The 57,671-nt window shown below is 39.8% G+C and carries 52 protein-coding genes (1 of these 52 cut by a window edge); 35 read left to right on the top strand and 17 right to left on the bottom strand.

The features are described from left to right. Nucleotides 1-47 carry the 3' portion of a lysophospholipid acyltransferase family protein gene (locus CLV48_RS07985; RefSeq protein WP_106566752.1) on the top strand. The gene continues 802 nt to the left of window position 1, outside the view, so 47 of the gene's 849 nt are visible here — the last part of the coding sequence; its start codon lies beyond the left edge, outside the window; its stop codon occupies nucleotides 45-47. A 64-nt stretch (nucleotides 48-111) separates the two neighbouring features. Here the strand turns inward: CLV48_RS07985 and CLV48_RS07990 are convergent, their stop codons facing one another. Both CLV48_RS07990 and CLV48_RS07995 read right to left on the bottom strand, forming a co-directional pair. Beyond that, entirely contained in the window at nucleotides 112-1,197 is a 1,086-nt protein-coding gene (locus tag CLV48_RS07990; RefSeq protein ID WP_106566753.1) for a BF3164 family lipoprotein, read from the bottom strand. Between the two features lie 43 nt (nucleotides 1,198-1,240). Continuing rightward, complete coding sequence (locus tag CLV48_RS07995) at nucleotides 1,241-1,447, bottom strand: hypothetical protein (protein WP_106566754.1); 207 nt, start codon at nucleotides 1,445-1,447, stop codon at nucleotides 1,241-1,243. A 455-nt stretch (nucleotides 1,448-1,902) separates the two neighbouring features. On the opposite strand from CLV48_RS07995, the gene CLV48_RS08000 reads away from it, so the two are divergent. Genes CLV48_RS08000 through murA form a run of 3 tightly spaced genes read left to right on the top strand, consistent with a single transcriptional unit; the run spans nucleotide 1,903 to nucleotide 6,184 of the window. Continuing rightward, nucleotides 1,903-4,155 carry an ATP-dependent helicase gene (locus CLV48_RS08000; protein ID WP_106566755.1) on the top strand — a complete coding sequence of 751 codons (2,253 nt, stop codon included), beginning with the start codon at nucleotides 1,903-1,905 and terminating at the stop codon, nucleotides 4,153-4,155. A 55-nt stretch (nucleotides 4,156-4,210) separates the two neighbouring features. Then, nucleotides 4,211-4,876 (top strand): DUF4290 domain-containing protein, encoded by a 666-nt coding sequence (locus CLV48_RS08005; protein WP_106566756.1) that lies wholly within the window; start codon nucleotides 4,211-4,213, stop codon nucleotides 4,874-4,876. Then, on the top strand, nucleotides 4,877-6,184 hold the full coding sequence (gene murA / locus CLV48_RS08010; protein WP_106566757.1) for a UDP-N-acetylglucosamine 1-carboxyvinyltransferase: 1,308 nt from the start codon (nucleotides 4,877-4,879) through the stop codon (nucleotides 6,182-6,184). It abuts the gene before it with no gap. Between the two features lie 181 nt (nucleotides 6,185-6,365). Here the strand turns inward: murA and CLV48_RS08015 are convergent, their stop codons facing one another. Then, entirely contained in the window at nucleotides 6,366-7,643 is a 1,278-nt protein-coding gene (locus CLV48_RS08015; protein ID WP_106566758.1) for an OmpA family protein, read from the bottom strand. Nucleotides 7,644-7,820: 177 nt separating this feature from the next. Between CLV48_RS08015 and CLV48_RS08020 the strand changes: the two genes are divergently transcribed. The 9 genes from CLV48_RS08020 to CLV48_RS08060 all read left to right on the top strand — a co-directional run bounded on the left by CLV48_RS08020 (nucleotide 7,821) and on the right by CLV48_RS08060 (nucleotide 16,008). Next, complete coding sequence (locus tag CLV48_RS08020; protein WP_106566759.1) at nucleotides 7,821-8,729, top strand: M20/M25/M40 family metallo-hydrolase; 909 nt, start codon at nucleotides 7,821-7,823, stop codon at nucleotides 8,727-8,729. Nucleotides 8,730-8,814: 85 nt separating this feature from the next. Then, nucleotides 8,815-9,345, top strand: coding sequence for a hypoxanthine phosphoribosyltransferase (gene hpt, locus CLV48_RS08025; protein WP_106566760.1), 531 nt, complete (start codon nucleotides 8,815-8,817; stop codon nucleotides 9,343-9,345). 38 nt (nucleotides 9,346-9,383) lie between these two features. Then, nucleotides 9,384-9,956 (top strand): adenylate kinase, encoded by a 573-nt coding sequence (locus CLV48_RS08030; protein WP_106566761.1) that lies wholly within the window; start codon nucleotides 9,384-9,386, stop codon nucleotides 9,954-9,956. A gap of 83 nt (nucleotides 9,957-10,039) precedes the next feature. Continuing rightward, nucleotides 10,040-11,035: a GTPase ObgE gene (gene obgE / locus CLV48_RS08035; RefSeq protein ID WP_106566762.1), complete on the top strand. Its 996-nt coding sequence runs from the start codon at nucleotides 10,040-10,042 to the stop codon at nucleotides 11,033-11,035. Between the two features lie 72 nt (nucleotides 11,036-11,107). Further along, nucleotides 11,108-11,686 (top strand): nucleotide exchange factor GrpE, encoded by a 579-nt coding sequence (locus tag CLV48_RS08040; protein WP_106566763.1) that lies wholly within the window; start codon nucleotides 11,108-11,110, stop codon nucleotides 11,684-11,686. Between the two features lie 9 nt (nucleotides 11,687-11,695). Further along, entirely contained in the window at nucleotides 11,696-12,802 is a 1,107-nt protein-coding gene (dnaJ, locus tag CLV48_RS08045) for a molecular chaperone DnaJ (protein WP_106566764.1), read from the top strand. A 76-nt stretch (nucleotides 12,803-12,878) separates the two neighbouring features. Next, complete coding sequence (locus tag CLV48_RS08050; protein ID WP_106566765.1) at nucleotides 12,879-13,766, top strand: hypothetical protein; 888 nt, start codon at nucleotides 12,879-12,881, stop codon at nucleotides 13,764-13,766. 39 nt (nucleotides 13,767-13,805) lie between these two features. Next, a complete protein-coding gene (locus CLV48_RS08055; protein WP_106566766.1) occupies nucleotides 13,806-14,708 on the top strand; it encodes an ABC transporter ATP-binding protein in 903 nt (300 codons plus the stop codon). Beyond that, nucleotides 14,701-16,008 carry an ABC transporter permease gene (locus CLV48_RS08060; RefSeq protein WP_106566767.1) on the top strand — a complete coding sequence of 436 codons (1,308 nt, stop codon included), beginning with the start codon at nucleotides 14,701-14,703 and terminating at the stop codon, nucleotides 16,006-16,008. Before CLV48_RS08055 ends, CLV48_RS08060 begins: the two co-directional genes overlap by 8 nt. Before the next feature lie 30 nt (nucleotides 16,009-16,038). On the opposite strand, the gene CLV48_RS08065 is transcribed toward CLV48_RS08060, so the two are convergent. The 3 genes from CLV48_RS08065 to CLV48_RS08075 all read right to left on the bottom strand — a co-directional run bounded on the left by CLV48_RS08065 (nucleotide 16,039) and on the right by CLV48_RS08075 (nucleotide 17,688). Further along, on the bottom strand, nucleotides 16,039-16,479 hold the full coding sequence (locus CLV48_RS08065; protein ID WP_106566768.1) for a UPF0158 family protein: 441 nt from the start codon (nucleotides 16,477-16,479) through the stop codon (nucleotides 16,039-16,041). Between the two features lie 75 nt (nucleotides 16,480-16,554). Then, nucleotides 16,555-17,205, bottom strand: a complete 651-nt coding sequence (locus CLV48_RS08070) for an alpha/beta hydrolase (RefSeq protein ID WP_106566769.1) — start codon at nucleotides 17,203-17,205, stop codon at nucleotides 16,555-16,557. Further along, a complete protein-coding gene (locus tag CLV48_RS08075) occupies nucleotides 17,206-17,688 on the bottom strand; it encodes a cytidine deaminase (protein WP_106566770.1) in 483 nt (160 codons plus the stop codon). A 139-nt stretch (nucleotides 17,689-17,827) separates the two neighbouring features. Between CLV48_RS08075 and CLV48_RS08080 the strand changes: the two genes are divergently transcribed. Then, nucleotides 17,828-19,159 carry a saccharopine dehydrogenase C-terminal domain-containing protein gene (locus CLV48_RS08080; RefSeq protein ID WP_106566771.1) on the top strand — a complete coding sequence of 444 codons (1,332 nt, stop codon included), beginning with the start codon at nucleotides 17,828-17,830 and terminating at the stop codon, nucleotides 19,157-19,159. Between the two features lie 3 nt (nucleotides 19,160-19,162). Here the strand turns inward: CLV48_RS08080 and CLV48_RS08085 are convergent, their stop codons facing one another. The 8 genes from CLV48_RS08085 to aroQ all read right to left on the bottom strand — a co-directional run bounded on the left by CLV48_RS08085 (nucleotide 19,163) and on the right by aroQ (nucleotide 27,554). Further along, entirely contained in the window at nucleotides 19,163-20,227 is a 1,065-nt protein-coding gene (locus CLV48_RS08085) for a DUF4249 domain-containing protein (protein WP_106566772.1), read from the bottom strand. A 5-nt stretch (nucleotides 20,228-20,232) separates the two neighbouring features. After that, a complete protein-coding gene (locus CLV48_RS08090) occupies nucleotides 20,233-22,632 on the bottom strand; it encodes a TonB-dependent receptor (protein ID WP_106566773.1) in 2,400 nt (799 codons plus the stop codon). Between the two features lie 10 nt (nucleotides 22,633-22,642). Continuing rightward, on the bottom strand, nucleotides 22,643-24,118 hold the full coding sequence (locus tag CLV48_RS08095; protein ID WP_106566774.1) for an IPT/TIG domain-containing protein: 1,476 nt from the start codon (nucleotides 24,116-24,118) through the stop codon (nucleotides 22,643-22,645). A gap of 92 nt (nucleotides 24,119-24,210) precedes the next feature. Then, a complete protein-coding gene (locus CLV48_RS08100; protein WP_106566775.1) occupies nucleotides 24,211-24,924 on the bottom strand; it encodes a tRNA1(Val) (adenine(37)-N6)-methyltransferase in 714 nt (237 codons plus the stop codon). A 24-nt stretch (nucleotides 24,925-24,948) separates the two neighbouring features. Then, complete coding sequence (gene rnhA / locus CLV48_RS08105; RefSeq protein WP_106566776.1) at nucleotides 24,949-25,416, bottom strand: ribonuclease HI; 468 nt, start codon at nucleotides 25,414-25,416, stop codon at nucleotides 24,949-24,951. A 70-nt stretch (nucleotides 25,417-25,486) separates the two neighbouring features. Beyond that, entirely contained in the window at nucleotides 25,487-26,071 is a 585-nt protein-coding gene (locus CLV48_RS08110) for a MarC family protein (RefSeq protein WP_106566777.1), read from the bottom strand. 2 nt (nucleotides 26,072-26,073) lie between these two features. Further along, nucleotides 26,074-27,129, bottom strand: a complete 1,056-nt coding sequence (locus tag CLV48_RS08115; protein WP_106566778.1) for an aminotransferase class V-fold PLP-dependent enzyme — start codon at nucleotides 27,127-27,129, stop codon at nucleotides 26,074-26,076. Between the two features lie 5 nt (nucleotides 27,130-27,134). After that, nucleotides 27,135-27,554: a type II 3-dehydroquinate dehydratase gene (aroQ, locus tag CLV48_RS08120; RefSeq protein ID WP_106566779.1), complete on the bottom strand. Its 420-nt coding sequence runs from the start codon at nucleotides 27,552-27,554 to the stop codon at nucleotides 27,135-27,137. A 298-nt stretch (nucleotides 27,555-27,852) separates the two neighbouring features. Here aroQ and xerD point away from each other — a divergent pair, with 298 nt between their 5' ends. From xerD to CLV48_RS08170, 10 genes are all read left to right on the top strand, one after another. Next, nucleotides 27,853-28,755: a site-specific tyrosine recombinase XerD gene (xerD, locus tag CLV48_RS08125; protein WP_106566883.1), complete on the top strand. Its 903-nt coding sequence runs from the start codon at nucleotides 27,853-27,855 to the stop codon at nucleotides 28,753-28,755. Between the two features lie 133 nt (nucleotides 28,756-28,888). Further along, a complete protein-coding gene (locus tag CLV48_RS08130) occupies nucleotides 28,889-29,932 on the top strand; it encodes a quinone-dependent dihydroorotate dehydrogenase (protein WP_106566780.1) in 1,044 nt (347 codons plus the stop codon). Nucleotides 29,933-29,991: 59 nt separating this feature from the next. Continuing rightward, nucleotides 29,992-32,469: an FtsK/SpoIIIE family DNA translocase gene (locus CLV48_RS08135; RefSeq protein ID WP_106566781.1), complete on the top strand. Its 2,478-nt coding sequence runs from the start codon at nucleotides 29,992-29,994 to the stop codon at nucleotides 32,467-32,469. 42 nt (nucleotides 32,470-32,511) lie between these two features. Then, nucleotides 32,512-33,153, top strand: coding sequence for an outer membrane lipoprotein periplasmic chaperone LolA1 (gene lolA1, locus CLV48_RS08140; protein WP_106566782.1), 642 nt, complete (start codon nucleotides 32,512-32,514; stop codon nucleotides 33,151-33,153). Between the two features lie 63 nt (nucleotides 33,154-33,216). Next, entirely contained in the window at nucleotides 33,217-34,032 is an 816-nt protein-coding gene (pyrF, locus tag CLV48_RS08145) for an orotidine-5'-phosphate decarboxylase (RefSeq protein ID WP_106566783.1), read from the top strand. 196 nt (nucleotides 34,033-34,228) lie between these two features. Continuing rightward, nucleotides 34,229-35,524: a DUF2851 family protein gene (locus CLV48_RS08150; protein WP_106566784.1), complete on the top strand. Its 1,296-nt coding sequence runs from the start codon at nucleotides 34,229-34,231 to the stop codon at nucleotides 35,522-35,524. 54 nt (nucleotides 35,525-35,578) lie between these two features. Next, nucleotides 35,579-36,217, top strand: coding sequence for an acetyltransferase (locus tag CLV48_RS08155; RefSeq protein WP_106566785.1), 639 nt, complete (start codon nucleotides 35,579-35,581; stop codon nucleotides 36,215-36,217). Nucleotides 36,218-36,271: 54 nt separating this feature from the next. After that, nucleotides 36,272-37,285, top strand: coding sequence for an oxygen-dependent tRNA uridine(34) hydroxylase TrhO (gene trhO / locus CLV48_RS08160; RefSeq protein ID WP_106566786.1), 1,014 nt, complete (start codon nucleotides 36,272-36,274; stop codon nucleotides 37,283-37,285). Beyond that, nucleotides 37,248-38,117 carry a nucleoside phosphorylase gene (locus CLV48_RS08165; RefSeq protein ID WP_106566787.1) on the top strand — a complete coding sequence of 290 codons (870 nt, stop codon included), beginning with the start codon at nucleotides 37,248-37,250 and terminating at the stop codon, nucleotides 38,115-38,117. Before trhO ends, CLV48_RS08165 begins: the two co-directional genes overlap by 38 nt. A gap of 370 nt (nucleotides 38,118-38,487) precedes the next feature. Continuing rightward, nucleotides 38,488-40,923: a TonB-dependent receptor gene (locus CLV48_RS08170; RefSeq protein ID WP_106566788.1), complete on the top strand. Its 2,436-nt coding sequence runs from the start codon at nucleotides 38,488-38,490 to the stop codon at nucleotides 40,921-40,923. Between the two features lie 89 nt (nucleotides 40,924-41,012). On the opposite strand, the gene CLV48_RS08175 is transcribed toward CLV48_RS08170, so the two are convergent. Both CLV48_RS08175 and CLV48_RS08180 read right to left on the bottom strand, forming a co-directional pair. Then, nucleotides 41,013-41,990, bottom strand: a complete 978-nt coding sequence (locus CLV48_RS08175) for a TolB family protein (RefSeq protein WP_106566789.1) — start codon at nucleotides 41,988-41,990, stop codon at nucleotides 41,013-41,015. Further along, complete coding sequence (locus CLV48_RS08180) at nucleotides 41,987-42,346, bottom strand: C10 family peptidase (protein ID WP_106566790.1); 360 nt, start codon at nucleotides 42,344-42,346, stop codon at nucleotides 41,987-41,989. Before CLV48_RS08180 ends, CLV48_RS08175 begins: the two co-directional genes overlap by 4 nt. Before the next feature lie 299 nt (nucleotides 42,347-42,645). On the opposite strand from CLV48_RS08180, the gene CLV48_RS08185 reads away from it, so the two are divergent. Next, complete coding sequence (locus tag CLV48_RS08185; protein WP_106566791.1) at nucleotides 42,646-43,368, top strand: DNA alkylation repair protein; 723 nt, start codon at nucleotides 42,646-42,648, stop codon at nucleotides 43,366-43,368. Nucleotides 43,369-43,405: 37 nt separating this feature from the next. Here CLV48_RS08185 and CLV48_RS08190 read toward each other — a convergent pair whose 3' ends face one another. Then, nucleotides 43,406-45,292 carry an ABC-F family ATP-binding cassette domain-containing protein gene (locus CLV48_RS08190; RefSeq protein WP_106566792.1) on the bottom strand — a complete coding sequence of 629 codons (1,887 nt, stop codon included), beginning with the start codon at nucleotides 45,290-45,292 and terminating at the stop codon, nucleotides 43,406-43,408. Nucleotides 45,293-45,389: 97 nt separating this feature from the next. On the opposite strand from CLV48_RS08190, the gene CLV48_RS08195 reads away from it, so the two are divergent. From CLV48_RS08195 to CLV48_RS08240, 10 genes are all read left to right on the top strand, one after another. After that, entirely contained in the window at nucleotides 45,390-45,806 is a 417-nt protein-coding gene (locus tag CLV48_RS08195) for an RrF2 family transcriptional regulator (RefSeq protein WP_106566793.1), read from the top strand. Between the two features lie 103 nt (nucleotides 45,807-45,909). Then, the gene (locus tag CLV48_RS08200) at nucleotides 45,910-46,707 is read left to right on the top strand and encodes a phosphoadenylyl-sulfate reductase (RefSeq protein ID WP_106566794.1); all 798 of its coding nucleotides are present in this window, start codon (nucleotides 45,910-45,912) and stop codon (nucleotides 46,705-46,707) included. 159 nt (nucleotides 46,708-46,866) lie between these two features. Beyond that, a complete protein-coding gene (gene cysD / locus CLV48_RS08205; protein WP_106566795.1) occupies nucleotides 46,867-47,763 on the top strand; it encodes a sulfate adenylyltransferase subunit CysD in 897 nt (298 codons plus the stop codon). A gap of 294 nt (nucleotides 47,764-48,057) precedes the next feature. Beyond that, a complete protein-coding gene (locus tag CLV48_RS08210) occupies nucleotides 48,058-49,320 on the top strand; it encodes a sulfate adenylyltransferase subunit 1 (RefSeq protein WP_010611367.1) in 1,263 nt (420 codons plus the stop codon). Nucleotides 49,321-49,594: 274 nt separating this feature from the next. Continuing rightward, nucleotides 49,595-51,697: a HEPN domain-containing protein gene (locus CLV48_RS08215; RefSeq protein ID WP_106566796.1), complete on the top strand. Its 2,103-nt coding sequence runs from the start codon at nucleotides 49,595-49,597 to the stop codon at nucleotides 51,695-51,697. Then, nucleotides 51,694-52,464 (top strand): uroporphyrinogen-III C-methyltransferase, encoded by a 771-nt coding sequence (gene cobA / locus CLV48_RS08220; protein ID WP_106566797.1) that lies wholly within the window; start codon nucleotides 51,694-51,696, stop codon nucleotides 52,462-52,464. Before CLV48_RS08215 ends, cobA begins: the two co-directional genes overlap by 4 nt. A 298-nt stretch (nucleotides 52,465-52,762) precedes the next feature. Beyond that, a complete protein-coding gene (locus tag CLV48_RS08225) occupies nucleotides 52,763-53,344 on the top strand; it encodes a precorrin-2 dehydrogenase/sirohydrochlorin ferrochelatase family protein (protein ID WP_106566798.1) in 582 nt (193 codons plus the stop codon). A gap of 519 nt (nucleotides 53,345-53,863) precedes the next feature. Next, nucleotides 53,864-54,241, top strand: a complete 378-nt coding sequence (locus CLV48_RS08230) for a GxxExxY protein (RefSeq protein ID WP_106566799.1) — start codon at nucleotides 53,864-53,866, stop codon at nucleotides 54,239-54,241. 627 nt (nucleotides 54,242-54,868) lie between these two features. Next, on the top strand, nucleotides 54,869-55,336 hold the full coding sequence (locus tag CLV48_RS08235; RefSeq protein WP_106566800.1) for a hypothetical protein: 468 nt from the start codon (nucleotides 54,869-54,871) through the stop codon (nucleotides 55,334-55,336). A 23-nt stretch (nucleotides 55,337-55,359) separates the two neighbouring features. Further along, the gene (locus CLV48_RS08240) at nucleotides 55,360-57,498 is read left to right on the top strand and encodes a M12 family metallo-peptidase (protein WP_106566801.1); all 2,139 of its coding nucleotides are present in this window, start codon (nucleotides 55,360-55,362) and stop codon (nucleotides 57,496-57,498) included. The last annotated feature ends 173 nt before the right edge of the window (nucleotides 57,499-57,671 follow it).

The raw sequence follows: 57,671 nt of genomic DNA on the forward strand, positions 1-57,671 counted from the left end.
TATACCTTTGGAGTCACAATCGCTGGAAGTGGAAGAAGGGGGAATGAAAGCCATTAAACCATGTCTGAAATTTTTAATCTGACTTGTGGAGTTAAAATCCTTTATATCATTTCAATTAAGATCAAACAGTACGATTCCTGGGTCCTTATCTGTTGAAATACCATAAATTTCCCTGTTGATTTCATCCACTGTAAATCCTATCAAAGGAAAATCCAACTGATAGTGATTCAAAACCTTGCCATCGTAATCAAACTCAAATAACCTATTTAAATTGGAATCTTCACTGATTTCCCGGAAGCTTTTTCCAGAATACAATGCAAAAAATGACTTTTCCCCGGCATAGATATCCAGATACTTGAGAGTCAATTTTGAAAGATCAAAAGCCGGCATCTGGAATCCTTGATTCATTGAAACCCTAAATTCAGGCAATTCATCAATTGGCCCATATACCGTTATAACTTCTTCATTTTCAAGATCAATGATATCAATAAAATCCACATGGGTTCCAGCCTTTACAAACCTGGTCTTTGAAGGATTGCTCTTTATTTTTCCTTGATGAACAGAAGCCAATAAATTAGGTTGTAAATCTTCTCTCTTCAAACCATGGGGCAATTCTCTATCATCAAGCATGTTCTCCCATGACCCAAAATACCGGATGGTATCGCCATCTGTATTCAGCTGAAAATACTTCACCCAACCATCAACTAAATTTACCAAAAGCGTGTTATTAGGACCCCAGTCAACAGAAGTAATATAAAGGGGGATATCCAGGCCCTTAAACTGCCTGATAGCTAAGGTTGAGGTATCTTTAATGGAAAAGGCGGAAAACTTAAATTGCTGAGTATCATACACCCAAAAAATATCAGGCTCTCCGCTATCAAGAAGTGGATATCCAATAGTAATCTCTCCAGGCCCAAGGCCATCTTTTCCTACACTTCTTCTGTATTTCTGAGCACGAAGATCCAATAAATTAATCTTTTCATTTTGAAGACTTTTCCCTTCCGCTACGATCAAATTCTGATCTTTTAAAAGGATTTCTTTTGGATTAAGCGCAAATTCCAAACCAAAATCAAGTTTCTCTCCCTTAAGTTGAATTGGAGTTGGAAGTTGTTTTTCCGTGAAAACAAGTCTTGAGTCTTCATGAGGTATATTGCAACCAAATGCCACCAATAATACTATAAATCTTAATTTTTGCATAATTAGGGTAAATTAGACCGGATGAAAATCCGGTCTATGAAGTTTAAATACAAACACAGGCATCCGGAACCCATGCGGATTCAGCTATATTGCCGGCCAAAGGATGAGAACAACTGCCTATCCACATGCAACAAACACCTCCATAAGTTGAACTACAATCAGGATCAACAGCCTCCTGGGATTTGACGTCCGGACTAAAATAAAGCCCAAAAGCCAACGTAATAACCAAACTGGAAATTAACTTTTTCATAATCGTAATTATTAAGAATTGATAAAAGCTCTGGCCAAAGCTGGCTTTCAACTGAAACCTTTCCCAATATTATTATTATACGCAAGCTTTAGTTGAGAATTATTTGTAATTTCAAAATAATTTAATCTCATTTTAACCACATTGGGTCAATAAAATTATATTTTTCTTGTAAAATTTACTTTATTGTTTGAATCATATTATTTTTTTTTAACAACTCTATGGAGTAATCTAGATTTCAAAAGTCATCCTATAAAACAAGATGATGAAGTAGATATTGGCAAAAATGGTTAAATCCTTACCCAATTTCCGAAGCAACTTAAATTTCCCATCACCCAAAGTACAAGATTGAGTGAATACTTAAACAATACGGTTAGCTTTTCTACTCAAAAAAACAAGTTTGATTTAATTCCACTGTTCAAAATCATTAAATTTGAAACCTGTTGGAAAAAAGAAGCATGGATTACTTAAAAGGACTCAATCCCCCCCAAAGAGAAGCAGTTGAACATACCGAAGGACCTGTAATGATCATCGCAGGTGCAGGTTCTGGCAAAACAAGGGTTCTGACTTACAGAATCGCCCATTTGATCCATGCTAAGGGAGTAGATCCTTTCAACATCCTTTCACTGACCTTTACCAATAAGGCAGCCAGTGAAATGAAGCATAGAATTGAAAAGCTCATTGGTTTGGAAGCACGCAATACCTGGATGGGCACTTTCCACTCCATTTTTGCCAAAATTTTAAGGGTTGAAGCGGATAAAATCGGTTATCCTTCCAATTTTTCCATCTATGATACAGATGACAGCAAGTCTTTGATCAAGACCATCGTCAAGGAAATGAAGCTGGATGACAAAGTGTACAAGCCAAGCACTGTGCTATCCAGAATTTCAGGAGCGAAAAACCGCTTGATTTCCTGGGAAAACTACATCAATGACCCTTTCATCAAAGCCGATGATGAGGCCGCCATGAAGCCACGGATGGGGGAAATTTACAGAAATTACCAAAAGAGGCTTTTCAAGGCAGGCGCCATGGACTTTGACGACCTGCTTTTCAATACGAATGTACTCTTCAGGGACCATTTGGATGTGCTAAACAAGTACCAGCAACGCTTCAAATATGTCATGGTGGACGAGTTTCAGGACACCAATGTCTCCCAGTACCTGATTACCAAAAAGCTGGCTGCTGTACACCAAAACATCTGTGTCGTTGGAGATGATGCCCAGAGTATCTATGCCTTCCGGGGTGCCGACATTCAGAATATCCTGAATTTTGAAAAGGATTACCCGGATTTGTTTGTTGTCAAACTGGAACAGAATTACCGCTCCACCAAAAACATCGTACAAGCTGCCAATAGCATCATAGCTAAAAACAAGGCCCAGCTCAAAAAAGAAGTTTGGACTCAAAACCATCACGGAGAACTGATCGAACTCATCAAGGCCAGTTCGGACAATGAAGAGGGCAGATTGGTCGCCACCACCATCTTCGAAGAAAAAAACAATAAGAAACTTGACAACAGCGATTTTGCTGTCCTTTACCGTACCAACTCCCAGTCAAGGGCAATAGAAGAGGCCCTGAGGAAGATGAACATTACCTACAAAATTGTAGGAGGCCTTTCATTTTATCAAAGGAAAGAAATCAAAGACCTGATGGCCTACATGCGTTTTGTGGTCAACAAAGAGGACGAAGAGGCATTTAAAAGGATCATCAACTACCCTAAAAGAGGGATTGGGGACAGTACAGTAGAAAAAATCCTGGTGGCGGCTTACGAGCATGATATTCCTTTATGGGAGGTGATCATCAATGCCAACAGCTTCTTGGGAGGAAGGGCAGCCAATGCAGTGGATGATTTTGCCACCATGATCAAGAGTTTTGGCATCGAGATGGAAAGAAAAGATGCCTATGAGGCAGCCAACTCCATCGCCAAACAATCCGGTTTGCTCAGGGAATTGTACGAGGACAAGACCATTGAGGGCCTCAACCGCTATGAAAACGTTCAGGAATTGCTCAATGCCATCAAAGAATATGTGGACAATCCGGAGAATGAAGACAAAAGTCTTGGGGCCTTCCTGCAAGAAATAGCCCTCCTAACAGACAATGACAGGGATAAAGATACCACAGATGCCGTAACCTTAATGACTATCCACTCTTCTAAGGGATTGGAGTTCAAGCAGGTGTTTGTGGTAGGGATGGAAGAAGATCTCTTCCCATCTCAGATGATGATGCAGAGCAGAGAGGATCTGGAAGAAGAGCGAAGGCTTTTTTATGTAGCCACTACCAGGGCAATGGAAAAATTATACTTAACCTTTGCCCTTACACGCTATCGTTTTGGAAGGCTGCTCAACTGTGAGCCCAGCAGGTTCCTGGAAGAAGTGGATCCAGCCTGCATTAGGGTGAATAAACGTATGACCACCGCCTTGTCAGGAGCTTTGAGAAATGAATCCAGTGAAGGAAGGTCAGGCTTTATCGGTATCAAGAAGCCGGAGGTCCGGCCAATGACCACAGCGAAAATACACAGCCCTAGCCCTGATTTCAAACCATCCAATACCAATAACCTCCTGGAAGGCATGCTGGTAGAGCATCCAAAATTCGGTTTTGGGAAAGTTTTAAAGATAGAAATTGAGGGAATAAATAAGAAAGCTACCATACAATTTGATAACTTTGGAGAAAAGGTTTTATTACTTAGCTTTGCAAAGCTTCGGATCATAGATTAAAGGGCGGGTTAAGATTGATTTTTCTGATTGTAACATCCGCTTAAAGCATCACCTTATGGAAAATACAGAAACAAACAAGCATTCCGTCATTTTGAAAGAATACGGAAAAAATATTCAAAGACTGGCAATTCACATTGCCGGTATTGAGGACCGAGATAAGCGCACTCAAAGTGCCTTTACTTTAGTAGAACTGGTCAAACAGCTTAATCCCCAAATGAAGTCTGAAAATGACCAAAAAATATGGGATGACATTCACATCATGTCTGGGTTTACATTAGATGTAGATGGCCCTTACCCAAAGCCTGAGAAAGATTTACTTTTTAAGAAACCAAAGATTGTAGGCTATCCGAAGGGAGAGGTGAAGTTCAAACATTACGGAAGAAATATTGAAAAACTCATAGAAAAAGCTGTTGAAATTGAGGATGATGAAGAGCAGGAAGCTGCTATCATTTATATTGGACAGTTGATGAGAAGTTTCCATTCCACTTGGAACCGGGACAATTTTGATGATGCTATCATCATAGATGACATCAAAACACTATCCAAAGGGAAGCTCCATATTGACTTGGACAAAGTAAGAGAAATGGGACTTTTTGAAACCAATACCAGAAGAGATTTCAAATTACCATCAGAATCAGAAAGCAGTTCATCTGTAACCAGGAAAAAATTCAATGGTGGAGATAGAAGAAGAAATGGCGGTCATTCCAAAAAACGTAGATAAATGTCATCATTCAGAGTAAAAGGAGGCCTAAAGCTCAAAGGAGAAATCATTCCGCAAGGAGCCAAAAATGAAGCCTTACAGATTCTTTGTGCAGTATTGCTGACTTCAGAGAAAGTCACTATCCATAAAATTCCCAATATCCGTGACGTCAATAAACTAATTGAATTACTGTCAGATATGGGGGTCAAGGTAGAAAAAGTCGGACCTGAATCCTACACTTTCCAAGCGGACAATGTGGACCTCAAATACCTCGACACAGATGACTTTCTAAAAAAAGCATCTTCCTTAAGAGGTTCTGTCATGATTCTTGGCCCATTGTTGGCGAGGTTTGGTCATGGAAGACTTTCTAAACCAGGTGGGGACAAAATTGGAAGAAGAAGAATGGATACCCACTTTTACGGTTTTCAAAAGTTAGGAGCCGAATTCCATTACGACAGCAAAAAAGAAATCTACCACATAGATGGCAAAAAGCTCAGAGGTGCTTATATGTTACTTGATGAGGCATCTGTAACCGGCACTGCCAATATCGTGATGGCCGCAGTCATGGCTGATGGTAAGACCACCATTTATAATGCCGCATGTGAACCTTATTTACAGCAGCTTTGCGACATGCTGAACCGCATGGGCGCCAAAATCACTGGAATTGGCTCCAATTTACTTACTATTGAAGGAGTTAAAAAATTAAAAGGTACAGAGCACAGTATGCTTCCCGATATGATAGAAATCGGTTCTTTTATTGGAATGGCAGCAATGACCCAGTCAGAGATTACCATTAAGGATGCTCAAATAAACCGTCTGGGAATTATTCCGGACACATTTAAAAGAATGGGGATCAAAATGGAATTCAGAGGTGATGATATCTATATTCCTTCCCAAAAGCATTATGAGATTGAAACTTTCATAGACGGATCCATACTAACAGTAGCAGATGCTATTTGGCCAGGATTCACACCGGACTTATTAAGTATAGTTTTGGTAACAGCAACACAAGCCAAAGGAACTGTTTTAGTCCATCAAAAAATGTTTGAAAGCCGTCTCTTCTTTGTAGATAAATTGATTGATATGGGCGCTCAGATCATTCTTTGCGATCCACACAGGGCTACAGTAATCGGTTTGGACAGAAAATACCCCTTGAAAGGAATCAGAATGACCTCGCCTGATATCCGTGCAGGTGTTTCCCTTCTGATAGCTGCCATGTCAGCCGAAGGTACTTCCATCATAGACAATATTGAGCAAATAGACAGGGGGTATCAGTATATCGATCAAAGACTGAATGCATTAGGAGCAGATATAGTCCGGATTGATTAAAACCAAACTAAGCATCATAGTTGAAACATCATTCTAAATTCAAAAAAATGGCTGCCAAAAAAGCAGCTATTTTTTTATAAATTTTTTCTTCCCCTCACTCGGAAAAGTCTTCTGAGAAAGTAAACTAAAAAAGGCTGTCCTAAAGGACAGCCTTTTACAGTTTATTGTGCAATTAATCAAATTATTTTACTTCAAAGCTAACTCTTCTTGCCAACTGACGGGCATCTGCAGAACGCTTATCTACACTAGTATCTTCACCATAGCCTTTGAAAGACATTCTAGAAGCATCGATACCAGCGGCAATAAGGATATCATAAACTGATTTCGCTCTTCTTTCAGAAAGCTTCATGTTGTAGTTTTCAGGACCTAGCTCATCAGCAAATCCTTTCAACTCAACTTTAACACCTGGATTTCTTTTCAAGAAGTTAGCTACATAGTCGATGCCAGAAGCTGAGAATCCTAGAGGTTTAGCGCTGTCAAATGCAAAGTATACGTTAACATAACCTTCGTTGATAGCTTTCTTGAAATAATCAACTTCATCTACTTTCTCTACTGGACATCCATTATTAGAAGCAGGACCTGGAGCAAATGGACACTTGTCTAAGTGATCAGGAATACCATCACCGTCAGAATCCAAAGTTCTACCATGAGAATCAACTCTAGCACCAGCTGGAGTGTTTGGTTCTTTGTCAAGGTAATCAGGAACTCCGTCACCATCAGAATCCTTCAACATATCTTTGATCTCACCGATCTGTTGAGCCAACTCATCTTTAGTGGCATATTTATCAGCTGCAATGTACCAGTCAGCATGGGTTGCTTTGCTACCTAAATAGATGTTCAATCCCAAAGTACCAGTCCACCAAGTTCCATTGGCACCATAGAAACCAGGATCTCTAGGACCGATAGCTGAAGCACCATCAAATGCTACTGTTTGCCTACCGTTCAAAATAGTGCTGATATCTCCAGTCAAAGCAACTCTCTCAGAAAGCTTGATTTGACCTGTAATACCTGCAATAATGTTATACACATTATCATTGAAATCACTGAAAGGTCCACCTTGAGGTCTAACCTGACCTAGTCCACCTCCTAAGTGAGCCAACATCCCCAGCCTTCTGGAGAAAGACTCGAAATTCATGATCCTTCCAAGGTTAGCAACACCTTGCAAGTTGATTCTGTGATAATTCGTTGAAAACGCAGGATTATTGTCCTGTGAGGCTTCACCGAATGAACCGAAACCAAAGTCAAGTTTCGCACCGAATTTTTCATTGAACATGTACCTTACACCAAGATCAGCATGTCCTAGGTTTAGGGTTGGAGAGAAATAGCCTGGAGTCAACGGAGCCATAGGCTTATTGAAACCACCACCAAACTCAACCGACCATCTGTTGTAGTCGACCTGGGCGTTAGCTCCGAAGGCTAAGGCACCCGCCATAATTGTAGAGAGTAATAATTTTTTCATGATAAAAAATTTTTTTTAAAATTTTTTAAGTGTTTGATTGATTTAACTGCAAATTTATAAACTTCTAACAAACCACAAATGTATGTTTATTTTTTAAAACTATAAATTTTCTGGAAATTCTTTTCAATTTATCAGATATTTTTTTCGATTTGCCAAATAAACATAAACCATGCCACTATGAATTCCCTAATTGAATTACTTCATATTGAGAGCGTTTCGGGTGATGAATCCTCAATGACAGATTTTCTCATTCATTACACCCATAAACGAATGTCTACTTGGAAGGTTACACCTGAAATTTATTTTGGTGATGACTTTCATGATTGCTTATTACTCAAATTCGGGAAACCCTCCACGGCTGTTTTTGCACACATAGACACAATTGGCTTTATGGCCAGGTATGAAAACCAACTAGTCCCTGTAGGCGGTCCTGAGATTATAGAAGGCACCTATTTGGTCGGAAATGATAACCTTGGACCCATAAGATGTAAACTCCATTCTTATGAAGATGCAATTTATCACGATTTTGGAAGACCAATTGAAAGAGGTACAAGACTATCATTTGAACAAAAAGTAACTATCGATAAGGAATTCATACAGGCAGCTTATTTGGACAATAGACTTGGCATTTACAGCGCACTTCAACTTTGTGAAACACTTGAAAACGGATGGGTAGTTTTTTCTACTTATGAAGAACACGGTGGTGGAAGTATGCCATTCCTACTTAACTTTATTCAGAAAAAAGCACCGGTTAAACATGCCCTGATTTCAGATATAACTTGGGTAACTGATGGAATTCAGCATGGAGACGGTGTTGTAATTTCCATTCGTGATAAATATATACCACGGAAAAAATTTATAGAAAAAATAATTTCAATAGCTGAAAAAAGTGGTGTCCCTTACCAATTAGAGGTAGAAGGTGCTGGAGCCAGCGATGGGCGGGAAATTCAATTTTCACCTTATGCAATTGACTGGTGTTTTATTGGTGCTCCTGAAGACAATGTCCACACCCCATTTGAGAAGGTAGCAATCAGTGATTTAGATGCAATGGTAAAAATTTATAAGGTATTGCTGGAACATCTATAGTGATTAGCGAATTAAAGATATTCTTCTTTAAATTTATTCATATATTTGTATTGCCCTTGTTAAAGGGCTTTTTTATTTCCATTGGATGATTCAGCTAAAAGACAAAACATTTACCCTGTATTTGGACAAAAACACCATAGAAAAAAGGGTAAAAGAACTAGGACTACAATTATCTGAGGACTTTAAAGGTAAAGATCCTATCATTATCGGTGTCCTTAACGGAGCTTTTATGTTTCTGTCAGACCTTGCAAAACACATTGCAATCCCAGCTGAATTCTCATTTTTAAAAATTTCCTCCTACCAAGGACAAAGTTCCACGGGACAAGTAAAGCAACTGGTAGGATTGGAAACTGAAATTAAAGGAAGAAATGTCATTATCGTTGAGGATATTGTGGATACGGGTTTGAGTATGGCCCATCTTCTCCAACTCATCAAAGAAAAGGAACCCTCATCAATAAAAATTGCAACACTCCTCCATAAGCCAGAGGCGCTTCAATACCCTGTGACGATCGATTATCTCGGCTTTGAAATACCAAACAAATTCGTAATCGGTTATGGTCTGGATTATGATGGCTTTGGAAGAAATATTCCCGAAATTTATCAATTGAAGATTTAACGGAAACCAGCACATATCAAAAATCAAATTAAAAAGAAATGCTTAACATAGTTTTATTTGGACCTCCCGGAGCAGGCAAAGGCACACAAAGCGAAAAAATTATCGCCAAGTATAATCTGACCCATTTATCCACAGGTGATTTATTCAGAAAGCACCTTGGGGAGGGTACCGAATTGGGCAAATTGGCTAGAAAATACATGGATGAAGGAAAACTTGTTCCTGATGAAGTGGTAATTGATATGGTGGATGACAAAATTGCCAATACACCAGAAACAAATGGTTTTATTTTCGATGGTTTTCCAAGAACTGTTGCCCAAGCTGAAGCCTTAGATAGATTAATGCAAAGGAAAGCAACAAAAATCGCAGGAATGATTGCATTGGATGTAGCTGAAGAAGTCCTAAAAGAAAGAATTCGAGAAAGAGGGAAAACTTCGGGAAGGGTTGATGACCAGGATGAAAATAAAATTGAGACCAGAATTAAAGTTTACCTGGCAGAAACCTTACCAGTAGCCAGCTATTATGAAAAGCAAGGTAAATTTGCGAAAATCAATGGAGTGGGCTCTATTGATGGGATTTTTGAGGAAATCTCAAATGTCATAGACAGTTATTGATATTTATATTCCTTACCTTTGTAGCAAAATATTTGGCTAAGCCCAACAGCTTGGCCATTTTTATTTAATTAAATTCAAAGACTGTGGCAGAAAGCAATTTCATTGATTACGTAAAATTTTGCTCCAGATCAGGAGCTGGTGGTGCTGGTTCAGTGCATTTCAGAAGGGAAAAGCATGTCCCTAAAGGTGGACCTGATGGTGGGGACGGAGGAAGGGGCGGCCATATCATTTTACGAGGCAATGCTCAATTATGGACCCTATTACATTTAAAATATAAAAAACATGTTATTGCTGAAAATGGCAAAGGAGGAGAAGGTGGAAGGAGAAAAGGAAGGGATGGAAATGATGTCATTTTGGAAGTACCTCTGGGCACAGTAGCCAAAGATGCTGAAACAGGGGAACTCAGATTTGAGATTACAGAAGATGGACAGGAGGTGATTTTGACCTCAGGAGGTAGAGGAGGTTTAGGCAATGACCATTTCAAAACCTCTACGAATCAGGCACCACATTTTGCACAGCCAGGGGAACCGGGAATTGAAGAATGGATAATCTTAGAACTCAAATTGCTTGCGGATGTAGGTTTGGTCGGTTTTCCAAATGCCGGAAAATCCACCTTGCTTTCCAGTATTTCAGCGGCCAAACCGGAAATTGGGGATTATCCATTTACTACCTTAGTTCCCAATTTGGGAGTAATCCCTTACAGAGATGAAAAGTCTTTTGTCATGGCGGATATTCCCGGAATCATTGAAGGAGCTTCGGAAGGTAGAGGACTAGGCCTTAGGTTCTTAAGACATATTGAAAGAAACTCAATCCTTTTGTTTATGATTCCCTCAGATGCAGATAGTATTTCCGGTCAATACAAAATTTTACTAGGCGAACTTCAAAAATATAACCCCGAATTGTTGGATAAAAAGAGGTTACTGGCCATATCAAAGTCAGATATGCTGGATATGGAGTTGATGGAAGAGATGAAAAAGGACATTCCTAAAGACCTACCCTCGATTTTTATTTCATCCGTTTCAGGGTATAATTTAGATAAGTTAAAAGACATGCTTTGGCAGGCCATAAACATGTCATAAAGTGCCAGTTTGTCAGTAAATCAGCTATGGCAAATTAATTGATATTGGAATTGATGTAAAATTTCGTGAAAGATGAGTGAGAAAGAAACCATAAAAGATGAGCCAATCACTTCCAAAGAACAGGAAGTAAAAGAAAATGAATCTGTTCAAGAAATTGGAAAGGAGTCTGAAACACAAGCTTCCCAAAAAGCTGAAATTTCCAAAGAAGAAAAGCTCCAAATGGAAGTTGAAGACCTCAAAGACAAATACCTAAGACTATATTCTGAATTTGAAAATTACAGGAGAAGAACTTCCAAAGAACGTATTGACCTAATCAAAACAGCTTCAGAGGATCTGATTAAAGAGATCCTCCCAATTTTGGATGATTTTGAGCGTGCATTCAAGGCAAGTGAAAAAGAAGATGATGCAACAATAGTTCGTGAGGGCAATCTCCTTGTGTTCCACAAACTCTTAAAAACACTTGAAAACAAAGGCATAAAGGAAATGGAAAACCTGATTGGTAATCCATTTGATCCGGATACCCAAGAAGCGATTACTCAGATACCTGCTCCTACCGAGGAAATGAAGGGCATGGTTATAGATGTAGTAGAAAAAGGATATACTTTAAGCGATAAAGTAATCCGATATGCCAAGGTAGTAACAGGCGCTTAATTAGAAGTTATGGCAAAAAGAGATTATTATGAAATATTGGGGGTATCTAAGACTGCCAGTCCAGAGGAAATAAAAAAGGCATATAGAAAGCTGGCTATTCAATACCATCCTGATAAAAATCCTGGCAATCCTGAGGCCGAGGAGAAATTCAAAGAAGCTGCAGAAGCCTATGAGGTATTGAGCAATTCTGAGAAACGTCAGCGATATGACCAATTTGGACACCAAGGTCTTGGTGGAAATGGTGGATTCGGAGGAGCTGGAATGAATATGGACGACATATTCTCCCAATTTGGCGACATTTTTGGAGGAGGAGGCTTTGAATCCTTCTTTGGAGGTGGAAGAGGTGGTAGAAGGACTAAAAAAGGTACCAACTTAAGGGTCAAGCTCAAATTGAACCTAAAGGAAATTGCCAACGGAGTAGAGAAAAAGATCAAAGTTAAACGCCAGGTTCTCGCAGATGGAGTAACCTTTAAGACTTGTACAACATGCCAAGGGTCTGGCCAGATAAAAAAGGTGGTTAATACCATGCTCGGACAGATGGTCTCGGCAAGTACCTGTCATGTTTGCGGGGGTAACGGTCAGCTGGTGGACAAAAAACCTGCTGATGCTGATGCCAGAGGATTGACCCTCAAAGAAGAAGTCATTGCTATTAATATCCCTGCTGGGGTAGCAGATGGTATGCAATTGAGCATGTCTGGAAAAGGTAACGAGACTGCAGGAGGAGTACCAGGTGACTTGTTGATTGTGATTGAGGAAATTGAAGATGAAATTCTTCAAAGAGATGGAAATAATGTAGTCTATGACTTATATATAAGTTTTATAGATGCTTCATTGGGTGCTCAGATCGAAGTCCCCACAATTGAAGGGAAAGTAAAAATAAAAATTGAACCTGGTACGCAAAGCGGAAAAATCTTAAGGTTGAAAGGCAAAGGAATCCGTGACATCAATGGATATAACAGAGGAGACCAACTTATCCATGTAAATGTTTGGACCCCAAAACAGCTCAGCAAAGAAGAAAGACAAATCCTTGAAGCTTTGAAAAATTCCGAAAATTTCAAACCCTCTCCTGACTCAGGTGAAAAGAGCTTTTTTGACAAGATGAAAGAATTCTTCTAAAATACTCGGCCGGTTGATAAACCGGCTTTTTTTATAGCTACAAAACCTTTTATTTTGGCAGTCGTAACTTATCCTTATGCTGCTAAGATTATATCTGGTATTAAGTTTCCTATTTGGGTCAAATTATCTCCTGAAAGCCCAGATTACCAAAGAGTTCAAAGTAAATGAAAAGGAAGGATTCAACCTTGTCCAGGTGGATTTCAATGTATACAAAGGAATCTCAGAAATCAAAAGACACAAAGAAGATAGTCCACTGCATGTATCTTGCCAATTGTCAAAGGTAAATATCCTACCTACATTTAGCCATGAAATAAAAAACAAAGTTCTCCATTCCTCCTTGGTTCACAAAAATGTTGAATCTGAAAATCTTGGCAAAAGCTTATCTTACAAACTTTTCTCCAGTAGTAATGATGATTTTGACCACAGCTGGAAAATAGGCCTGAATTCACATTTTTTATACGCACTAAATTTTCATTTTGGCATTGGAAAAGCAATGTTTGATCTTTCCCATCTACCTATTTCGAATTGTATTATCAAGTCGGCAAGCGCAGACATAAAGCTGGACTACAGCCAGAAAATGGCCAATTCGGTAAAAATGGATACCATGATGGTAAGTATCAACATGGGCACTTTGGATGCTGATCACCTCAACTTTACAAATGCTAAAAAGATGATTTTTGAAGCCAATTACGGCACACTAAATCTTTCTTTTTCAGAAAAAATGTCTGAGGCCTGCCAAATCCAAGCTATAGTAGGTGCAGGCAAAGTGGAATTTTGGCTTCAGGATGACAATCAGCCAATTATTATTAAGATCAAATCCACTGCAATGAGCAGGACAAATATCCCTAAGCATTTTAAGGAAATTGCACCAAAAACATATGTAAATAAGGCTTACAATGAAAATGCAGGAAATTTAATGAAGTTGACTATAGATGTATCTGTTGGTTCAGTCACCATAAAATAATTACGCAACTTTTATTATTTTTAGCCAAAACCTACAGCCTTGTATATTTTAGAAATCCAACATTTAAATAAATCCTACGGCAATACCAAGGCCTTGAATGAGATTGACCTGCACATTCCAAGTGGGATGATTTTTGGGATTCTCGGGCCTAATGGGGCAGGGAAAACAACCCTTATCCGTATTATTAACCAGATTATTGATAAAGATTCGGGTAATATTCTATTTAAAGGCCAACCTTTACAAAGAAAGCACATCGGTCATATCGGTTACCTTCCAGAAGAAAGAGGTCTTTACAAAAAAATGAAAGTATGGGATCAGTTGGTATATTTTGCAAGATTGAAAGGGCTTTCAGCTTCAGATGCCAATAAAAAAGTCAATCAGTGGTTGGACAAAATGGAAATTACTCATTGGAAACAAAAAAGGATTGATGATCTTTCAAAAGGAATGGCCCAAAAGGTCCAGTTTATTTCAGCTGTTATCCATGAGCCTGAGTTGATCATTTTAGATGAACCGTTTTCGGGTTTTGATCCAGTAAATGCTGAAGTGATAAAAAACGAAATACTAGCACTTAAAGAAAGAGGAGCGACACTTTTACTTTCTACTCATAGGATGGAATCTGTTGAGCAGTTATGCGATGAAATCGCCATGTTCAATAAATCAGAAAAAATACTTTCGGGCAGACTTTCAGATATCAAAAACCAGTTCAGGAATAATGAGTTTGAAATCAGCATTCAGGCCCAATACGAAAAAGAAATTCCGCATACTTGGAAACTAATAGCTGGTGGTCCGGAAAAGACCTTCTTAGTTTCATTGGAAAATCAAACCACCAATGAATTGCTTGAAGCAGCTATGCAATTAGGCCAGATCAAGGGATTCAAGGAAATCCTCCCCAGCATGGAACAAATATTTATCCAACAAGTAAAAACACATAGCAATGGATAAAATCTGGCTAGTCATAAAAAGAGAATACCTCTCTAGGGTACAGAAAAAATCCTTTCTCCTTGCAACTATCCTTACCCCACTTATTTTCCCTGCTATAATGGGTTTTTTCCTCTGGATAGCATTAGATGACCTGGAAAGGCCCATGCTCAGCATTATTGAGGTTGTGGATGAAAATAACCTGTTTTTCATAGAAAGCTCTGAACAATATGCCTTTTCTTTCTCCAAAACGCCATTAGAGGAAGCCAAAAGAATGGTAAGAGAGGGTGAAAGATTCGGTCTGCTTCACATACCGGCACAGGATCTCTCCAAGCCAAACGGAATTACTTTTTTCAGTGAAAAAACACCAAGTATGGGACTCATTACTTTCATTGAGAATAGCCTAAAAAGGAGAATTGAAGAACAACGTATGTATAAAGCCGGACTGGATCCGGAAATTCTTTCTGCTTATAGGACCAAAGTCCACATTCAAACTGTCAATCTGGACATTTCAGGTCAGGAAAAAATATCAGATGCCACCGTAAATTATGCCTTGGGCTTCTTTTCAGGTATCTTAATCTACATCTTCATTTTTGTATACGGCAATCAGATCATGCAAGGAGTAATTGAAGAAAAATCCAGCAGAATCATAGAAATTTTGGTTTCCTCTATTAAGCCTTTTCAACTCATGGTGGGAAAAATCATTGGAATAGGTGCAGTAGGACTGACCCAATTCCTGATTTGGATCGTATTACTAAGCACGGTATCTGCTTTCATAATGGGGTATTTGGGCATGAATATGCCCCAACAAGAGTTGTTAATCGCCGCAAATTCAGAATTTACCCAGGACTTATCGCCCAACAGCGACTGGATGCAAGCTCTTCAAGTAATTCAGGACATAAATTTCGTTCAATTGATACTCACGTTTATTTTTTACTTTATAGGCGGTTATCTTTTGTACGGAGCCCTTTTCGCAGCTATCGGTGCAGCGGTTGATTCCCCTTCCGAAGCTCAACAATTTATGCTTCCGATAACTATTCCTCTGCTTATTGCCTATATGGGACTTTTCATTTTTGTTTTGGATGACCCTAATAGCAATCCTTCTTTTTGGTTGTCCATAATTCCATTTACTTCACCTATTGGAATGATGGGAAGAGCGAGTTATGGCATCCCTTTGTTTGACCTTTTACTTTCAATGGGTTTATTGGTCACTGGATTTCTCTTCAGCACCTGGGTCGCATCAAAAATTTACCGAATCGGTATTCTTATTCATGGCACAAAAGTCAATTACAAAACAATCTGGAAATGGTTGAAATCTGAATAAAAAAAAACCGCAGATTGCGGTTTTTTTGTTTTATTCTTCAGCATAATTGAAACTATCCACTTGCTCTTTGACCCAGTCTTTGTACCGTTGCATACGGTACTCAACCCATTTATCATTGTATTTCCCCGAACTATCAATGAGGAATTTGAAGGCAGTTGCAGCCTTGGGCTTACTCAAAGCATTGAAAAGTTCATCTTGGAAATTCCTTTCCTTTACAATCCTTTCCGCAAAATTCTCCATCATTTGGTGTTCCTGAGCAGGTTCCATTTTAGTGAATTCAGCAAAATTATCCGGATTATCATCTATTTCATCTAAAACATCCTCTTCCTCGGGGGTAAGGTCATAGTTGAAATAATCTTCGTCATCTGGCAAGTGATGAATTTTTTTCTTATCCAATTGATAAAAACAGATCATCCCTTTCAGCAGCTGGGCCGCTATTTTATCAACTTCTTTTTCTGATAGGGTAAGCATTTGAAATTAGACATAAAATTTTTTGAAAATTAAATAACTGGCACCTAAAATCAAACTGTTTTCAACATGATTCCATTAGGATATATGGTGAACCAATAACTGTTCCAAAAGTTCGACATCAATTTCATGACCTCCTGGGTAGTAAACTTTTTTGGCTTTGATTCCCAAATCTTTTACCAGTTGATCTTGTTTCTGTAGGGATTCAGGAGTTAAGAAATGGTCCTGCTCTCCAATCGCTAAGTAACATAAGCTGTCATTTAGCTTCTCCTGGGCCATTCCAGGTTCTAAGTCATGTGCAAATCCACCCCCCCAAAGAATGAGTCTCTCAACAGGTACGGACAATTGACTCACCCAACGTGTGGCAGTGGCGGCACCCTGTGAAAATCCCAAAACTTTGAGCTTGGGCTTCTCTTTATATTTGATCCAAAGTGATTCCAGTATTCCGTTCAGAAATTGATTATTATTGATAATTGCAGACGCTCTTTCATGCCTTGTCATCCAATTGGCCCCTACCCGACCAGAAAACCCTTCCAAGTAGGAATAATTAGTTGCTTCAGGCACAACAATCAATCTATCCTCTTTAAAAAGAGGAGACAACTTTCTCAAAAAAAACTCTGAAAGCTGACCATATCCATGAAGCGCGAAGAGGATTTCTGTTTCCCCCCTATTGACCACTTGGGATGTCCGGAAGTGGGCAATATGATCATACTTGATGGTATTTTTCATTTAACTGTTCAAATCATTAAAGCGAAACGGAAGTAGTTGCTCTATGCCTTCAGCCACCAACAAATTTCCGTCAGGAGCAAGCATCATAACTTGAATGGGGGCCTGGAACTTGATTTCATATTCATTGATAGTCTGTCTGCAAAGTCCACAGGGTGTAACAGTAGCAAACCTTTCTCCAAACCTTTTTTTTGCAGAAATCACAATTTTCACCGGCCTTGATTTGGGATAATTGGCCATTGCATAGCTTAGGACGGCCCTTTCTGCACACACACCAACGGGGAAGGATACATTCTCCTGATTGTTTGCCATCAGTTTTTCTCCATTTTCCAATAACAAAGACGCACCCACCAAAAAATCTGAATACGGCGCATGGGCCTTGAACATGATTTCCTTTGCCATTTCAACCAATTTCCGATCTTCCTCAGACCAATCCTGTGATGGATATACCATCAGGGACACTTTCATTTCAATTTTTTCCTGCATGCGATTCATTTAAAAAGAGAGTGAATTAACGAAAAATAATCGGTAATTGTTCTTTTTTTAGGATTTAGGCTGATAACCTTTCAGCCTTATGGTTTTTTTGCCAAATTGTATCCAAATAAACCCCATAATACGCTTAGAGATGCAAAATATCCTGATCATCGGTGCAGGCAAATCCTCAGCTTATCTGATTGATTTTCTCCTTGAGAATTCCATTGAAAAAAACAGGAAAATTATTGTGGCAGACCTTGAGGAGGATATCGCCCAAAAAAAAATCAAGGGACATCCCCAAGCCAAAGCTGCAACAATAATAGTTGAAGATGAAGGGAATAGAAAAAGTTTAATCCAACAAAGTGACATAGTGATTTCTATGCTTCCGGCTTTTTTACATCCCATTATAGCAAAAGACTGCCTGGAAATGGGTAAGCACTTTTTCACCGCTTCTTATGAATCTGAAGATTTAAGGAAACTTAAAGATCAAATTGGTGCAAAAAACCTTCTATTTCTCAATGAATGCGGTCTTGACCCTGGATTAGACCACATGTCCGCTATGCAAGTGATTGAACGGGAAAAAGCACTTGGACATGAAATACTTTCATTTAAATCTTATACGGGGGGAGTTTTGGCACCTGAAAGTGAGGACAATCCATGGAAATATAAATTCACTTGGAACCCAAGAAATGTGGTCCTCGCCGGACAGGGCGTGTCCAGATTTATTCGGGACGGTAAATTTAAATACATCCCTTATCACATGCTGTTCCAGAGATTGGATAAAATATCCTTTGAAGATGCCGGTGAATTTGATGGTTATCCCAACAGGGACTCATTGGTTTACAGAAGAGTTTATGGGCTCGAAAGTATCCCGACCATATTGAGAGGCACATTAAGGAGATCAGGATTCTGCCAAAGCTGGAATGTATTTGTACAATTGGGCATGACAGATGACAGCTTTGAAATGGATCTACCGAAAAATTACACCTTACTTGATTTTATAGATTCCTTTCTTCCTTTTCATAAATACAAGACCATTCAAGAAAAGCTGAAAGAAATCCTCCCTTGGGTAGATGAGGAAGTAATTGAAAAAATAAATTGGCTTGGTCTTTTTAGCGCTGAAAACCTGCCCCGCAGCAAAGGAAGTCCGGCTGCTATCCTTCAGGCTATTTTGGAAAAGAAATGGGCACTAAATGAAAATGACAGGGATATGATTGTCATGCAGCACTTATTTGAAATAAAAACGCCAAAAGGTATCAAAAAGCTTACCTCAAGCTTGGTATGCAAGGGACAAAACCAAGCCTATACTGCTATGGCTAAGACGGTAGGTTTACCATTAGCCATAGCAGTTGACATGTTTTTGGAAGGAAAAATCAAAGAAAAGGGATTACTTATACCTATTTCTAAATCCATCTATCAACCGATCTTATCGGAATTGGAAAAGTACAACATTCAGTTTCAGGAACGGCAATATGAAATTTAGAGCTTAATCGCCGGGGTTCCAATTAGCAGGAGGCGTAATGGAAGCATTGCTAACAGTCCTGCAATCATCAGGGATAATTCTAGGCAGAGCCCTAAACTCGAGATCACTTCGTTTGACATAGACTGTACTTCTTTGTACAGAAGCGGCAATGAAATATCCTAATACCTTTTCATCAGGATTGTCCAAACTGATGATATTGCCTCTGATATTTGCCGGTGGCTGGTCAAAGACACTACCTGTAATACTTAATTGTTGGTCAATCAGCCTTAGAAACCTATGTGCTCCCTGAGAGATTCCCATCTGCAAAAATTCTGCACGATATGTATCTTTGAACCTCAATCCATTATCTTCTATAAAGGCAACAGGCACTACTGTATTTAGCCCATTAAAATTTTCATCTGATGCAATGGCAAATTGCTGTATTCTTGGCTTTTCGACCAAAAAACAAATATCACAGCAATCCTTTGGTGCTGGCCCTCTGGGATTGGTTGGATGAGTGGCTGGATTCGTAAAAAGCTCAGGATTGGTCACTAACACAAACACTGAGGGGTCCATTCTCCAATAATAATAATTTACCTGATCTGAAGGATCTTTGAAATGGGCAAAAAACTCTACTCCAAATCTATCTTCCAACCTATTTTCTGTAGCCAATCGGACACTTCGAAAAGAAATTTGATCAATTGGGGCTACAGGATGCACTACTTCAGGGAAGGAGGAATATTGCTTACCGTCCAGGAGCCTGATCTGTAATGTATAAGAAAGTCCTGGAATAACCCGAAATCCATTAGGTGTCTGATATTGTCCTGCCTCAACTTCTGTAAGAAAAGTGACTAATCCTTGACTATCTCTTACGCTCACTGTTGCTTGCCTCACGGGCCTGATTAAACCCTCAAATACAGAACCATAAGTATCAGTTCTGGTCAATTTGATGGTATGAGGTCCAGGATCTGTATGAATAAATCCATCTACCGTCAACAATTGCTCACCTTCCACCAAATCTACCTTATAAGGGTCGATACAGGACAAAGGAAGCGTCATCAGGAATATGTAAAATAATTTTCTAAGCATTTTCTCTAAAATTTTAAAGCATAACTCAAGGTTGGAAGCGGTACCCCTAAAATAGCCAAGCGGTAAGCTTGTGGTGGGGAACCTGGCTGATCAGCAAAGAATATGGAAAATGGATTTTTCCTGCCATATACGTTCATGACTGAAAATGTCCAGTCTCCATCATAGAATTTACCATCTCCCTGAAACTTAAAATTGAAAGAAAGATCAAGCCTATGGAAATCAGGTATTCTTTGCAGATTCCTTTGATTGAAGAAAGCTAAAGAGTTACCTGCAAAGTCAAACTTAGCTTCAGGGAAAGTTACCGGACGTCCAGTACTATAGGAAAAAGTTCCTGATAGAGATGTTGAAGAACTCAATTTGTAATTGCCTATCAAGGTCAGATCATGAGGTTTATCAAAATTGGCAGGAAACCAATTCCCATCATTGATAATCTCTTCTTCATATGGGGTAATTACTCTCCTCAATGCCCTGGAATAGGTATAACTTGCCCATCCTGTCAATCTTCCAAGATTTTTCTTGACATAAAGTTCCACACCATAAGCCTTGCCTTGTCCAGGAATAATTTCAGTTTCTAAATGATTTTGCATAAGTAACCTTGCGCCGTCTTTATACTCTACCACATTTTGGATATCCTTATAATACACTTCGACAGATGATTCAAAGATATTCCCTTTAAAATTCTTATAGATACCTAAAGAATACTGATCCACGATCTGTGGTCTTAGAAATTGGTCACTCAGTTTCCAAACATCTGTTGGTGCTATAGTGGCTGTATTTGATATCAAATGAATAAACTGATACATTTTATTGTATCCGGCCTTGATAGAGGTCTTACTATCCAAAGAATACCTCATTGAGACCCGCGGCCCCAAACCATCATAAGATTGTATCAATTCATTATCAGAGTAGGTTCTTTCTCCTATTACATTACCTGAACTCAATGGAAGATTTTCACGGTATTCCCTTACAGTCCTGGGGCCATAATATTGGTATATGTCATACCTTAAACCATAAGAAAACCCAAATTTCTCTCCGATTTCAAGTTCATGCTGGAAATAAAACCCACTCTCTCTTGCATATTCATTCTGAACTTTCTGCGGCAATACACCAGAATCTCCATTTGGGTCAGGAATCAGCTCTCCAGGCTGAATTGTAATATTTTTAGTATCTGCACCGATATTGATTCTATTTCTATCTCCCAACCTGTAAATGAAATTGAACCGCAGCCCTGTATCCACTATACCGGATTTCAGGTCGAAGTTATTGATCCCTGACTGATTGAAAATCGAGAAGTCATATAAGGTATAAAATCCAACTACATCAACACTGGCCCTTTCTCCAAAATTTCCTAGATACCTCACAGAATGACTTTGGTTGGACCAGGAAATCGTAGTATCAGATGCAAGTGCAAAATCATCATAACTGCGGTAAAAACTATACGTTATGTTATGGTTCTCATTGATTTCTCCATAAAGAATAGCATTTACATCATTAAAATTTGCCTGACTGGTCCTCAGTTGAGGGTTTTTAAGAGAGTTAAGCAACCAGTTGATATATGATCCACGGAATCCTACCTGTGCCGACAAAACTTCTTTGACAATAGGCCCATTGAGTGAGGCTTTTCCCGACACTGTACCTACCATCATATCTCCTCCCCACCTTGTCAGGCTTCCTGATTTAGGAGAAATATCCAAAATTGAAGAGCCTCTACCCCCAAATCTGCCTGGAATTATGGCTTTATAAAGTGTAAAATCATTGACAATATCAGGGTTGAAGGCAGTAAATAAGCCAAACATATGGGAAGGGTTGTACACTGGTGCCCCTGCAAACATGATCAGGTTTTGGTCTGCTCCACCTCCACGCACATTTAATCCCGAAGAAGCCTCTCCTACTTGACTGACTCCGGGCAGTGTAGCAATGGAACGGATAATGTCAACCTCACCTAAAAATGGAGGCAATTCTTTCAGGGTATTCATATTGATACTTATAGCACCCATATCAGTGCTTCGGATATTTTTCTCTGGATCCCTTCCAAATATAACGACATCATCCAGGGTAAAATCTTCTTGGATCATCGTAAGGTTTATCCTTCCTTCACCCACTGCCACTATAGGATAGATGATTGTTTCATACCCTACATACCTGAACTCCAAGATGTATTCGGCCCTATCTAAGATTAGAGTAAAATTCCCATTGGAATTAGTAATTTCAGTTTTATTTATTTCACGGACAGTGACAGTGGCACCAACCAGAGCCTCCCCGGTGATTTGATCGGTAATCCTACCCGAAATCCTCAGGTTCTTCAATTCTCCGATATCCCGCCCTACTACTGTTCTGGTTTGGGAAACCCCCCACCCTGAAAAACAAAGAGTAAAAAAGAGTATTAAGAATAAATGTTTCTTCATAGTCATTCCTTTAAAAACCTAGGGGATCAAAAACCCAAAATTCAGATGTAACCCCCAGTATCTGTAATTCTGCACTTCTTAGCACATATATCAATCCTTCATGAATAAAAACAGCTTCATTTCTGAAGGTAGGAGATCCGGTAAAATCATTTTTCTTTACCCATTCAAAATTTGTCAGGTCCAATTCCCACATTTGAATAGACCTGTTGCCAAGACCAACATATGCTTTCTGCCCAAAAACAGCCCCTATCCCCGTTCCGTTACCCAACTCTCCAGGATAAACTCCAATTCCCTCCCAAGTATTTGAAATGGTGTTATAAGCAACCATCTCCCTGTTGTCCGGATTGATAATAAATTGCCGATGTTGATAGGTGAAGTTTATCATAGTTCTATTGACTTGAAACGGTGCCTGTCCCAATAAAGTCCAAGATTGGTTATTGGGATTAAACCTATACACCAGGGAATTTGAAGTTGGGGTATTTGGGTCAATACTTCCTATTAGGTATAATTGGTTACCTATTTCAAAAGCCAGACCATTCACGGAAATGAAAGGTAAATCAGGTAACTTGATAAAAGTACCATTTTGTAACCTATAAAAATCCCTAGAAAACTCAGGTACAGTGACCGAGGTTCTTCCTCCTCCAAAATAATTTTTACTGGTGAAACCCCTCCATAAAGATTGGCCCGGAAGTGGGATTTGTTCCCAGTTGGGACCACCAACCCTATATCTCCACATGGTCTGATTGATGGTTTGGCTTCTATCAGAACCCATACCTACATAGAAGGTATTTCCTTCTTGTAAAAATACTCCATCCTGAATCCTAATCGTTGATGGAAATAGAGCCAACTGGTTGAATTTACCAGTTGTATATTTATAGAGTCCATCAAAAACCATTTCTTTGCCCTGACTTATTACTCTTATATTGACATCCGGCTGGGTACCAATAGGAGGTACCTGAACCAAAATCCTGGATTCAAAATCAATGGAAATAACTTGGGCCTTAGACGTTCCAAAGAATACTTCTGTATCAGATGTAAAATTTTTCCCGTTGATGGTAACAATTGTTCCGGCTGTTCCTCTATCAGGAGAAAACCCGAAAATCTCCGGAACCAAGGTATCAAATGGAAGGCTGTTTCCGAATATCTTTTCTCCTCCAATAACCACAAAAGATTTGACAAAATACCTCTTTCCCAATTTAAGCCCCATTGTCTCTCCAATGAATCTCCCAGGAGCTTCTCTCTCACCTAAAGAAATAATGATGGGTTGAGGATATGCTTCATTTTCATCTATATAAAATCCATGGTCTGAGGCATTGATATTTCTGGTTGTTATTATCCTTCCAGAAACCCTGATTTTTTCACCACTGACAAAAAGGATATCTTCAGTGACCAAAGAAGCATTACCTTCAATTACTTCTTCGCAGGATGAAAAAAAAACCGTTAGACAAGTTAACAGTAAAAAAAACTCAGTAAAACTTCTATTCATCACACTTAATTTTTAAAGCGGTTCTAAAATTAACCGAAATATCCATCAAAAAAAATGGCAAAGCATATTTGTCCAAAATTTTAAACCAAGATTTAAAAAATCAGCAGAAACTCCTTTAACAGGCCTGAATAAGCTAAAGTATATTCCCCGTTTTCATTCTTCATTACCAGGGATTCTGTGGATTTTTCAACCATTTCAAAAGAAAAAACCTGAATCTCCCGTATGGCAGGCTTTGACTCACTGTCTTTGACTAAAAGTTGCCATTCGGCATGTAAGTTTTTAGATAAAGCTTTCCTTTCCAGAAGTCTCATTTCTTTGGAAGGTAAAATCACCCAAAATTTGCCTTTCTCAAGTAACAAACTTTCAACCCCATCCAAAAGATCATCAAATGACAGACTGTCATTGTGAAGGGCCAGGTTTCTTTTGGTGTCTGCAGATTTAAGATGATTCGGAAAATAAGGTGGATTGCTTACTATCAGGTCAAATTTTTCTGATACTTCTTTTGAAAATGACTGAAAATCCTGGTGATAAAATGATATCCTATTCCACCAAGGACTGTTTCTTGCATTTTCTAATGCCTGATTATAAGCATCCTGATCCAATTCAACACCGGTAATTTTCATACTTCCAAAACGCTGGGCAATCATCAAAGAAACTACCCCTGTCCCCACTCCGATTTCCAGCATATTCTTTGCTTTCTCATTGCCTGCCAAAGCACCCAAAAGAACCCCATCTGTACCTACCTTCATAGCACAATGATCCTGCTTAATTCCAAACTGCTTAAATTGAAAATATGACTTGGACATGGCTAATTAAACAGGTATGAAAAGTTAAAACAAGGGACCATCTTCGGGATTTTCATATCCAAAATCAGGGGGAAGATTGGGCTTTTCAGCTGCAGCCACTGCCAATTGGTCACATCTTTCATTTTCAGGATGTCCGGCATGACCTTTCACCCATATCAATTTGGGCTTATATTTCATATGAAGAGGAATATATTCCCGCCAAAGATCCGGGTTCTTTTTATCCTTGAAGCCTTTTTTCTGCCAGGACCAAAGCCAACCCTTTTCCACTGCATCTACTACATATTTACTGTCAGAATAAATCGTAACTGGGATTCCCTTTACTTTGATCTCCTGGAGGGCCTTGATTACCGCTAACAATTCCATTCGGTTGTTTGTGGTCATCCTAAATCCCTCAGAAAGTTCCTTCCTGTGCTGCTTATATTGAAGGACAGCCCCATAGCCCCCCGGACCTGGGTTACCCTTGGCCGCCCCATCTGTATGAATGATAATCATGTCACAAATAAATAAGATTCCTGAACAAGTTGCATAATCCTTTCCAGGAACTCATTTAAAAATTAATACATCAGAACATTTCTGAACTGGTCAATGCTGTCTTGAAAATCTTGATTGAAATCGACAATAGAATTATCCCAAAAATTCTTCTTAGAACATCCAGACCTGTTTTACCAAGTTTCCTTTCGAGCCAGTTGGTACTTTTCAACACCACATATACAATCCCCAAGTTAATAATGATACCCACAGCAATATTCCATTGACTGTATTCCGACTTGAGAGTAAGGATAGTAGTAAGTGTTCCTGCCCCGGCAATAAGTGGAAAAGCAATCGGTACTATGGAGGCAGAAGTAGTGGAAGCATCTGGATCAGGTTTGAACAGCTCAATTCCTAAGATCATCTCAGCGCCCAATGCAAAAATGATAAGCGCACCCGCAATGGCAAAATCTTCCACCCCAATTCCGAATAAGGAAAGGATAGATTTACCAACAAGCAAAAACAACAACATCAATAAGCCGGCCGCAATGGTTGCCTTTCCGGATTGGACATGGCCAACCTTCTTTCTTAGGTTGATAATTATGGGTATAGAACCCAGAATATCAATGACCGAAAACAAAATCAGGGTAACAGAGAAAATTTCTTTTAAATCAAACATGCTCAATATTTTTTAAGAAAATCCATCAATTTTCCCATCTCCTGATCCGTCAGGGCAGGAAAATTGGCAATCCTAAAGCTGGTGGGCTTCAAGGGACCATAGCCACTACCTAATTGCATTCCCTCTTTTTCAGCACTTTTCTTGATCTCGCTAATAAACTCCTCTTTGCCGGAAACAGCCAAGACTGTACTACTTCTTGCTTCAGGATTTTGGATCAATAGTCTCAAGCTACCCGTTTGGGCAATGGCATCTTCCAGTTTCCTCATACGCTCCTTTGTCCTTTTATCCAAATGCTGGATTTCAGGCAAATCCTGCAAAACCCTGGACAAAAGGTAAATCCCAAGCACATTAGGAGTATAATGTGTCTGATAATTCTGAGCATTTTCAAGCATAAAATTCAGACTGTTATACCTTCCCTTTTCCCCTTTATCCTTTGCTTTAGCAATAGCCTTTGGAGAAATCAATAAAATCCCCAATCCAGCAGGAAGTCCAAAGCATTTTTGAACGGAGGCATACCAGATGTCTGCCAAAGAAAAATCCAACTCAATTCCCGCCATGGAAGAAGTGGTATCCACTGCAATCATTTTTTCCGGATACTTCTTTGCAATGGCCGAAATGGTTTTATTGCTTACCTGAGTGGCATTTGATGTTTCATTCTGTGTAATGGCTATCAAGTCAAATTCATCACCAATATTCAGAGATTCCACATCGATAGTCTCCTCAGCATCAATTTTGTGGGCAAAGGTTTTAGGCTCTATGTATTTGGCATATTCAAACCATTTTTTTCCAAATGAGCCGGAAAAAATATGGTAACTCGCTGATTGTACAATAGACTGGGCAATGATTTCCCAATTTTCGGTCGCCGATGAAGTAAATAATAGCCTAAACCCTTCTGGCATGTGCAATTTTTCCCGCATCAAAGTCTCGGTTTCCTGATACAGATTCATAAAAACAGCAGAGCGGTGATTAGCGCTTAATATGCCCTGATTGTAGGCATCTAAAAGATATTGGGGCAGTTTGTCATAAACCTTTGACGGCCCAGGTGCAAATGTGATCATGGTTATTAAGGTTTGAGAAAATACAAAATGCCTAATTCATAGCCCTTGAGGCCCAATCCAGAAATCATACCTACACATTCCTTGGAAATGATGCTTTTGTGCCTGAATTCCTCTCTTTTGTAAATATTTGATATATGAACTTCAAGAACAGGTGTTTTGACTCCTGCAATGGCATCAGAAAGAGCTACAGAAGTATGGGTATATCCTCCGGCATTCAAAAGGATGGCATCATAACTGAATCCTACCTCATGGATTTTATTAATGAGTTCGCCCTCCACATTGCTCTGGTAATAGCTGAGCTCCACTTCAGGAAACCTGGACTTGAGCTGATGAAAATATTCTTCAAAGGAAGTGCTACCGTAAATTTCTGGTTCCCTCTTTCCCAAAAGATTGAGATTAGGGCCGTTGATTATGATGATTTTCAAGATTCTTATTGTTGGTGGTTTCGGGTCATAAATTTAAGCAAGGTTTTGGTTTGAATACCGATATTCGTTAATTATCTAAACAGGAACCTTAAATTTGATTCTTCATGATAAACTGGAGCAGATAAGAAAGACCTTTCAGTTGCCAATAATGGGCATGGCACTAATGATTGAAGAGTCTACCTCAGGTTCAAATGATTCTCTTGAAAGCTGTGGTTCGGAACAAGGGTCTTTAAAACTTAATTCTAATGCCTGTACATATTACCAACATTTAAAGAATAGAAAGTGCAATAACTATTTTATGAGCAGCTGGTCCAATCAAATCCGTCAATTCCAACATTACCTGAAACTCGAAAGGTCCTTAAGTGAAAATTCCATATTGGCCTATCAACAGGATATGGATAAGTTAAGTCGATTTATGGAAAAAAATTTCCCCGAGCTTAGTCCAGCAGAAGTGACGCTGCAGCACCTGAGGTTTTTTGTGAATGGTTTGGCGGAACTGGAAATTTCCGAATATACCCAAGCACGGATCATTTCGGGCATCAAAGCATTTTATAAATTTCTGGTCTATGAAGACCGCATTTCCGAAGATCCAGCGCAATTGCTGGAGGCCCCCAAACTCGGAAGGAAGTTACCTGACACCTTGAGTTACCATGAAATCAGCCAAATTCTGGAAAGTATCCCCCTTGGAGAACCTGAAGGCCATAGGAACAGGGCCATGTTGGAAATTCTTTACAGTTCTGGATTGAGGGTATCTGAGCTGATTGACCTTAAAATCGGCAATATATATGAGGATGTAGGCTTTTTGAGGGTATTCGGGAAAGGAAATAAGGAGCGGCTCGTTCCAATCGGAAGGGATGCATTGAAATACCTAAGAATCTACTTGGAAGAATTCAGGAGGGATATAGAGGCAGCCAAGGGACATGAACAGTTTGTTTTTTTGAACAGAAGAGGGAAAAAACTTTCCCGTGTGATGGTTTTTTTGATCATCAAAAAACAAGTGGAAGTCATTGGCCTCAAAAAGAATGTCAGTCCACATACCTTCAGGCACAGCTTTGCTACCCATTTGATTGAAGGAGGGGCAGACCTAAGGGCGGTTCAGGAAATGCTGGGGCACGAAAGCATCACCACCACGGAAATTTACACCCACCTAGACAGGGATTACCTGCGCCAGGTGCTCAATGAATTTCATCCCAGGAAATAGAAATCATGAGGATTTCAGGCAATTCTTGAAGGACATTTGATTGAATTGAAGTTTGTATTGGAAGATCCTCAAAATTATTCACTGACTTTGCCCAAAAGGATTAATTTTGCATGCGTCATAAACCTCCTTAAGCGTGTACAAGTCTATTATCAAGCCTATTCTTTTTAAGAAAGATCCAGAAGATGCCCATCATTTCACTTTTTCATTGATTAAGAAGACATTTAACCTACCTATACTCAAACCGCTAATCAAATGGTTTTTCAAATATGAAAACCCGGTTTTGGAAAGAGAGGTCTTTGGTTTGAAATTCAAAAATCCTGTTGGCTTAGCAGCAGGATTTGATAAAGACGCCAAATTGATTGACGAAATGGCGCTGTTGGGATTTGGCTTTATAGAAATAGGAACACTTACCCCAAAGCCTCAGGAAGGCAATCCCCTGCCCCGTCTTTTCCGCTTACCTGAAGACGAAGCATTGATCAATAGGATGGGCTTCAACAATGGCGGAGTGGAAGAAGCTGTTAAAAGACTGAAAGCACGGCAATCCGATATTCTTATTGGAGGAAATATCGGTAAGAATAAGGTGACCCCTAATGAAAATGCGGTATTAGATTACCTCTACTGCATGGAAATTCTACATCCTTTTGTAGATTATTTTGTCGTCAATGTCAGTTCACCAAACACCCCAAACCTTAGGGAACTTCAGGAAAAAGAGCCACTTAAAAAACTCTTGACGGAGGTCAAAACCGCCAATATCAAAAAAAAGAACCCAAAACCTGTCCTATTGAAAATCGCACCTGATCTGACCGTAGGCCAGTTGGATGATATCATTGAGATCGTTTTGGAAACTAAAATTGACGGAGTTATTGCCACTAACACTACTATAGAAAGGGATTTGCTTCAAGCTCCAAAAGAGCAAGTCCAACGCATAGGAACAGGTGGTGTCAGTGGGAAAGTATTGTCCAAAAGGAGCACGGAGGTGATCAAATACCTGGCCACCCAATCCAACCATGCATTCCCTATCATTGGTGTGGGTGGAATTTTCTCTGCACAAGATGCCATAGATAAATTGGAAGCTGGAGCTTCTCTTGTCCAGGTTTACACTGGCATGATCTATGAAGGCCCCGGAATGATAAAAAGAATCAAAAAAGGTTTAGCCCGATATTTGGGCAAGCAATAAAAGGAAATCCTTATATTTCGACAATCTTCCATAAGACTAAGAGACTGCCCAAACAAACAATGGCTTCAGATACACCTAGAGCAAATACTTTTAGAAAAAAGAACGACCCAAAACAAAAGCCCAGTTCAAGTGGGAAAAAATGGTTCTCCATGTCCTTCACCCAGGACAAAAGAATTCCATTGACAATAGGGATCATTCTGATTTCATTTTCCCTTTTCCTGTTTTTTGCTTTTATCAGTTACTTATTTGAAGGAAGGGCAGATCAGGATCTTGTCGTATCCCCAATAGACCAGGACATCAGGAGCACTGCAGAGGAAGCAAGAAATTGGCTTGGATTGTTGGGTGCCCAGCTTTCCCATGTATTTATTCACAAATGGTTTGGAATTGCATCTTTTTTATTGCCCCCTTTCCTGTTTCTACTTGGTGTAAAAATGGCTTTTAGAAAGTCGCTTTATTCTCTGTCCAGATACGCAACTTTCGCCTTGTTTTTCACTTTTTGGCTTTGTCTGCTTACCGGGTACCTGGTACAAAAATCTGATGGTTATCATACCCTAGGAGATCTGAGTGGAGGTTTTGGTGTCGAACTGGGGATATTGGCGGATAACTTTCTGGGCTGGGGAACATTTATATTGATTGTCGTTTCATTGCTAATTTTCATTGTCTTTTTCTTCAATATTGATCAGTTTAATTGGTTTACTTACGGCCAAAAAGAGGATACAGGTTTTGATGGAGCTAAATTAAAAAAGTCTCCATTTGATTCTAAAGCAGTTGAAATCGAGGATGAGTTGGACGAATTGGATGAAGAAAGCCAGCTTGAGGAAGAAGAATCAGAAGATGATGGGAGTTCATGGACTATTGCTTCAGATGAAAAAACCCCAAAAGCCCCTTTATCCTCCCCTGTATTCAATGTAGAAGAAACAAAAGTAGAGGAGCTCATTCCATCAGAAAATTTATCAAAAGCTGAAGAAAAAAGATTTTCGGTCGTCACAGGTGATAAGGAAGAAAAGACCGCTGCCGAAGTGGAAAACCTGGATCCCTATGATCCAAAATTGGATCTACCACAATACCAATATCCAACCTTGGATTTATTGAATGAATATGATTTCCAAAAAGTGACTGTTTCAAGGCAGGAATTGGAGGAAAACAAAAACAAGATTGTTGAGACACTTGTGAACTTCAAAATAGGCATTCAGGAGATCAAAGCAACTATTGGACCGACAGTAACTTTATACGAGATAGTCCCTGACCCAGGAGTAAAAATCTCCAAAATCAAAAACCTGGAAGATGACATCGCCCTGAATCTTGCCGCATTGGGCATCAGGATCATTGCCCCTATGCCAGGCAAAGGCACAATTGGTATTGAAGTACCAAATAAAAACAGGGAACTGGTACCTGCAAAATCGGTACTTGGTACTGAGAAATTCATGAAGAGCGACAAAGATCTTCCTGTAGCCTTAGGTAAAACCATTTCCAATGAGGTATTTGTGATGGATTTGGCCAAAATGCCCCACCTACTTATGGCGGGTGCCACAGGACAGGGTAAATCAGTAGGTCTGAACATGATTCTGGCCTCCTTGGTTTATAAAAAACATCCGGCACAACTCAAATTTGTACTGGTGGATCCCAAAAAAGTGGAATTGACCCTTTTCAATAAAATAGAACGTCATTTTCTGGCCAAATTACCTGGTTCTGAAGAAGCAATTATCACAGATACCAAAAAAGTAATCTATACACTCAATTCCCTTTGTATAGAAATGGACCACCGCTATGACCTGCTCAAAGATGCAGGATGCAGGAACCTGAAAGAATATAATGCCAAGTTTATCGCAAGGAAATTGAACCCCGAAAAAGGACACAAGTTCATGCCGTATATTGTGCTAGTCATTGACGAGTTGGCTGATTTGATGATGACAGCAGGCAAAGAAATTGAGGCACCTATCGCCAGACTTGCGCAATTGGCAAGGGCTATTGGTATCCACTTGGTAGTTGCAACCCAAAGACCATCTGTCAATGTAATTACCGGAATCATCAAGGCCAACTTCCCTGCAAGACTATCATTCAGGGTAACTTCCAAGATAGATAGCCGAACTATTTTGGATTCAGGTGGAGCAGAACAGTTAATCGGTATGGGAGATATGCTACTTTCTCAGGGTTCCGATGTTACACGGCTACAATGTGCCTTTCTGGACACTCCGGAAGTAGACGCCATTTGTGATTGGATAGGTGAACAGAAGGGCTATCCGGATGCTTATCTTTTACCTGAATATGAAGGAGAAGAGGGAGATAACGGTATCACTGATATAGATCTCGCAGATAGGGATCCATTATTTGATGACGCTGCCAGGCTTATTGTGCTTCACCAACAAGGTAGTACCTCCTTGATTCAAAGGAAACTCAAATTGGGCTACAACCGGGCAGGAAGAATTGTAGATCAATTGGAAGCAGCGGGCATAGTAGGTCCCTTTGAGGGCAGTAAGGCCCGAGAAGTATTGATCCAGGATGAAGAAAGTTTGGAACGGTTATTGAACAGCCTATAATACCGTAATCAGGATACAGGAAAGGTTTAATGTAAAAATCAAATGTTGTTTCGAAAGTTTATATGGATTGTTTGCATTTTCGGGCTCCTTAGTCAAACAGCTTATAGCCAGAAGGACCCAAAAGCCAAAGCAGTTTTAGATGGTGTTAGCCAAAAATACAAGTCCCTTAAGGGAATGAAAGCGAGTTTTGAATTTTCAGATGGAAGGATGCAGCCCAGAAAAGGTGAAATCGCCATCAAAGGAGAAAAATACCGCATCAAATTACCAGATCAGGAAATTTTCAATAATGGAAAGACAGTTTGGACTTATATAGAATCCTCAGGTTATAAGGAAGTGACCATCAATAATGCAATTGACATGGGTGATGAGCTTACCCCTTCTTCTGTCTATACCATTTACCAAAAAGGCTACAACTACCGGTTGATAGGTGAAAGAACTGAAAACAAAGTTGTACTCCAGGAAATTGAACTATTGGCTGAAAAATCATCCGCTCCATTTAAGAAAGTGGTACTGACAGTGGACAAGGAAAAAAAGGATCTTTTGGGTTGGGAAATTTATGATGACCAGGGCGATGTTTTCAAATATAGGTTTACAAGTATCAATACCAATGCAGATTTACCTGATGAATACTTTGTATTCAATCCCCAACAATACGGAAAAGTAGAAATTATCGATCTGAGGTGATTTTAATCCCGCACGGCATGCGGGATTATTTTTTATCCCTACTTTTGGAAAAAATCCAAAAATATGAACAGAAAACAGCTCTTTGAACAAATACAGAACAAATCCTCTTTTCTATGTGTAGGCTTGGATACGGACCTATCAAAAATCCCAGGCCACCTACTTAAGGAAAAAGACCCTGTTTTTGAATTCAACAAACAGATCATTGATGCCACTGCTGATTTTGCTGTTTCCTACAAACCCAATATTGCTTTCTATGAGGCTTTAGGACCTAAGGGTTGGGAGAGTCTACAAAAGACTTTGGAATATATTCCCAAGGAAATTTTCACGATTGCCGATGCCAAAAGGGGAGATATTGGCAATACTTCTTCCCTTTACGCTAAAGCTTTTTTTGAAACCATGAATTTTGACTCCATCACTGTTGCTCCTTACATGGGAGTGGATAGTGTAAAACCATTTTTGGAGTTTGAAGGAAAATGGGTCATCCTCTTGGCCCTGACATCAAATGAAGGCAGTAAGGATTTTCAATTATTCAGTTCAAAAGAAGGTAAGCCACTATTTCAGGAAGTCCTTGAAAAAAGCAACCTATGGGGAAGTCCAGAGAACATGATGTATGTGGTTGGTGCAACGAGAGGAGAAAAAATAGCAGAAGTAAGGAAAATAGTACCCAATCATTTCTTTTTAGTTCCAGGAGTGGGTGCTCAGGGAGGAAGCTTGGAAGAAGTTGCCAAATTTGGCATGAATAAGGATTGCGGATTGCTTGTAAATTCTTCCAGAGGAATAATTTATGCTGGCAATGACCGTAATTTTGCCCAAGCTGCCAAAGGCGAAGCCAGAAAGCTTAAGGAAGAAATGAAAGTACTTCTTGAACGTTATCTGTAAAAGTCTAAAGACACCTAATCCTGAAGATTCTTTCCAGGTTCAGCGTTAAGGCTGTAAATTTTGGATTACGTTCCCAAAAGACATACGGAACCAAAAAGGAAAATAACAAAGAGGTATTTCATTCATTTCAATTTTTCATTAAATTAAGTCCTTATTTATAAATCTACAGATTTAATTTTTAAACGGACTTTTATTTATGGATTTTCAGGAAAACTTTCTTCAAACAGTCTGGAAGTATCAATATTTTGATAAAAAAAATCTACAGACCACGACTGGGCAGAATCTTGAAGTAAAAAAAATCGGTTTTCACAATTTTCATGAAGGACCGGATTTTTTGGAGGCTCATCTTAGGATTGGGAGCCTGGATTATCATGGACATGTTGAAATCCACAAAAATGCTTCTGATTGGATGCAACATGCCCACAGTAAGGATGAAAAATACAAACCAGTGATCCTCCATGTTGTTTACAATAATGATGTGCCTATCTTCCACAGGGATGGAAGTCCCATTCCTACCTTGGAATTAAAGGGTAAAATCCTGCTTGATGTCATCCGCAACTATGAAAGGTTAATCGAAAATAAAGCTGAAATCCTTTGTAGCGACAGCATTCATAGCATAGCCCAAATCATCAGATTTTCCATGTTGGAAAAAGCTCTTGTAGAAAGGCTGGAACTCAAATCAGCGAAAATCCTGGAAATCCTCCAAAAAACAGGAAATGACTGGGAAGAGACTTCCTACCGATGGATGTTTTATTGTTTTGGATTCAAGACAAATTCCGAACCTATGTTGCAGCTTGCTGAATCCCTTCCTTACAAAATTCTACAAAAACAGGGAAGCAAAAACATGGTTTTAGAAGCACTACTTCTGGGTCAGGCAGGCTTACTTTATGAATTTGATAAAGATGAAAGAACAATTTTCTTAAAATCCGAATATGATTTTTATCAGAAAAAGTATGGATTGAAGTCTTTTCTTAGCCAACATGACTGGAAGTTTATGGGAGTTAGACCAGGCAATTTTCCCTATCAAAGAATTGCCCAACTGGCCAAGATCATTGCTAAAAATCCGGCCTTATTCTCTACAATTTTGGATGCTTCCCAGAGCCTTGGGAAGTTCAAGGAAATTTTCACCATTGAAGCAGATCTCTATTGGAAAGAGCACACAAGACCAAGAGTACCTTCTAAGAGAATGATGGCAGGCTCACTGAGCAAAAACACCATAAACCTACTGGTTATCAATTTAATAACACCATTATGGTATGCCTATGGGCGATATATTAACGATCCGGATTGGAAAGAAAAATGCTTTGAATTGCTACAAGAAGTTCCAACGGAAGACAACTTTATCATAAGAAAATTTGCAAAGGTTGGCTGGACCGGAAACGATGCCTTTTATAGTCAGGGTATGATCGGCCTTTATCATGAATATTGCAAAAATAAACGATGCCTGGAATGTAAAATCGGACAGAACCTACTGAAGCCTACAAAAAGATGACTTTTGTTTTAAACCTCGATTTGCCGTACTTTTGCCATCCAATTTACTACGAACATGGACAAACCGGTAATCATTCTTGGTGCAAAGGGCATTGCCCATCCAGCCTTGGAAATCTTCAACAGCAACCAGATCATTGTATATGGTTTCCTGGACGAGGATGAAAAGCTCCATGGCAGTGAAATCAATGTGGTGCCTGTTTTAGGTCATCCGGAAGATGATGGCTACCTGAAATTGATCGGCAAAAAATGCGAGGCCTTTGTGGCGGTAGATGACAATAAATACAGAAAATTTCTGGTAGAACTGCTCAATGAAAAAAGGAAGGTACAGCCCGTCAACGCAGTGCATGGAAGGGCTTATATTTCAACAGATGCTGCCATTGGACACGGCAATTTCATCAATGCCAACAGCCATGTGGGTGCGGGTGCAAAGATTGGAAACCACTGCCTCATCCACTCAGGGGCCATAATTGAGCATCAGGCAGAAGTGGGGGATTTCGTCCAGTTGGGTGCAGGCTCGGTGATCAATTCTAATGTGAGCATTAAAGAAGGAGCATTCATCGGTTCAGGGGTAGTAATCGTGGCAGGAATTACCATCGGCAAAGATGCGAGAGTAGGTGCTGGATCAGTGGTAATTGCTGATGTCAAAGACGGTGAAACTGTTTTTGGAAATCCTGCTGCCCCAATTAAAAAGTAAAAATTAATCCAATAAATAAAACCAAAACACCCTGCCGGAAACAGGGCATTAGTTATGGAAAACAACAATTACAGCATACTGCTTTATTATTGCTATGCCCAGATCGAAGATCCTGAGGCATATAGGGAAGAGCATCATCTTTTCTGTATTGAAAACAACATCAGAGGACGCATCATCATTTCCCCAGAAGGTCTGAACGGAACTGTATCAGGTCTAAAGGAAGATTGTGAAAAGTATATGGCCTACGTACATTCAGATCAAAGATTCGCCAAAACCGAATTTAAGATTGAATCCCATGACAAACATGCTTTTGCCAAAATCCATGTGAGGGTAAAACCTGAAATTGTACACAGTAGCCTGCGTCATATTGATCCCAATGTAAAAACAGGAAAACATTTAGAACCAGAAGAATTCAAGGCATTAAAAGACCAGGATGATGTTGTCATTTTGGATGTGCGATCCAATTATGAACATGAACTGGGAAGGTTCAAAAATGCCATTACTCTGGACATTGATAATTTCAGGGATTTTCCGGAAAAAGTAAAAGAGCTGGAACATTTGAAAGGAAAGAAAGTACTCACTTACTGTACAGGTGGCATCAAATGTGAAAAAGCCTCAGCTTTTCTTTTGGAACAAGGCTTTGAGGATGTTTACCAGCTTCACGGAGGCATCATCAAATATGGCTTAGAAGCCGGAGGGGAAGATTTTGAAGGCAAGTGCTATGTGTTTGACAACAGAATTGCCGTAGATGTCAATAAGGTGAATCCAACTGTCATTTCAACCTGCCATGTCTGTGGTACCGAATGCGACAGAATGGTCAATTGTGCCAACCCAACCTGTAATGCCCATCTCCCGATTTGCGAAAAATGCGGTTGGGAAATGGATGGTGCCTGTTCGGTAGAATGCAAGGAAAATCCAGAAAAAAGACCTTATGATGGCACAGGCTATTATCAGAAAAACACCAACGGATACAATCCCTATAAGGGACTTTTCAGAAGACAGGACAAGGAAAAAGTAAAAAAAATCATCCATGAAGAAAAGGATTCCAGAGTCAGAGCTGATCATTAATCCAGATGGAAGTATTTATCACCTCAACCTGAAGCCAGAACACCTGGCTTCAACTGTTATTGCCGTAGGCGATCCGGAAAGGGTGCAGAAAGTTTCCAAAAATTTTGACAGCATAGAATTCAAAATTTCCAAAAGAGAGTTTGTTACCCATACAGGCTATTACAAAGGAAAAAGAATTACAGCTATCAGTACCGGCATGGGTACAGATAATATTGAAATCTTCATGACAGAGCTGGACGCGCTCGTAAATGTGGATTTCGTCACCAGGCTTCCAAAGGACACCCATACTTCTTTGGACATTATCAGGATCGGAACCTCTGGTAGCATGCAAAAGGCGATAGCCGCCGGTTCACTACTTGCTTCTTCCTACGGAATTGGCCTGGATACTTTAATGGCTTTTTATTCAACGAATTATAGCTCCCTTGAAGAAAAAGTTGGCCAAGCAATTCAAAAAGACCTAAAGCTTTCCTTCACGCCATATTGTATTCAAGGTTCAGAAAAACTTCTAGAGCAGGTCGGTAAAGGATTGATTATTGGTAATACCGTAACATGCCCGGGTTTCTTTGGACCTCAGGGTAGAGAAGTAAGGATCAAACCCGCAATTCCGGATATCATTGAAAAACTGAGCAAGATAGATGTAGAAGGCTTTCAATTGACCAACTTCGAAATGGAAACAGCAGGCTATTATGCTATGGGCAGGTTATTGGGCCATGAGGTGATAAGCTTAAATGCCATCATCGCAAACAGAATTACACATGAATTTTCAAATGATGCTTATGGCATTGTGGATCGCTTGATCTTGGAAACCTTAGACAAATTGGTGGAGGCATAAGCCCCACCAATGGCTCTTTTTTGTTGAATTTTTTCACTCTTCCCAGAAATTTCCACTATAAGACATTACCGCTTACACAAGTATTTTACAGTACAGACGACTTAAAACACATTGGTGTATATACATATTTTTTTCCAAACCCTTACCAAGCCTGAGCGTTAATTAAAATAAAGCAATAATTGAACTTATTTGTGAATGAATAAAATTTAACCACTAATAAGTTCTTATTTTAAACTTCAAAAAAGGCAAAATTTATTGGTATTCTGAGTCCATTAGAATCATAAAAACAGATAAAAATAAGTTTTAATCACTATCAACAAAATAATCAACGCCAAATTGCCTTTAATAACACAAAACGAAAAAATCAAATATGAAATCGGTTTTATCTAATTTTGCAGTCTGGGCATTTATTTTTTTGAGCATTGAACTTCATGCACAGACGACCACGATCAAAGGAAAAGTATCTGATGGAGATAACAACCGTCCCATGGAGTTTGCAAACATAGCCCTTCTTACTATAGAGGATTCCTCTTTGGTGACAGGAGGCATGACTGACCTAGAAGGAAGATTTTCTTTTGATACAGATCAAAAGGGTAATTTCATGCTTAGGGTAGGCTTTATGGGGTATGAAAATTATTGGCAAGAGGTTAGTCTTGGAAATAAAAACATCCTGAATCTAGGCAATATAATTATACGGGTAGATGCCACCAACTTACAGGAAGTCGTAGTAGAAGGGGTCACATCCATGTTTGAAAGCGATGTAGACAAAAGAAAATACAATGTAGCCAACAGTATCTTGGCAGAAGGAGCCTCAGCTGCCGAACTCCTAGCAACACTTCCCTCTATACAAATGGATGACGAAGGTGAAATCAGTATGAGGGGATCAGGGGATATTCTTATTTATATCAACGGAAGGCCATCTAATATTTCAGGAGATGGTATCGATGCGGTTTTATCCCAATTTCCAGCCAATAGCATTGAGAGTATTGAATTGATAACCAATCCATCTGCCCGGTATGATGCCACAGGTGTTGGGGGTATAATCAACATCATCCTGAAAAAAGACGAAAAGCTAGGACTTAATGGTCAGACCCAGATCTCTGTTGGAACAAGGGATAAATATGGAGCCAATATCAACCTGAATTATGGTGGAAACAAAGTGAATTATTTTGCCAGTTACAATTATCAGAACAGGAGACTATTTAGAGAATCTGAAGCAAATAGGATTTCCAATATTCCTGGCATATCCCCTGTACTGGACCAGGATTCTTATGGGGAAGATGTGAATATTTCCCATCTTATTAGAACTGGACTGGACTATAATGTATCAGATCGAAGCACACTGGGATTTTATGTACAAGGGAATATCCGGGAAAGGAGGGGTGAAAATATCCTCAATCAAAGATTCTTAAGCAGCCAAAATAACCTGGATAGCCTTTTTGTCAGGGAGAATTTTGAAACCAATTCAAGTTTCAATATGGAGTCAGGCATTACTTATGGAATTAATCTTGATACATTGGGGCAAAGAATTTACACTTCCCTATCCTATGCCAAGGACAGTAGAAATGATGCGGATTTCTTTGAACAGGCCTTTTTCAACCCATTTTTGGTTGAAAATTTTGAAAAATTCATAAGCCAAGACCTACCCAGAAGCCAAACGTCAGATCTTACAGTATTTCAGTTCGACTATATCAAACCTTTCTTAAATGGGGGAGTTTTTGAAGCCGGCCTTAAAGGAACTTTCAGTTACTGGACCAGGGACCAAAACTTCTTCCAATCTGATTTCAACAGTAATAATGAAATGGTCGAAATTGACACAATTTCAAATACTTTTGATTTCAAAGAAGACATATATGCCACTTATTTAAACTACAAAAACTCAAAAGGAAAGCTCCAATATCAGGTAGGTTTACGAGCGGAATACACAGAAACACTCTCCAATACAGGAAACACTGGCGAAAGGATTGTTAACAACTATTTCAACCTTTTTCCAAGTGTATATGGTGTTTATCGCTTGGGTAAGGATGAAGAAGTCATTTTGAACTACAGTAGGAGGATTTCCCGGCCAAGGCTTTGGGGACTGACTCCTTTCTATCGGGTCAATGATCCTTTGAACCTACAAATCGGAAACCCCTTATTACAACCTGAATTTACTGACAGTTTTGAGGCAGGATACCAAAAAGGATGGACAAACTTCCTTTTTAATGCCACCCTCTATCAAAGATTTTCCACGGATGTTCAAAGCAGGATTGTCCAGCTATTTGACAACAATGTATCCATCACTACTAGGGAGAATGCAGCCAGAAGAAACAATTCGGGTCTTGAAATCATCAACCAGATCCAATTAGCAAGTTGGTGGGATGCTACAATAAGTGGAAACTTTTTCTATTCTGAAATCATTGCTGACAATTTGGAAAGGCCATTCCGCAATTCAAATTTCAGCTGGACAATGAACTTATTGACCAACTTGTCCATATCCAATTTTGCAACTTTTCAAATGCAGGCAAATTATAGGGGTCCTATAGTTCTTCCTCAGGGTGAAATCGAACCCTTATACAGTGTCAGTGCCGGAATTAAAAGAAATGTATTTAGCGGAAAAGGGACCATAAGCCTCAATGTTAGTGATATTTTCAACACCCAAGTATTCAGGATCCGCGTCAATGACGAAAGATTTGAGCAGTCAAGACTATGGAACAGGGAAACAAGGATAGGTACCCTTGCTTTTACCTACAGATTTGGCGGATTTAAAGAAAAGAACGGAAAAAGCCGGGAAAGAAATGACCTTGAAAGCGATTTAGATTTTTAGCAAAAGTTGCCCATTCACCCAAAAAACCTTTGGACTTTCGGTCCAAAGGTTTTATTTCTTTAATTTAAAAGATATTGAATGATCCTAATTTATTTTTGCACCCCTACATAGTACAGGTCAAAACCTCCCTTATCGCCTGGTCGGTTGGAGGAAAATATCATCAGATTATTTTGAAATCTTTCGGATGGGGAAATAATAGGCCTGTATTCGTCAAAATCAGAATTAATGGGATGCCCAAAATTAACAGGAGTGGACCAGCCCTCTGCTGTTTTCTTGGCATAATAAAGGTCGTATCCTCCCAATCCGCCAGGTCTGTCCGAAGCAAATACAAGCTTATCTCCCAACACAAAAGGCATATGGTCATTGGATGAAGTATTGATGGATAGCTTCCTGACTTCCTTGGGTGCGGCATCGGCCAGAAATTCCAAAGGTGTCATTCCTGCTGGGATGTCCATCTCATAAATGTCAAATCGACCATCTTTATCCGAACTAAAGAGTATTTTTTCAGGAATTCCGTCTCCATAAACACTCCCTTTCGTAAAAATTTTACCATAAAAGCAAGGATACATCTCATTTGAAGTATCATCCAAAATCCTGAAATAAGTCAACTCTCTAGATTTCATCGAATTGATGGGTTTTTCGGTTACCACATGAATGGCATAAATACCATCTACATCTCTTGAAAAAAGTAAAGCTTTGTTTTCATTGGAGTCCATAAAACTGTACGGTACTTTTTCATTTAAGTCAGAATGTGCCTTAGATACTAAATAATCTAAATCTTGAGATTGTGACTTTTCAGCACTAAAAGATAATATTCCTTCCTGTATATCCCATAAATAGTATAAAAAATAGTTGTATAAATTAAAATCATGGTTTTGAAGGGAACGGTTGGAAGAAAATGTCAGCTCGGCATGGTGCGGAGTTAGGCTCAAATCAGAATTCATGTCATCCCATTCCGAATTCACTTTGTCAAGGTTTACCGGAGCTTCGGGGAAATAGGCAGAATGATATTTTAAGTCACAACCTATCAGAATCATTAGTAGAAGTATTGATTTTAGCTGTTTCATCTAATACCTGTTATCATCCTTAAATTATTATTGTAATTGGTATTTGAACCAGTAGGTTGAAATACTCCTGAAGCATACCAACCATTTTTATTCCAACTTACATTATCGTCAGCCCACTCATAAATTTTTCCATCCCACCCCCAATTCATGTAAAACCATGAATAATGCCACTCTGCGCAGCTATCAGTATCACAATTGTAGGATTTATAATTGTGTCTCCTATATCCATCACTTGTCCAAATATGCCACTCTGTAAAAATATTATCATGACCATAAAAAATAGCTGGGTATTCTTGAGACAATTCATTTCTCAACAAATTAGGATTAAATGTCGAAATACTTCCATTAGATTGCATCCCATAGCAGTGAGGGCCTGTCTGATATTTGAGGGTAAAGTCATACCATTACAAGTTCCTAAAAAGTAAAAATCAGTATTTGCTGAAATTGCTACTGAAAGCATCAGCCCGATAACAAAGCATTTAAATAATAAATGTTTGTTTGTTTGTTTTCATAGTGCATTATTTAACTATGTCAATATAAACTATAACTTTTTAATAACCAACTAAAAAATAAAATAATTTGGTTCGCTCAGGCAATTACTTAACCTTTCAATTTTTACCCATATTTGGATTGAGAATAATTTGAACTACAAATTATGGCACCAACTGAACAAGCAAAAGAAATCATCCAATGCCTTAAATCTTTGGCAGACCCTATCAAAGCCAATTTTTTACAGGGCTATTTCAAAACCGGTAAAGGCGAATACGGTGAAGGGGACAAGTTCCTGGGCGTTAAAGTCCCGGAACAGAGAAAAATTGCAAGTCAATTTTGGAGAGATGTCACTTTGGATGACCTGAAAGAACTGATACAAAACCCTTACCATGAAGTCCGCCTGACCGCTGTTTTTATCTTGGTGAAGAAGTTTCAAAAATCGAAATCAGAGGAAGAAAAACAGGCGATTGTTAAATTTTACACTGCCAATAAACAATTTCTCAATAACTGGGATTTGGTGGACAGTTCTGCCCACAAAATTCTCGGCCCTTGGCTTTACAACAAAGATAGAATTCTGCTGTATGAACTTGCCCATTCCGGACAACTCTGGGACCAACGGATCGCGGTAATCAGCACCTTTTATTTCATTGACAATAATAACTTTTTAGACAGCCTGAAAATCGCCGAGATCCTGCTTCAGCACCCACATGACATCATCCATAAAGCAGTTGGTTGGATGATCCGTGAAATAGGCAAGCGGGATTATCACACTGCACTTCAATTTCTCAGACAGCACTATAAAAACATGCCAAGGACCATGTTAAGGTACGCCATTGAAAAATTTGAACCTGAAACAAGGCATGGATTTTTAAGGGGTACCATTTAATCCTCATTGCTGTCTTGAATAATTTAGAGTGGGAAAGCTACTCAATCCCATCCAATTCGCTAAGCTCAAGCCAGCGCATCTCCATTTCTTCCAGCTTCCCCTCTATTTCCTGAATTCTTTGGGACCAATTAATCAATGCTTCATGATCATCTGTACCTGAAGAAATCAGCTCCACCAAATTGGATTTTTCCTTATTCAGAACTTCCATCTGATTACCCAAATTTTCAAATTCCTTCTTCTCCTTAAAACTGGCCTTGACTTTCGAGGAATTGGATTTAGGTTCTGGAGAAATTGTTTTTTCCGCCCTTTCGCTTTTATTTGAGGACTTTTGTTCCTTATCCCATTCTCTAAAATCAGTGTAGTTGCCAGGGAAATCTTTGATCCTCCCCTCCCCTTCAAATACAAATAGATGATCCACTAATCTGTCCATAAAGTACCTGTCGTGAGATACTATGATCAGGCATCCCGGAAAAGTATCCAAAAACTCCTCCAGGGTATTCAAAGTCATGATATCCAGGTCATTGGTAGGCTCATCAAGAATCAAAAAATTGGGACTCTTAATCAATACCAACAAGAGTTGCAGCCGTCTTCTTTCGCCTCCACTCAACTTTGCAATAGGTGTATGCTGCTGCTTAGGCGGAAATCCGAATTTGTTCAAAAATTGGGATACCGTAATGGTACTTCCGCCTGCGATGGTTACCACTTCAGCCACTTCCTTTACAATATCAATGAGTCTTTTTTCTTCATCAAAACTGTCTTCTTCCTGTCTGTAATATCCAAACACAGTAGTCTGCCCTGAATTGATGGATCCGCTATCCGGGACAATCAAACCGGTTAGCATATTCAAAAAGGTGGTTTTCCCGGCACCGTTGGGACCCACGATGCCCACCTTGTCCCCTTTTTTAAATATATAGCTGAAATCCTTTATTATGGGTTTGCCATCATAGGATTTATCCAGCTTTTCAATTTCAAGTATTTTATTTCCTAGTCTTTGGGTAGTAACACTAAGCTCGATCTCACGTTCCTCCCTTTTTTGAAAGGCCTTTTCTTTAGTTTGTTCAAAAGCATCAATCCTATACTTAGCTTTTGTTCCTCTGGCTTTTGGCTGCCTACGGATCCACTCCAATTCTTTTTTGTAAAGACTTTTTGCTTTTTCAAGTTCAGTCTGTTCTATTTCCCTGCGCTCTGCTTTTTTTTCCAGAAAATAACCATAATTGCCCTGGTATCGGAATATTTTTCCATTGTCCAGTTCCAGAATTTCATTGGTAACTTTCTCCAAAAAATAACGGTCGTGGGTGACCATAAACAATGAAAGATTAGCTTTGGACAAATAATCTTCCAGCCACTCAATGGTTTCCAGATCGAGGTGATTAGTAGGTTCATCCAACAACAATAAATCTGGCTTTTCAAGTATAGCTTTAGCCAAGGCCACCCTTTTTCTTTGCCCTCCACTTAAATTACCAACTTGCAGCTCCATGTCATGAATCCCCAATTTTCCTAAGACTTCCTTGATTTGATGCTCATAATCCCAAGCTTGCAGAGCATCCATTTTTTCCATGAGAATCTGCAATTTATCCCCTGAATCTTTGCCTTTTTCAGTCTCCAATAAGGCTTTGTGATATTCCTCAATCAACAGAATGGTTTCATTCTGACTCCCCTCAAAAATAGTGTGATAGATACTCAGATCCCCGGTAAAAACAGGATTTTGATGAACATAGGAAACCTTCGTCTGCTGATTGATGGCCACTTTTCCAGAATCAGGTACCTCAATACCCATAATGATCTTCATCAAAGTGGACTTTCCTGCTCCATTTACTCCAACCAGGGCAATTTTTTGCCCTTGATCTATACCAAAGGAAATATTTTGAAAAAGTACGCGCTCGCCAAAAGACTTACTAAGGTTTTCTACAGACAAATAATTCATGCCGCAAAGATAACCTAAAATAGATCCAAAACCTGAGCTGATATAAGTTTGGCAATATGAATTTGCGTATTCGAGAACAAAACCTATTTTTGTAATAATGCTGTCCAAGAAAACTAAATACGCACTCCATGCCCTCACCTACCTGGGCAAAAACCGAGATCAGAAAACTGTTCTGATACAGGATATTTCAGAAGAGTATGGGATTTCACATAAATTCTTGGAAAATATTCTTTTAGAACTTAAAAAAGCCGGCATTTTGGGCAGCAAAAAAGGAAAAGGTGGTGGTTATTACCTTATAAAAGACCCCAAAGAAGTTCCTTTAAGCAAAGTCATTAGGTTATTGGAAGGTCCTATAGCGCTCTTACCCTGTGTTAGCCTTAATTATTACGAACCATGTTCAGAATGTAAAAATGAAGTCAAATGCGGTCTTAATAAAGTGATGATTGAAGTACGGGACGAAACCCTTAAAATATTGGAAAACAAGACTTTGTCTGATATTCTTGATAAAGAGTGAAAAAAATTTCCCTATTTACCCTACTTTTTTTATGGGTTTTATATACTTTTGCAATTGCACTTAATCTATTTTGGAGAAATACCTAGATCAGTCAATCAAAAAGATGAGCTTAAAGAAGAATTTGCATAGTCTGAGTAACAAAGTCAGCCTGTTGTCCCCTTGGGAAGGAATCGCATTACTTTCTGACCTATTCCCCAAAAAAGTGGTTTTCTCCACTTCATTGGGACAGGAGGACCAGGTCATTACCCACATGATTGCTGAAAAGAACCTGCCCGTAGAAATTTTCACATTGGATACCGGGCGTCTTTTCCCCGAAACACTTGACCTTCTCGCCAGGACTGAAAACAGATATAAAACCAAAATCAAGGTATATTATCCTGAAAGGGAATCAGTAGAAAACTTGGTGGACACAATCGGGATCAACGGTTTCTACGAATCTATTGAAAACAGAAAATCATGTTGTCATGTAAGAAAAGTAGAGCCATTGAAGCGGGCATTATCCTCTAAGAGTGTTTGGATTACGGGTTTACGTGCAGAACAAAGCTCCAACAGGGGCGCTATGAATAAGATTGATTGGGATGAAGACAATCAGATCATCAAATACAACCCACTACTTGATTGGACTTATGAGCAGATGATCGATTACATCAAGGAAAATAACATTCCTTACAATCCACTTCATGATAAAAACTTTATCAGTATAGGTTGTGCCCCCTGCACCCGGGCCATTCTTCCCGGGGAAGATCCTAGGGCCGGAAGATGGTGGTGGGAAGAGTCGAAGAAGGAATGTGGATTGCATGGAGGTAAAAGCGAGAGTTTAGACACAAGACTTAAGATACAAGACACAAGAGCAATCAACAATATTAGCAGTGGGTTTCAACCCAAGGACCAGGTAATTTAAAAAGTACCACAGAAACGGTTAACATTCTATTGATATCTAAAATAGAACAATAGTATTTCCACGAAAACCCGTGTCTTGCCTCTTGTTTCTTGCCTCTTGTCTCTTGTCTCTTGTCTCTTGTCTCTATTAATAAATCTGAATTCTAAAATCAAAAATAAAATGTCAACAATATATTTCAATCCTAAAGAATCCGAATCCATTCACATCCTTCGGGAAGTGGCGGCGCAGTTTGAGCGACCGGTATTGCTTTTCTCTGGAGGGAAGGATTCCATCACCTTGGTACGCTTGGCCCAAAAGGCTTTTTATCCTGCCAGGATTCCTTTTCCATTGTTGCATATAGATACAGGCCACAATTTTCCTGAGACGATACAGTTTAGGGATGAATTGGTGAAAGAATTGGGATTGGAGCTGATCGTTAGGAATGTACAGGACTCTATCGATCAAGGAAAGGTACGTGAGGAAAAAGGACGCTATGCCAGCCGTAATACCTTGCAGACTACCACCCTTTTGGATGCTATCGAAGAATTCAAGTTCGATGCCTGCATAGGAGGTGCCAGGAGGGATGAAGAAAAAGCAAGAGCAAAAGAGCGGGTATTCTCTGTCCGGGATGATTTTGGACAATGGGATGAAAAAAACCAACGCCCCGAACTCTTTGATATGCTGAATGGACGCATAGAGCAGGGACAAAATGTGAGGGTTTTCCCTATTTCCAATTGGACTGAATTGGATGTCTGGGAATACATCAAAACCGAGAACATCAAAATCCCATCCATCTACTTCGCTCACAAGCGGGAAGTGTTCTTTCGTGATGGCCTGATCTGGACTGCAAATGAACATGTATACAGGGAACCTCATGAGGAGGTAGTAGAGAAAATGGTACGCTTCCGTACTGTTGGAGACATGACATGTACAGCAGCAGTGCTCTCTGAAGCTGACACGCTGGAAACCGTTGTAGAAGAAATCCGTCAGTCTACCCTGTCAGAACGCGGCGCCAGGATAGATGATAAGAGATCAGAAGCAGCGATGGAGAAGCGAAAGAAGGTAGGGTATTTCTAGAAGCGAGAGTTTAAGGCATGGAGAGAAGATTATAAGTGATAGCTAGAGAAATATGCTTCGCGAAATACTATTGAAATATGCCTTCGGCGAAATAATATGGGTTTGATTAACAAAAAGGTTTTCCAAAAAAAACGAATCAGTTCTCTAAATACTAACGAATCCATAGAATTTCATACCCATTATTTCAACCTTGTTTCTAATTATTTCCACTTTATTTCACTTCGAGAATAATCGTATTTCTACAAAATTCAAACCCTAGCGCCTTTGCGCCTTTGCGAGAAAAAAACAACGAGCATGGAAAATAGAAAACTTATAAAAATAGCTACCGCAGGATCCGTGGATGATGGGAAAAGTACTCTGATCGGTAGATTGTTGTACGATACGGGTTCCCTGACTACTGATAAGCTGGAGGCGATTGAAAAGACCAGCCGTCAGCGTGGATTTGATTACTTGGATTTCTCCTTGGCTACGGATGGATTGGTGGCGGAGAGGGAACAAGGCATCACGATTGATGTGGCTCATATCTATTTCAATACAGATAAGACCAACTTTATCGTGGCAGATACGCCCGGACACGTGGAATACACCCGCAACATGGTTACAGGCGCCTCCACATCCCAAGTGGCCATCATCTTGATTGATGCCAGAAAAGGAGTCATAGAGCAAACCTATAGACATTTCTTCATCAGTAATTTACTCCGCTTGAGCCACGTAGTAGTTGCCATCAACAAGATGGATTTGGTGGGTTATGATGAAGATGTATTTCTGAAAATCAAAGCTGATTTCGATGCTTTGGTGGAGAAAAGCAACTTTAAAACCGAGCAGATTACCTTCATCCCCATTTCTGCCCTCAAAGGGGAAAACATTGCCAAGAAGTCCGCCGAAATGCCTTGGTATTTGGGGAACACCTTGTTGGACCATTTGGAAGTTCTGGAGCCTGAAGATCTTCAAGAGCAAGCTTTTGCAAGATTCCCAGTGCAGTATGTGATCCGTCCCAAAACTGATGCTTTCCATGACTTCAGAGGCTTCTCTGGAAAGTTGTATGGAAGCAGCCTTCAGGTTGGGGATAAGGTGACAATCCTTCCTTCCTTTACCGAGTCCAAAATCAAATCAATTCAATTCTTCGATCAGGAGTTGGACCTGGCTGTTCCTGGAGCTTCCATTACCATCACTTTGGAAGATGAGGTAGATATCAGTCGAGGGGACATGATCGTCAAATCGTCTGAATTGCCCAGCTCTGAGAAAAGCATTACCGCCACCATCTGTCAGGTAAATCACAAGCCATTGAGAATCGGTGATAAATACACTTTGCAGCACGGAGTCAATCGGGTCTTGGCCAGAGTGGAGTCTATCCAATCCAAAATCCAGACCGATTTCAGCGGAGAGGAAAGGGCTGAGGCCTTGAAATTAAATGATATTGGCAAGGTGAGTTTCAAACTCAGCAAAGCCATACACTTCGATCCCTACCAAGTCAACCGTTCCAATGGCAGCTTTATCTTGATTGATGAAGGCACGCATGATACGGTGAGTGTAGGGTTTATAGAAGCGAGAGATTAGAAGCGAGAAGCGAGACTTAGAAACAAGAGACAAGAATCAAGAAATAAGAAATAAGAAAGTTCACAAGTACTTTACGAAGTACCAAGATAGTCGAATAGTAATTATATTTTACAGCTTGAATATTGGGGTTTTTAGAAACCATTAGGTTCCTAAAACTCTTGGAAAATTTACAATAAAACCAAATCGTAAACTCACACGAAATCTATACTTGGTACTTGGTACATTGTACTTTGTACTTTCAAAAACTCTACTTAACCTATAGACAAACCTAAAAATGGAAAGCTTTAGAACTGAAATTGAAAATCCCCTTGTCGAAAAGGACATCATAGAGCTGGAGCGAAAGATCCGGCTGTTTCGGGAGGGGAAAATAGATGAGGAAAAATTCCGCAGCCTGCGCTTGGCACGTGGGGTGTATGGACAGCGGCAGCCGGGCGTGCAGATGATCCGTATCAAATTACCTTATGGCCGTGTCACAGGCAATCAACTGAAGCGAATCTGTGAGGTGTCGGATAAGTACTCTACCGGTAAACTCCATATTACTACCCGTCAGGACATTCAGATCCACTATGTGAGTTTGGACGAAACACCTCAACTCTGGGCCGAACTGGAAAAAGACGATGTGACCTTAAGGGAAGCTTGCGGCAATACTGTCCGAAACGTGACCGCTTCAGAAGTGGCGGGAATCGACCCTAACGAACCCTTTGATGTGACGCCTTATGCAGATGAAGTATTCCGATATTTTCTCAGAAATCCCATCTGTCAGGAAATGGGCAGGAAGTTTAAGATGTCATTCTCTTCCTCCGATGAAGATACTGCACTTTCCTACCTGCATGACCTGGGCTTCATTCCAAAAGTGAAAGTGGCAGATGGCAAAGAAATCAGGGGTTTTAAAGTATTACTTGGGGGTGGTCTCGGTTCCCAGCCTCGGCATGCAGACCTGATTACAGATTTCCTCGCTATTGATGAACTGATTCCATTTATTGAAGGAGTGTTGAGAATTTTTGACCGGCACGGGGAGCGTTCCAGACGTTTGAAGGCAAGGATGAAATTCTTGATCAATGAGATCGGAATAGAAGCTTTTCTGCAATTGGTAGAGGAAGAGAAAAAAGCCTTGCCTTATAAAACTTATCCCATAGATGTCGATGATTACGAGGCGAGCAAAAGTCTACCCAATCCCGAATTGATAGAGGTTTCTGAACCTCTTGATCTAGCATACGAGCAATGGAAACTGACGAACGTCATTCCACAAAAGCAGGGTGGATATGTAGCTATTGGAGTGAAAGTGTTATTAGGAGATTTTACAACTGCGCAGGCGAGGTTTATAGCAGATTTAGCACAGCAGTATGCCAATAATGAAATCCGTTTTACACTCAGACAAAATTTCCTGATTCGGGATGTAAAGGAGGAGCTAGTTCCTTACTTCTATCAGGAGCTGAAAAAAATAGGATTAGCAGATTATGGCTACAATTCTTTGGGAGATATCACCGCTTGTCCGGGAACTGATACCTGTAATCTGGGAATTGCCAGCAGTACAGGGATCGCCAGGGAATTGGAGAAAGTGATTGCACAAGAGTATCCTCAATACTTAAGATCTAAGGAATTGACTATCAAAATTTCCGGATGTATGAATGCTTGTGGGCAGCACAACATGGCGCATATCGGTTTCCAGGGCATGTCTTTAAAAGCCGGGAAAACCGTATTTCCTGCCTTGCAAGTATTGTTGGGTGGAGGAAATTTGGGAGATGGCAATGGACGCTTTGCGGATAAGGTGATCAAAATCCCAAGTAAAAGAGGACCAGAAGCTTTGAGAATTTTATTGGATGACTTTGCCCAACATCAGGAGGCTGGAGAAGATTTCCTTCACTACTACGATCGCAAAGGACAAATGTACTTCTATGATATCCTCAAGGGTTTGACCGATACGGATACCCTTACTGAAGAAGATCAGGTGGATTGGGGCAATGAAGATGCTTACAAAGTGGCTGTGGGTGTAGGAGAGTGTGCGGGAGTGGTAATCGACTTGGTTGCTACCTTGCTGTTGGAAGCCCGTGAGAAGTTGGATTTATCCAAAGAGGCTTATGTGGAAAAACGTTGGTCTGACAGCATCTACCATACTTATGCCGCCCTGGTCAATGCCGCCAAAGCCATCTTATTGTCCGAAAGCAAAAGCACCAATTCCTATGCAAATATTGTGAATTTGTTTGATGAGACCTTTGTGGAAACAGGAAAGATCGACATCAAAGGAACCCTTAAGGAGATCATTTATCAAATCAATCAACACGAACCTTCGGAAGCTTTTGCCAGGTCCTATTTTGAGGATGCAGGAAAAGTTTTTGAAGCCATCAGTTCATACAGAGAAAAAGAGGTACTCGCATGAATCAGCTTATCAAACCAAAAGTTACACTCGTAGGAGCAGGTCCAGGCGATCCCGAATTGATTACCTTGAAAGCAGTCTTGGCCTTGAACAAAGCCGATGTGGTATTGTACGATGCTTTAATTGACAAATCCCTACTCAAACATGCCCCAGATAAGGCCATCAAGATCTTTGTGGGCAAGCGGGTAGGCAAACACTCCTGTCCTCAGGATGAGACCAATAGACTTTGCGTAGAGTATGCACTGAAGCATGGGCATGTAGTCCGTCTCAAGGGAGGTGACCCTTTTGTATTCGGTCGTGGTTCGGAGGAGATTGACTACATCGAGGCTTTCGGGATTCCCACGGAAGTGGTACCGGGCATTACTTCTGCGGTGGCAGTTCCTGCTTCCATAGGAATTCCTGTAACCAAACGGGGTGTTTCCGAAAGTTTCTGGGTCATCACAGCCACCACAAGTTATGGGGAACTCTCTCGAGATATCGCCATCGCTGCTCAATCCACGGCTACTGTTGTCATCTTAATGGGCACCAAGAAACTACCTGAGATTGTGAATGCGTACACAGCAGCAGGTAAGTCCGATATTCCTGTAGCCATTATCCAAAACGGCACTACCAAAGAAGAGCAGTTTGTCGCAGGCACCATCCAAGACATCACCTCCAAAGCCCGCCAAGCAGGCATCGCCGCTCCTGCAATTATTGTGGTAGGAGAGGTGGTGAAGGAGAGTTATCGATTGAAGGAGGTTTATGAACAAACGGTCAATATCGGTCATTGAAAAACCTACTTAGCAAAAAAGATATTTTTGGATATTGGATATTATTGGATATTGGGATTCCCGTCTTACCGACAAATACCTGTATTTAAATGGAACGCACCAATATCCCAATATCGCAAAGCTAGTACCGACCAATATCAATTCTAATTTCCACCATATTTCAATAGTAAACGCTTCGTATTTCCTCAGGAAATCCAAGTCTTGCATCTTGCATCTTGATTCTTGTCTCTAATCTAAACTCTCGCTTCTCGCATCTAAATTCTCGTCTCTCGCTTCTCGCCTCTAACCATCTAAAACCATGAACCATTTATATCCCATTTTCCTCAAAGTCCACCAACTCAACGTCCTCCTGGTCGGAGGTGGTTTTGTTGGTACGGAGAAACTCTCCTTTTTACTCAAAAGTAGCCCTGAGGCTCATGTTACCGTAGTATCCAAGGAATTCAATGAAGAGTTTTTGGAGCTTGCCCGGTCTGCTTCTCATGTTACGCTCATAGAAGATGCTTACCATGAGAAGTATTTGGGAGGTAAACATATTGTCATCGCAGCCACCAATTTTCCAGAAGTCAACAAGCAGATCCATGATGAGGCCAAGGAGCGCTTTATTTTGGTCAATGTTGCCGATACGCCTGCTTTATGTGATTTTTATTTGGGTGGGATTGTAACCAAAGGGAATTTGAAAATCGCCATCAGTACCAATGGCAAATCCCCGACTACCGCCAAGCGTTTGCGGGAGCTCTTTGAAGAAATCCTTCCCGAGGAAATTGATGAGTTGTTGGAAAACCTGAATGCCTATCGTGCTACTCTCAAAGGTGATTTTGAGTACAAGGTAAAGGCTATGAATGAAATCACGGGGATGCTGGTGGAGAAAGAGAGGGTGTAGATTTCAAGGTTTCTCGCAACGCTCGCAACGAAATGACGCAACGCTCGCAAAAAATATTATTTACTCTTAGCGTACGTGGCGCTCTTCTTTGCGCTCGTTGGGTGAACATATTTCAGTAATGTTCTATAGAAGATGTAACATCTTTTATTTTGAACATGGTTATGTAAAATTTTTTAAAGTTGGAATTCATAGGTTAGTTAATAACTTATGAGATAAATAATGAGGTTCTCGCAACGCTCGCAACGAAATGACGCAACGCTCGCAAAAAAATATTATTTACTCTTAGCGTCCTTGGCGCTCTTCTTTGCGCTCGTTGCGTGAACTTATCCCCGCAGAGGATATGATGTATCGATAACAAAAGCTAAAATTTTTTTTTCACTGAACTATTTGCGTATTGGTAGTATGCGAAGCGTATCCCTCCCTAAAGTTATTCGACTATTTAACCGTTTAAGTTGTTTGTAAAAGTTGCTTAGTTTTTTAATCTGTCTGTACTTTGAAAGTAATAAAACTTTTATTGATATGACTGAAAATCAGATTGCAAAAATAGTTCTCGATAAATCTTTTGAAATCCACAGAGCACTTGGTCCTGGTTTATTGGAATCAGTATATGAAAAGGCATTAGAGTTTGAATTAAATCAGACTAAAATAATGGTTGCTTCCCAAGTACCTGTTCCGTTAGTTTACAAAGAAATAAATTTTGAATCTGGTTTTCGGTTGGATTTACTAGTAGAAAACAAAGTGATTGTTGAAATTAAAGCAAATGAAGGACTTGCCCCAGTACATTTTGCTCAAACATTGACCTATCTAAAGCTTGCTGATAAAAGATTAGGACTCCTGATTAACTTTAATGTAAAATTTTTAAAGGATGGAATTCATAGATTAGTTAATAACTTATGAGAAAAATAATGAGGTTCACGCAACGCTCGCAACTATGTGGTTTTTTTTCTTAGCGTCCGTGGCGTTTATCTTAGCGCTCGTGGCGAGAAATTTAAACCCAGTTCTTAATTTTTCGTTCAAAAAGGCAATACCTTCTTCTGAAAATTTTCGCTTATGAAGACAATACTTTCTTTCTTCTTGCTTTTGCTTAGCTTTTCTTTTTCAGCTCAAGTACAGATGTAATTTATTTCAATTGCGCCTTCAAAAAACCGTGTCTTTTCACCTCAAAGGATTCCCGCTATCATCCATCCTGTCAGATGAGTTTAGTAGGGCAATTACAAAAGCTTCTGTATGCTGTTTTCAGAAGTTTGTAGCTTCGAATAAGGGACATCTTCCGCTCATTCCAATAATCGGTGGCACTTGTTTCCATTTTAGGGAGAAGTATGTGATAAAATAAAGTTTAATTGGATGTTAGCTATCTATTGAAATTCCGATCATTTGCTCTTAATTTCTTAATTTATTTTTCAACTAATTGTTGCTTTTGTGGATAATTAGCTTTAGATTGTAGCATATTGGGTTTTGGATGCGTCATGGATTTGAAGGGGGGTGGGGGTAAAATAATTAGTTTGAGATTAAAAAGTAGGTAATATGGAAGCTCAATTTGGATTCAATAGAAAAGGTGTTTTTGCACTGATGTTTTTAAGTTTGATTTTGATTGGGGCTTGTCAGGAGGATGCATTGCCCCAAGGTGAACTTAAATGTCCTGTGGAGGCGGTGGAAGGTCAGGAAGATGATGTGGTAGGGAAATGGAAGTTGGTTGAGAGAAGGACAATAAGTTTATTTAGTGGAGAGATTGAGGTCAAGGACTACTCCTGTGACAATGTTTTATACTGCTTCAAACCAGATGGAGTGTTGCAAATTAATGATAATGTTGGGGGTTGGGGATATGAAACTGGTGTTTATAATTATGAACTTATTCCTCCTGCTGAAAATGAAGATCACATTAAATTACGTATAGGTGATTTAAAATGGCCTTTTAAGATTGGGGAAAGTGAGATGACTTTAAATATGGCGCACGTCGATGGTCCAATTTTCCGTTTTTTAAGGATTGAATAATTTCCAACTCAAATTACAGCATTATGAAAAAGTTACTTTGTAATTTACCTTTCTTAGCTTTCATCTTTTTATCTACAATCGTTATTGGTCAGGAAAACCTGTTGCTCAAGAGTGTACAAGAGGCCAAGACCCGTAAAATAGAGTTCCGGGTAGTATCAACTGTTTTTGCGCAATCTTGGGATGATGAGGTAATGCTCGGCAACTTTGAAAGTTCAGAGGAAGTTCATTTTTTACATTATGAAAACTCTGTTTTTGCTGATTTACAAGAGGCTGTTTCACTTAGTATTCCCCTAAAAACCGGGCAACTCCAACTTGAACTGCTAGAAGTTCCCGATTCTTTTTACAGCTACAAAGTGGTAACCAGTGATGGGCAAAGCCTATCGGCCAACAAGGATATCAAGCACTTCAGGGGAATCGTAAAAGGTGACCCCAACAGCTTGGTAGCCATCAGTTTTATGGAAGATGAGGTGATAGGCTTGATCGCTACAGATGAAGGCAATTTCAATCTGGCATTGGATAAAATAAGTGGAAGACACATTTTTTATAGTGACAGGAATCTAAAGGAGAAATTGGACTTTCAATGTGAGACTCATGGGCATGGTATTACAGATTATGATCCAGAAATCTTATCCCAAGCATCAAAATCTTCCATCAGTTCGGAAGATGTTTGTGTCCGATTTTACTTTGAAACCGAACATGATATTTTCCAGACAAGAGGAAGCGTGGCCTCGGTGGAAAGTTTTGTAGCTGCTGTGTTCAACCAAGTTGCTACACTTTATCAAAATGAAAATATAGAAACATCGATTTCTGAGATTTTTGTATGGACTACTGTTGATCCCTATACGTCCAATAACTTAGGTATTCTTTTGCAGCAATTCCAAACCAATAGAACCATATTTAACGGTGATTTGGGTCAATTGCTGACATTTAGAACAGACGTGGGAGGAGGTATTGCTGCTCTCGAAATGGATGGTATATGTAATCCAGACATTTCTGAGAGATTGTCTGTTGCAATGTTACATAACAACTATGAGACTGTTCCTACTTATAGTTGGACTGTCCATATAGTAGCCCATGAGTTTGGCCATTTGTTCGGCTCTCGCCATACCCATGCATGTGTTTGGAATGGAAATAACACGGCTATCGATGGATGTTGGGGTTGTATGGAGAATCCTGATCCTAATGGTGGGGGATGTCAAAATTGCCCTAATCCCGGTGTTCCTTCAGGTGGCGGCACAATTATGAGTTATTGTCATTTGCAGAGTGTAGGCGTTAATTTTAACCTTGGTTTCGGTCTTCAACCGGGCAATGTGATAAGAAACAGTGTGGCAAACGCTGATTGCCTTTGCGAATGTGTCAGCGCCACCATCTCCGGCCCCGACTTCCTCTGTTCAAGCGATACCTATACCCTACAGAATGCCCCTGTGGGAAGTACGGTCAGTTGGTCGACCAGTCCGGCAGGAATGGCGGGTATTTCAGGAAGCGGCAACAGCGTAAACCTTACTCCACAGGGAAATGGACAGGTTACGCTTACAGCCACCATCACCACCGATTGTGGGGATGTGGAGGTGCAGAAGACTTTCGTCACAGCTACAGGACCCATCCCTACCTCAGCTATCAGTCTGGAGCCTTTTGAATCTTCTCCTTATGTCTGTCCCAACCAGACATTCGGCTTCTATCCAGGGCCTAATCAACCCTGGTACCAATATGAAGTACAAGTAACCAATGGTCACTATACAGAAGTGAGCCACGGGTATTTCTGGATACATTTTAACAATTACACTCCATCACCCCCGTTCTTTGATGCGTCAGTATCTGTGAGGATACACAATGGCTGCTTTTGGAGTGATTGGAAGTCAGTCAGCATGTATACGGAGCCTTCCTGCGCCGGTGGAGGTTGTGAACTTTGCTTTTTGACTTTCCCCAATCCGGTAGATGATGAACTGCAGGTACAATGGAACCCCTTGGTAAAGCGAATGGAAGGAGATGATTCTAGCTTTGATGTTCAGCTATATGATCAGCGAGGTGAACTAGTATTCAGTAAATCCGGTATCAAAGAAAAGATAAGCATGGACACCCGCAGACTCAAAAGCGGATTCTATTACCTACATATCCGTTATAAAGAAGGATTGATCAGAAGACAGATAAGGGTGGAGAGGTGAACAGTCTCTCACAGATAAAGCTGATTCAACCGATTTAGCGCAGATGTAATTTATTTCAATTGTGCTTTCAACAAACCTTGTATTTTCACCTCACGTGTCTTTTCACCTCAAAGGATTACCGCTCTCATCGAATTCAGAAAAGAAATTTAATTCATTCATATGGGGAAAACTAT

This window comes from Cecembia rubra (assembly GCF_003014575.1).
Lineage (GTDB): Bacteria > Bacteroidota > Bacteroidia > Cytophagales > Cyclobacteriaceae > Cecembia_A > Cecembia_A rubra.

Coding starts and splice junctions, on each gene's coding strand:
- CLV48_RS08200 (WP_106566794.1), top strand. CDS start 45,910: ATGAGCTTAAAGAAGAATTTGCATAGTCTGAGTAACAAAGTCAGCCTG.
- CLV48_RS08190 (WP_106566792.1), bottom strand. CDS start 45,292: ATGAATTATTTGTCTGTAGAAAACCTTAGTAAGTCTTTTGGCGAGCGC.
- CLV48_RS08110 (WP_106566777.1), bottom strand. CDS start 26,071: ATGTTTGATTTAAAAGAAATTTTCTCTGTTACCCTGATTTTGTTTTCG.
- CLV48_RS08000 (WP_106566755.1), top strand. CDS start 1,903: ATGGATTACTTAAAAGGACTCAATCCCCCCCAAAGAGAAGCAGTTGAA.
- CLV48_RS08230 (WP_106566799.1), top strand. CDS start 53,864: ATGACTGAAAATCAGATTGCAAAAATAGTTCTCGATAAATCTTTTGAA.
- CLV48_RS08050 (WP_106566765.1), top strand. CDS start 12,879: ATGCTGCTAAGATTATATCTGGTATTAAGTTTCCTATTTGGGTCAAAT.
- CLV48_RS08150 (WP_106566784.1), top strand. CDS start 34,229: ATGGATTTTCAGGAAAACTTTCTTCAAACAGTCTGGAAGTATCAATAT.
- CLV48_RS08155 (WP_106566785.1), top strand. CDS start 35,579: ATGGACAAACCGGTAATCATTCTTGGTGCAAAGGGCATTGCCCATCCA.
- CLV48_RS08100 (WP_106566775.1), bottom strand. CDS start 24,924: ATGTCCAAGTCATATTTTCAATTTAAGCAGTTTGGAATTAAGCAGGAT.
- CLV48_RS08115 (WP_106566778.1), bottom strand. CDS start 27,129: ATGATCACATTTGCACCTGGGCCGTCAAAGGTTTATGACAAACTGCCC.
- CLV48_RS08065 (WP_106566768.1), bottom strand. CDS start 16,479: ATGCTTACCCTATCAGAAAAAGAAGTTGATAAAATAGCGGCCCAGCTG.
- CLV48_RS08015 (WP_106566758.1), bottom strand. CDS start 7,643: ATGAAAAAATTATTACTCTCTACAATTATGGCGGGTGCCTTAGCCTTC.
- CLV48_RS08005 (WP_106566756.1), top strand. CDS start 4,211: ATGGAAAATACAGAAACAAACAAGCATTCCGTCATTTTGAAAGAATAC.
- CLV48_RS08070 (WP_106566769.1), bottom strand. CDS start 17,205: ATGAAAAATACCATCAAGTATGATCATATTGCCCACTTCCGGACATCC.
- pyrF (WP_106566783.1), top strand. CDS start 33,217: ATGAACAGAAAACAGCTCTTTGAACAAATACAGAACAAATCCTCTTTT.
- CLV48_RS08180 (WP_106566790.1), bottom strand. CDS start 42,346: ATGCAATCTAATGGAAGTATTTCGACATTTAATCCTAATTTGTTGAGA.
- trhO (WP_106566786.1), top strand. CDS start 36,272: ATGGAAAACAACAATTACAGCATACTGCTTTATTATTGCTATGCCCAG.
- CLV48_RS08240 (WP_106566801.1), top strand. CDS start 55,360: ATGAAAAAGTTACTTTGTAATTTACCTTTCTTAGCTTTCATCTTTTTA.
- CLV48_RS08170 (WP_106566788.1), top strand. CDS start 38,488: ATGAAATCGGTTTTATCTAATTTTGCAGTCTGGGCATTTATTTTTTTG.
- CLV48_RS07995 (WP_106566754.1), bottom strand. CDS start 1,447: ATGAAAAAGTTAATTTCCAGTTTGGTTATTACGTTGGCTTTTGGGCTT.
- cobA (WP_106566797.1), top strand. CDS start 51,694: ATGAATCAGCTTATCAAACCAAAAGTTACACTCGTAGGAGCAGGTCCA.
- CLV48_RS08135 (WP_106566781.1), top strand. CDS start 29,992: ATGGCTTCAGATACACCTAGAGCAAATACTTTTAGAAAAAAGAACGAC.
- dnaJ (WP_106566764.1), top strand. CDS start 11,696: ATGGCAAAAAGAGATTATTATGAAATATTGGGGGTATCTAAGACTGCC.
- CLV48_RS08040 (WP_106566763.1), top strand. CDS start 11,108: ATGAGTGAGAAAGAAACCATAAAAGATGAGCCAATCACTTCCAAAGAA.
- CLV48_RS08075 (WP_106566770.1), bottom strand. CDS start 17,688: ATGCAGGAAAAAATTGAAATGAAAGTGTCCCTGATGGTATATCCATCA.
- hpt (WP_106566760.1), top strand. CDS start 8,815: ATGATTCAGCTAAAAGACAAAACATTTACCCTGTATTTGGACAAAAAC.
- rnhA (WP_106566776.1), bottom strand. CDS start 25,416: ATGATTATCATTCATACAGATGGGGCGGCCAAGGGTAACCCAGGTCCG.
- cysD (WP_106566795.1), top strand. CDS start 46,867: ATGTCAACAATATATTTCAATCCTAAAGAATCCGAATCCATTCACATC.
- CLV48_RS08175 (WP_106566789.1), bottom strand. CDS start 41,990: ATGAAACAGCTAAAATCAATACTTCTACTAATGATTCTGATAGGTTGT.
- CLV48_RS08080 (WP_106566771.1), top strand. CDS start 17,828: ATGCAAAATATCCTGATCATCGGTGCAGGCAAATCCTCAGCTTATCTG.
- CLV48_RS08225 (WP_106566798.1), top strand. CDS start 52,763: ATGAACCATTTATATCCCATTTTCCTCAAAGTCCACCAACTCAACGTC.
- murA (WP_106566757.1), top strand. CDS start 4,877: ATGTCATCATTCAGAGTAAAAGGAGGCCTAAAGCTCAAAGGAGAAATC.
- CLV48_RS08020 (WP_106566759.1), top strand. CDS start 7,821: ATGAATTCCCTAATTGAATTACTTCATATTGAGAGCGTTTCGGGTGAT.
- xerD (WP_106566883.1), top strand. CDS start 27,853: ATGAGCAGCTGGTCCAATCAAATCCGTCAATTCCAACATTACCTGAAA.
- CLV48_RS08060 (WP_106566767.1), top strand. CDS start 14,701: ATGGATAAAATCTGGCTAGTCATAAAAAGAGAATACCTCTCTAGGGTA.
- CLV48_RS08215 (WP_106566796.1), top strand. CDS start 49,595: ATGGAAAGCTTTAGAACTGAAATTGAAAATCCCCTTGTCGAAAAGGAC.
- lolA1 (WP_106566782.1), top strand. CDS start 32,512: ATGTTGTTTCGAAAGTTTATATGGATTGTTTGCATTTTCGGGCTCCTT.
- CLV48_RS08210 (WP_010611367.1), top strand. CDS start 48,058: ATGGAAAATAGAAAACTTATAAAAATAGCTACCGCAGGATCCGTGGAT.
- CLV48_RS08235 (WP_106566800.1), top strand. CDS start 54,869: ATGGAAGCTCAATTTGGATTCAATAGAAAAGGTGTTTTTGCACTGATG.
- CLV48_RS08195 (WP_106566793.1), top strand. CDS start 45,390: ATGCTGTCCAAGAAAACTAAATACGCACTCCATGCCCTCACCTACCTG.
- CLV48_RS08095 (WP_106566774.1), bottom strand. CDS start 24,118: ATGAATAGAAGTTTTACTGAGTTTTTTTTACTGTTAACTTGTCTAACG.
- CLV48_RS07990 (WP_106566753.1), bottom strand. CDS start 1,197: ATGCAAAAATTAAGATTTATAGTATTATTGGTGGCATTTGGTTGCAAT.
- CLV48_RS08085 (WP_106566772.1), bottom strand. CDS start 20,227: ATGCTTAGAAAATTATTTTACATATTCCTGATGACGCTTCCTTTGTCC.
- CLV48_RS08030 (WP_106566761.1), top strand. CDS start 9,384: ATGCTTAACATAGTTTTATTTGGACCTCCCGGAGCAGGCAAAGGCACA.
- CLV48_RS08090 (WP_106566773.1), bottom strand. CDS start 22,632: ATGAAGAAACATTTATTCTTAATACTCTTTTTTACTCTTTGTTTTTCA.
- CLV48_RS08185 (WP_106566791.1), top strand. CDS start 42,646: ATGGCACCAACTGAACAAGCAAAAGAAATCATCCAATGCCTTAAATCT.
- CLV48_RS08165 (WP_106566787.1), top strand. CDS start 37,248: ATGAAGAAAAGGATTCCAGAGTCAGAGCTGATCATTAATCCAGATGGA.